Here is a 42,803-nt window from a genome sequence, read left to right as displayed (position 1 = left end):
ATCTGGTGTATCCTCACCATCGTGATTATTTGGTGTAATTCCTTCGTCTCCTGATCCTTCATAAGCATCATCTAAACCATCCATATCTGAATCGTTTCCGCTTGGTGCTATGTAATCTTCTGTTGTTTGTCCTTCTACGTTATCTGGAATACCATCGTTATCTGCGTCTATGTCTCTAAAGTCTGGATTAGAATCTGAATCTGAATTTGTTGGTGTAATACCTTCTCCTGATCCAGGTGTAGTTTCATAAGCATCATCTAAACCATTACCATCAGTATCAAAAGTGCAAGGATGTACAATAGTATTACCTCCTTGAGCTTCAACATTGTCTATAATACCATCATTATCAGAATCTATATCTCTAAAATCTGGTTTCTTATCTCCATCAGTATCAACAGGTGTTAGCCCCAAACCAGGACAACTTTGGTAAGCATCATCTAAACCATCACAATTAACATCTTTATTAATTGGAGCAATGTAGCCGTCTGTAGTTTGTGCCTCTATATTATCTATAATACCATCATCATCAGAATCTATATCTCTAAAATCTGGATGAGAATCACCATCAGTATCAACAGGTGTAATTCCTTGACCTGTTCCACAGTAGTCTTCATAATGATCATCTAAACCATTCTTTGGATCAGAATCCATACCACAAGGTGCGGTAAATTCATTTGTAGACTGAGCTTCTACATTATCCAATATACCGTCATTATCAGAATCAATATCTAAATAATCTTTTCTAGTATCTCCGTCCGTATCTACAGGAGACAAGCCTTCCCCTCCTCCTGGACAAGATTCGTAAGCATCATCTAAACCGTTTCCGTCAGAATCTATACCACTTGGCTTTATATAACCAACTGACAATTGTGCTTCTAAGTTGTCTAAAATACCATCGTTATCAGAATCAATATCTAAACTATTTGGTATTCCGTCTTTATCAAAATCTGCTGTACCTTCTATTGTATCTAAAATACCGTCATTGTCATCATCAATATCGATGTGATCAAAAATGCCATCACCATCTGTATCTACGCCTGGACCAAAATCCGCGTAAACAGTGAATGAAGAGAATATAAATACAACTAAAAAAGTAAACAGAGGAGTCCTCTTTTTGTACAGGGACCTGTTTAATACTAAAGTAAAATTTTCCATAAATGATAGTTAGTGTTACTAATCACCATGGCATTGTTTGTTAAGTTTATACCTAAAAGATTTTGGGACTTCTTGCTTAAACTGGATGCTAAGTTAAAGTTATTTTTAAATACTACATTAAATTTGATATCATATGTTGCATCCGTTCTTTGAAGCGCAAATTTAATCGTTAAAATGTTAATTTTTTAACTTTTAGTTAAAAAAATTTAACAAAAAAAAGTCAAAACCGCTTTTTACTAAAATTCGTAATCTTATAAAAAAAGCAGTTCGTCGAAAATATAAAAACACTCTTATTTATATAACATAAGACCTCAGTATTTATTAACAGAGTTATTAGCATACTATTATTTACCGTACTTTTGCAACAAATTTTTTTAAATGAGTTTTGAAAAAGAAATACAAAAGAGAAGAACTTTTGGTATTATATCTCACCCTGATGCTGGTAAAACAACACTAACAGAAAAGCTATTACTTTTTGGTGGCGCTATACAAGAAGCAGGAGCGGTTAAGAACAATAAAATAAAGAAATCTGCTACCAGTGACTTTATGGAAATTGAAAGACAGAGGGGTATATCTGTAGCCACATCTGTACTTGCCTTTATATATAAGGATAAGAAAATAAATATTTTAGATACTCCAGGACACAAGGATTTTGCTGAAGATACTTTTAGAACATTGACGGCAGTAGATAGCGTTATTGTTGTAATTGATGTTGCAAAAGGTGTTGAGGAACAAACTGAAAAATTGGTTGAAGTATGTAGAATGCGAAAAATACCAATTATTGTTTTTATTAATAAGTTAGACCGTGAAGGTAAAGATGCTTTTGATTTGCTTGATGAAGTAGAACAAAAATTAGGCTTATCTGTTACTCCTTTAAGCTTCCCTATAGGTATGGGATATGACTTTAAAGGAATTTATAATATTTACGAGAAAAACATTAACCTTTTTAGCGGAGACAGTAAAAAAAATATTGAAGAAACCATTGCCTTTGATGATGTTAAAAATCCTGAACTGGAAAATGTAATTGGAGAAAAAGCTGCAGAAACTTTAAGAGATGATTTAGAACTTGTTAGCGGAGTTTACCCAGAGTTTAGCAAAGAAAAATATTTAGCTAGTGAACAACAACCGGTATTTTTTGGTTCTGCCTTAAATAATTTTGGAGTACGTGAACTTTTAGATTGCTTTATTGAAATAGCCCCTTCTCCTAGACCTAAAAAAGCAGAAGAAAGAGAGGTTATAGCTAACGAAAAAGAATTTACTGGTTTTGTATTTAAAATACATGCCAATATGGATCCTAAACATAGAGATAGATTAGCATTTATTAAAATTGTATCTGGAACTTTTGAGCGCAACAAACCTTATTTGCACGTAAGAAATCAAAAGAAGTTGAAATTTTCTAGTCCAAATGCTTTTTTTGCTGAGAAAAAAGAAATTGTAGATATATCTTACCCTGGTGATATTGTTGGATTACACGATACTGGTCATTTTAAAATTGGAGACACTTTAACTGAAGGAGAACAATTACACTATAAAGGGATTCCTAGTTTTAGTCCTGAACATTTTAGATACATAAATAATGCGGACCCTATGAAAGCTAAACCTTTATACAAAGGTATAGACCAATTAATGGACGAAGGTGTTGCTCAATTATTTACATTAGAGTTAAATGGACGTAAAATAATTGGTACCGTTGGTGCTTTACAGTTTGAGGTTATCCAATACAGATTAGAACATGAATATGGCGCTAAATGTACTTACGAAAATTTCCCTGTATTTAAAGCCTGTTGGGTTGACCCTGAAGATAAAAATAATGATGAGTTTAAAGAATTTAAGCGTGTTAAACAAAAATTCCTTGCCAAGGACAAGTCTGGCAAATTGGTATTTTTAGCAGATTCACAATTCTCATTACAAATGACACAACAAAAATACCCTAGTGTAAAACTACATTTTACATCTGAGTTCGAATAAAACAAAGAAAACCATACAATGCATAAAAGCCAAACTATTAAGTTTGGCTTTTTTTATATTGCTTTTAAACAAAAAACCACGCAAATTGCGTGGTTTTTCTATTATGCTTCTCCTGTTGGTCCAAAATTAATTGGTACTGAAGGCTGCTCATAATCTTTAATTGCTCCGTGAGCCTTTTCAAAACGTTGAACATTGTCATTTAATGCTTTTAAAAGCTTTTTAGCATGTTGTGGCGTAAGTATAATTCTACTTTTCACTTTTGCTTTTGGTGCTCCAGGCATCATACTAACAAAGTCTACTACAAACTCTGATACTGAATGGTTAATAATTGCCAAATTAGAGTAAACTCCTTCGGCAGTTTTTTCATCCAACTCAATATTTATTTGTTTTTGATCTTGATTAGAATCACTCATACAACTTAAAATTTAAGTTCTTCTTTACGAGCCATAATCTCATCATATTCTTCTTTAGAACCTACTATGATGCTATCATAATCTCTCATACCTGTACCAGCAGGTATCTTATGACCAACAATTACATTTTCTTTTAATCCTTCTAAACTATCAACTTTACCAGCTACTGCTGCTTCATTTAATACCTTAGTTGTCTCCTGGAATGATGCCGCAGAGATGAAAGATTTAGTCTGTAAAGATGCTCTTGTAATACCTTGTAAAATTGGCGTTGCAGTTGCTGCAACAGCGTCTCTTGCAGATACTAATGCTTTATCAGCACGTCTTAAGATTGAGTTTTCATCTCTTAACTCTCTTGCTGTAATAATCTGTCCAGCTTTTAAGTTATCAGATTCTCCTGCTTCTTCTACAACTTTTTTACCATAAATCTCATCATTTTCCTTGATAAAATCTTCTTTATGAGCCAATTGGTTCTCTAGGAAAATAGTATCTCCCGGATCCTGAATACGAACTTTACGCATCATTTGTCTAACAACAACCTCAAAATGTTTGTCGTTAATTTTTACACCCTGTAAACGATATACTTCCTGAACTTCGTTCACTAAGTATTGTTGTACAGCAGAAGGACCTTTAATTGCTAAGATATCTGCAGGCGTAATAGATCCATCAGATAATGGCATACCAGCTCTTACATAATCGTTTTCTTGTACAAGAATTTGATTAGATAATTTAACTAAGTATTTTTTAACATCACCTAATTTAGACTCTATAATAATTTCACGGTTACCTCTTTTAATTTTACCAAAAGAAACAACACCATCAATTTCTGAAACAACAGCTGGGTTAGATGGATTACGTGCTTCAAAAAGTTCTGTAACTCTTGGAAGACCACCCGTAATATCACCAGACTTAGCAGATTTACGAGGAATCTTAACTAATGTCATACCTTCTGTCACCTTATCGTTATCGTCTACCATAATGTGAGACCCAACTGGAAGGTTGTAAGAACGTAATATTTCATCATTATTATTTTTAACTAATAATGTTGGAATTAATTTCTTGTTTCTAGATTCTGAAATTACTTTCTCTTGGAAACCTGTTTGTTCATCTATTTCTACTTGGTAAGTAACACCTTGCTCTATATTTTCGTATGAAACTTTACCAGTAAATTCTGATACAATTACACCGTTATATGGATCCCAAGAACATATTACATCACCTTTAGCAACTTTAGTTCCGTTTTCTATAGCTAATTGAGAACCGTAAGGTATATTACTTGTACTTAAAGTAATTCCTGTTTTAGCATCAACTATTTTTATTTCTGATGTTCTAGAGATAACAATTTTAATTTTGTTACCTTCATTATCTTCACCATTAACAGTTCTTAGATCTTCTATCTCTGCAACACCTGCAAATTTAGCCTCTAATTTGTTATCTTCAGAAATGTTACCTGCAATACCACCCACGTGGAATGTACGTAGTGTTAACTGTGTACCTGGCTCACCAATAGACTGTGCAGCAACAACACCTACAGCTTCACCTCTTTGTACCATTTTATTGGTAGAAAGGTTACGACCATAACATTTACCACAAATTCCTTTTTCTGCCTCACAAGTTAATGCAGAACGTACTTCTACACTTTCTATAGGAGATGCTTCAATCTTTTTAACATCAGACTCTACTATTAATTGGCCAGCAACTAATAATTGTTCTTCTGTTACAGGATCAAATAAATCATGTAATGATATTCTACCTAATATACGAGCTCCTAAAGATTCAACTATTTCTTCGTTTTTCTTTAAAGCAGATACTTCTATACCTCTTAATGTTCCACAATCTTCAGTGTTAATAATAACATCCTGAGAAACATCAACCAAACGACGTGTTAAATAACCAGCATCGGCAGTTTTTAAAGCGGTATCGGCAAGACCTTTACGCGCACCGTGAGTAGAGATAAAGTATTCAAGAATTGATAAACCTTCCTTAAAGTTAGAAAGAATAGGGTTTTCAATAATTTCACCACCACCTGCAGTAGATTTTTTAGGCTTAGCCATTAATCCACGCATACCAGTTAACTGACGAATTTGTTCTTTAGAACCCCTTGCACCAGAATCTAGCATCATATACACAGAGTTAAATCCTTGCTGATCTTCACGTATACGCTTCATAGCTAACTCTGTTAACTGCGCATTAGTAGAAGTCCAAACATCAATAACTTGGTTATAACGTTCGTTATTAGTAATAAGACCCATGTTGTAGTTAGCCATAATACCGTCTACTTGACCGTTAGCTTCTGCAATCATTTCGTGCTTTTCTTTAGGAATAATAATATCACCTAAACTAAATGATAAACCACCTTTAAAGGCAAACTCATATCCTAAAGTCTTAATCTTATCTAAGAACTCTGCAGTAGTTGGCACGTCTGTAACGGCTAAAATACCACCAATAATATCTCTTAAAGATTTCTTATTTAATACATCATTAATATAACCTGCCTGTTCTGGCACCATCATATTAAATAATACTCTACCTGTTGTAGTAGGTATTATTTGATAAACAAGTTCTCCTTCTTCATTAAAATCTTTTGCACGAACTTTAATTCCTGCATTTAAATCAACTCTTTCCTCATTAAAAGCTATAACAACTTCCTCATCAGAATAAAAAGTTAATCCTTCACCTTTAATTGGCACTTCTGGAGTAGACTTTCTTTCTTTGGTCATATAGTAAAGACCCAAGACCATATCCTGAGATGGTACCGTAATTGGAGAACCATTTGCTGGATTTAAAATATTATGAGAAGCCAACATTAATAATTGACATTCCAAAATAGCTTCTGGTCCTAAAGGTAAATGCACCGCCATTTGATCCCCATCAAAATCGGCGTTAAATGCCGTACATACTAATGGGTGTAAACGAATTGCTTTACCTTCTATAAGTTTTGGCTGAAAAGCTTGAATACCCAATCTGTGCAATGTAGGGGCCCTGTTTAACATTACAGGGTGTCCTTTTAATACATTTTCAAGAATATCCCAAACTACAGGCTCTTTCTTATCTATTATTTTCTTAGCAGATTTAACTGTTTTTACAATTCCTCTTTCTATTAACTTACGTATAACAAAAGGTTTGTAAAGTTCAGCTGCCATATCTTTTGGCAATCCACATTCAAACAACTTTAATTCTGGTCCAACAACAATTACCGAACGAGCAGAATAATCCACACGCTTACCTAAAAGGTTCTGACGGAAACGTCCTTGCTTACCTTTTAATGAATCTGACAATGACTTTAACGGTCTATTAGATTCGGTTTTTACTGCTGATGACTTACGAGTGTTATCAAAAAGAGAATCTACAGACTCTTGAAGCATACGTTTCTCATTTCTAAGAATTACTTCTGGAGCTTTAATCTCTACCAATCTTTTTAAACGATTGTTTCTGATAATTACCCTTCTATATAAATCATTTAAATCTGATGTCGCAAAACGTCCACCATCTAATGGTACTAAAGGTCTAAGTTCTGGTGGAATAACTGGGATTACTTTCATAATCATCCACTCAGGTCTATTTTCTCTATTTTCTTGAGATTCCCTTAATGACTCAACAACTTGTAAACGCTTTAATGCTTCAGTTTTACGTTGTTTAGATGTTTCTGTGTTAGCTTTGTGTCTTAACTCAAATGATAACTCATCTAAATTAATTCTTGACAACAACTCTATTAAACATTCAGCACCCATTTTAGCAATAAACTTATTTGGATCTGTATCTTCCAAATACTGGTTTTCTACTGGTATAGATTCTAATATGTTTAGGTATTCTTCTTCAGTTAAGAAATCCATTTTCTGAATTTCTTCACCTTCTGGTCCTTTAGCAATACCTGCCTGAATTACAACATAACGCTCATAATAGATGATCATGTCTAATTTCTTAGAAGGTAAACCTAATAAGTAACCAATTTTGTTTGGTAAAGAACGGAAGTACCAGATGTGAGCTACAGGAACAACTAAATTAATGTGCCCTACTCTATCTCTACGTACTTTCTTTTCTGTTACTTCTACCCCACAACGGTCACAAACAATACCACGGTAACGGATACGTTTGTATTTACCACAGGCACATTCATAATCCTTTACAGGGCCAAAAATACGCTCACAGAAAAGTCCATCCCTTTCTGGTTTGTGGGTTCTATAATTAATTGTTTCAGGTTTTAAAACTTCTCCTCTTGACTCTGCCAAAATAGCTTCTGGAGATGACAATCCGATTGAAATTTTATCGAACCTTTTTATGGTATTATTATCCTTTGGTCTAGCCATAACAATATGGTGATCTTAAAATTAAATATATCTAACAAATAGTGTTCAAGACAAGGTCTTGTTATTCTTCCAATCTAATATCTAAACCTAATCCCTTAAGTTCATGCATTAATACATTGAAAGATTCTGGTAAACCAGGTTCTGGCATTGTTTCACCTTTAACAATAGATTCATACGTCTTAGCTCTACCAATAACATCATCAGACTTAACTGTTAATATTTCTCTTAGTGTTGCAGACGCACCGTATGCCTCAAGTGCCCAAACTTCCATTTCTCCAAAACGCTGACCACCAAATTGTGCTTTACCACCTAATGGTTGTTGTGTAATTAAAGAGTATGGTCCTATAGAACGAGCGTGCATTTTATCATCTACCATATGCCCTAATTTAAGCATGTAAATAACACCTACTGTTGCTGGCTGATCAAAACGTTTTCCTGTTCCACCATCATGTAAGTATGTATGTCCAAATCTTGGAATACCTGCCTCATCTGTGTAACCGTTTATTTGTTCTAATGTAGCACCATCAAAAATTGGAGTTGCATACTTTTTACCTAATTTTAAACCGGCCCAACCTAATACAGTCTCATATATTTGCCCAATGTTCATACGTGATGGTACACCTAATGGGTTTAATACGATATCTACTGGAGTACCGTCTGCTAAGAAAGGCATATCTTCATGACGTACAATACGTGCAACAATACCTTTGTTACCGTGACGACCCGCCATTTTATCACCTACTTTTAGCTTACGTTTTTTAGCCACATAAACTTTTGCTAGTTTCATTATTCCTGGAGGCAACTCATCACCAACAGAAATTGTAAACTTATCTCTTCTTAGGTTACCTTGAAGGTCATTAAGCTTAATTTTATAGTTGTGAATTAAATCTGCAACCATAGCATTAAGGTCTTTATCAACCGTCCAGCTACCACCTACTAAGTGTGCAAAATCATCAACAGAGTTTAACATTTTCATTGAGTACTTTTTTCCTTTTGGAAGAACCTCTTCTCCTAAATCGTTAAGTACACCCTGAGATGTTTTTCCGTTAACTAAAGTAAATAACTTCTCTACTAATATGTCTTTAAGTTGTTGGAATTTTACTTCGTATTCTAACTCTAACTTATTAATAGCATCCTTATCTTCTACACGAGTACGTTTATCTTTTATAGATCTAGAAAATAATTTCTTACCTATAACAACACCTCTTAATGATGGTGAAGCCTTTAAAGATGCATCTTTTACGTCTCCTGCTTTATCTCCAAATATAGCACGTAGTAATTTTTCTTCTGGTGTTGGGTCTGACTCTCCTTTAGGAGTAATCTTACCTATTAAAATATCTCCAGGTTTTACTTCTGCACCAATACGGATCATTCCGTTTTCATCTAAGTCTTTAGTAGCCTCTTCAGAAACGTTTGGAATATCATGTGTTAATTCTTCAGCACCTAATTTAGTATCTCTAACCTCTAAAGAGTATTCATCTATATGTATAGATGTAAAGATATCTTCACGTACTACTTTTTCAGAAATTACAATTGCATCCTCAAAGTTATACCCTTTCCAAGGCATAAAGGCTACTTTCATATTCCTACCTAAGGCTAACTCTCCTAATTGAGTAGCATAACCTTCACACAATACTTGTCCTTTTTTAACTTTATCGCCTTTTTCTACAATTGGCTTAAGGTTAATACTTGTACCTTGGTTTGTTTTTCTAAACTTAACCAAGTTATATGTTTTAGCATCCTCTTCAAAACTAACAAGACGTTCCTCTTCAGTTCTATCATATTTAATAGTAACTTTTTGAGAATCTACGTACTCAACAACACCATCTCCTTCAGCATTAATTAATACTCTAGAGTCTGATGCTACTTGGCGTTCTAAACCAGTACCAACAATTGGAGATTCTGGTCTTAATAATGGAACTGCCTGACGCATCATGTTAGATCCCATTAATGCACGGTTGGCATCATCATGTTCTAAGAAAGGAATTAATGATGCAGATATTGATGCAATTTGATTTGGAGCAACATCTGTATAATTAATTTCTGCTGGATCTACCACTGGGAAATCACCTTCTTCACGAGCAATTACTTTTTCAACATCAATTTCACCATCTTCCTTTAAAGGAATATTGGCTTGAGAGATTTTCATTCCTTCTTCTTCCTCTGCACTTAAGTAACCATATTCTTCTGTATCAACAACACCATTAGTTACCTTACGGTATGGAGTCTCTAAGAAGCCCATTGGATTAACTTTTGCATATACTGCAAGAGATGAAATAAGTCCAATGTTTGGTCCTTCAGGAGTTTCAATAGGACAAAGTCTTCCGTAGTGCGTATAGTGAACATCACGCACCTCAAACCCTGCTCTTTCTCTTGATAAACCTCCAGGTCCTAGTGCAGATAATCTACGCTTGTGTGTTATTTCTGCTAATGGATTCGTTTGATCCATAAACTGAGACAACTGGTTAGTACCAAAGAAAGAATTAATAACAGAAGATAATGTCTTCGCGTTAATTAAATCTATAGGTGTAAATACTTCGTTATCTCTAACGTTCATACGCTCACGAATAGTTCTTGCCATACGAGCAAGACCTACACCAAACTGCTGAGATAATTGCTCACCAACTGTACGTACACGACGGTTAGATAAGTGATCAATATCATCAATCTCTGCTTTAGAGTTTATAAGCTCTATTAAATACTTTATTATAGTAATGATATCTTCTTTAGTCAAGACTTGCTTGTCCATTCCAATATCTAACTGTAATTTTTTATTCATTCTGTAACGACCTACTTCACCTAAGTTGTAACGTTGGTCAGAAAAGAATAATTTATCTATAATTCCACGTGCTGTTTCCTCATCTGGCGGTTCAGCATTACGTAATTGTCTATAAATATGCTCAACAGCCTCTTTTTCTGAGTTTGTTGGATCTTTTTGTAATGTATTATGAATAATTGCATAGTCAGACTGTGCATTATTTTCTTTATGTAAAAGGATAGTTTTTACATCTGCCTCCATAATTTCGGCAATATGTTCTTTTTCAAGAACTGTATCTCTATCTAATACAATTTCATTTCTTTCAATAGAAACAACTTCACCTGTATCTTCATCTACGAAATCCTCGTGCCAAGTATTTAAAACTCTAGCAGCAAGTTTACGTCCTAAAACTTTTTTAAGTCCAGCATTTGAAACTTTAACTTCTTCTGATAAATCAAAGATTTCCAAAATATCCTTATCACGTTCAAAGCCAATAGCTCTAAATAAGGTTGTTACTGGTAATTTTTTCTTTCTATCAATGTATGCGTACATAACGCCATTGATATCTGTTGCAAATTCTATCCAAGATCCCTTAAAAGGAATTACTCTGGCAGAATACAATTTAGTACCGTTAGCATGGAAAGACTGTCCAAAGAAAACCCCTGGAGAACGGTGTAATTGAGAAACAACAACACGCTCAGCACCATTAATAACAAATGTACCACTTGGTGTCATATAAGGAATTGTTCCTAAGTACACATCTTGTACTATAGTTTCAAAATCTTCATGTTCTGGGTCCGTACAATAAAGTTTAAGTCTTGCCTTTAGTGGAACACTATAGGTTAATCCTCTTTCTATACACTCTTGAATAGAGTATCTAGGTGGATCAATAAAGTAATCAAGAAACTCTAATACGAATTGATTTCTTGTGTCAGTAATTGGAAAGTTTTCCAAGAAGGTATTATACAAACCTTCGTCGCCTCTTTCATCAGATTTAGTTTCAAGTTGGAAGAAATCCTGAAATGATTTAATCTGAATGTCCAAGAAATCCGGGTAATCTGGAATATTCTTAGCTGATGCAAAATTTATTCTTTGAGTCTGTTTTGTGAACATCAATGGACAAAATTATGTTATGAATAGTATTCTCGTAGTATATTACTTCATATACAATATATATAAAAATGGGATTAGGTCTATACGCATAAAGCGTAAAGACCTATCCCAAAAACGTTATGGTTGTTGCTATTATTTAAGCTCAACTTCCGCTCCTGCTTCTTCTAAAGATTTTTTGATACCTTCAGCTTCGTCTTTAGAAACACCTTCTTTAACAGCTTTTGGTGCGCTATCTACGATGTCTTTAGCATCTTTTAAACCTAAACCAGTTAATTCCTTAACTAATTTTACAACTGCTAACTTAGAAGAACCAGCTGCTTTTAATACAACATCAAACTCAGTTTGCTCATCTGCAGCTTCACCACCAGCAGCTCCACCACCAGCAGCAACAGCTACTGCAGCAGCAGCAGGCTCAATACCGTACTCATCTTTTAATATATTTGCTAACTCATTTACTTCTTTTACAGTTAAGTTAACTAATTGTTCTGCGAAATCTTTTAAATCTGCCATTTTTCTATCGTTTAATAAATTTTTAAAATATAATTGTTTTTAGTGCGCACTACTTTTCGGATAATGTCTTAAGAATTCCAGCGATTTTACCACCACCAGATTTAAGTCCAGAAATAACGTTTTTAGCTGGTGATTGTAACAATCCAATAATATCGCCAATAACTTCTTCTTTAGACTTAATGCTAACTAAAGCATCTAATTGATCATCTCCTACATATACTTCTTCTTCAATGAATGCTCCTTTTAATAAAGGCTTATCAGATTTTTTTCTGAAGTTCTTTATTAATTTTGCTGGTGCATTACTAGTTTCAGAAAACATTAAAGAAGTATTACCTTTTAATACCTCTGGAAGTTCTCCAAAATCTTTATCCGAAGCTTCCATTGCCTTTGCCAGCAATGTATTCTTAATAACTGAAAGTTTAACACCTGCCTTAAAACAAGCTCTTCTTAAGTCAGAAGTAGCTACAGCATCTAAACCAGAAATATCAGCCAAGTAAATGGTTGCATTTTCAGCTAACTGTGAAGTTAAATCTTCTATTACGTTTAATTTTTCTTCTTTTGTCATAATATAAACTTTAAAGCAACAGTTACGCTACTACTTTTGGATCTAATTGAACACTTGGGCTCATTGTACTAGATAGGTAAACGCTTTTTACGTAAACACCTTTTGCAGCAGTAGGCTTTAATTTATTAAGCGTATCAAACAATTCTTTTGCATTCTCCGCAATCTTATCTTCTGAGAAAGAAACTTTCCCGATAGCAGCATGCACAATACCTGTTTTATCAACTTTAAAATCAATTTTACCAGCTTTAACTTCAGATACAGCCTTAGCAATATCCATAGTAACTGTTCCTGTTTTTGGATTAGGCATTAAACCTCTTGGCCCTAAAACTCTACCTAAAGGTCCTAGTTTACCCATTACACTTGGCATAGTGATAATTACATCAACATCCGTCCAACCGCTTTTAATTTTATCCAAATATTCATCTAACCCAACATAATCCGCACCAGCTTCTTTAGCTTCTGCTTCCTTATCTGGAGTTACTAAAGCCAAAACTTTAACATCTTTACCTGTTCCGTGTGGTAATGTTACAACCCCACGTACCATTTGATTTGCTTTTCTAGGATCTACACCCAAACGAACTGCAACATCAACAGATGAATCAAATTTTGTATTAGTTATTTCTTTTATTAAAGCAGATGCTTCTTCCAAAGAATAAAGTTTATTCTTATCTATCTTTGCGTAAGCGTCTTTTTGCTTTTTTGTTAATTTCGCCATTTTAAATTGCTTTTAAGATTTTAAAAAGGTCTAGTACCTGAAACTTTTAAACCCATAGATCTTGCAGTACCTGCTATCATACTCATTGCCGACTCTACTGTAAATGCATTTAAATCTACCATTTTGTCTTCTGCAATTTGCTTAACTTGGTCCCAAGATACACTTGCCACTTTGTTTCTGTTAGGTTCGCCAGATCCTTTCTTTATCTTAGCTGCCTCTAAAAGCTGAACTGCCGCTGGCGGTGTCTTAACGATAAAGTCAAAAGACTTATCTTTAAATACCGTGATAACAACTGGTAAAACCTTACCTTGTTTGTCCTGTGTACGCGCATTAAATTGCTTACAGAACTCCATGATGTTAACTCCGGCAGCACCTAAAGCGGGTCCAACCGGTGGCGATGGATTCGCTGCACCTCCCCTAACTTGTAGTTTAACTACTTTACTTACTTCTTTTGCCATTGTATAAAATTAAATTCGAAAAATATATGCTATTCGGAAGCAACACACATTTTTGCTATGTAACAGTTCTTATTATACTTTTTCAACTTGCATATAACTTAACTCTAATGGGGTTTTTCTTCCGAAAATCTTAACCATTACTTCAAGCTTACGCTTTTCTTCATTGATCTTCTCAACAGTTCCATTAAAACCATTAAAAGGCCCATCAACAACCTTTATTGTTTCTCCTAATACAAAAGGAATAGCAACACTATCTGTAGTCACAGCTAGCTCATCTACTTTTCCTAACATACGATTTACTTCTGATTTTCTTAAAGGGACTGGATCACCACCTTTAACTTCTCCTAAAAAACCAATTACATTAGTTATTGACCTGATGATATGCACCATTTCCCCTCCTAAATTAGCTTTTACCATTATGTACCCAGGAAAATAAACTTTTTCTTTGTTTACTTTTTTTCCGTTACGAACCTGAACCACTTTTTCTGTAGGAACTAAAACATCCTCTAAATAATCAGAAAAACCTAATCTAGCTACTTCACTCTCAATGTAACCCTTAATTTTGTTTTCTTGACCACTTACAGCCCTTACTACATACCATTTTTTCTCTAACACTTCTGACATAGTACGCGGGATATTAGTTTATTACTTTATCAAAATAAAACTTAACAGCTTTACTAAAAAGCTCATCTACACCCCAAGTTGCCAAGGCAAACAAAATAGTAAAAACAGCTACAACAACCATAAGGTTAGATGCATCTGCTTTTGTTGGCCACGTAACATTATTTCTAAGTTCTTCTACTGATTCTTTAATATATGTTAGCATGCGAATGTTTTACTTTATTATTTAAAAACGAAAGGAAACGCAATTCCTATCTATATGCACGGGCGGAGAGACTCGAACTCCCGACACCTGGTTTTGGAGACCAGTGCTCTACCAACTGAGCTACGCCCGTATATTTACATTGAAAGGTATCCTACCTCGGCAGGACACCCTCAATGTAATTTACTTATTTTAGACCTATTCTATGATCTTAGTTACCTGACCAGCACCTACTGTTCTACCACCCTCACGGATCGCAAAACGTAAACCTTCACTAAGTGCAATAGGAGATAATAATTCTACTGTAATAGTTAAGTTATCACCAGGCATAACCATCTCAACACCTGAAGGAAGATTAATTGTTCCTGTTACATCCGTTGTTCTTACGTAGAACTGTGGACGGTAGTTGTTATGGAATGGCGTGTGACGACCACCTTCTTCTTTCTTCAAGATATAAACCTCAGCCTCAAACTTAGAGTGTGGCTTAACAGAACCTGGCTTACAGATTACCATACCTCTACTGATTTGAGATTTTTCAATACCTCTTAATAAGATACCTACATTATCTCCAGCTTCACCTCTATCTAATATCTTACGGAACATCTCAACACCAGTAATAGTAGAAGCTAATTTCTCAGCACCCATACCAATAATATCAACAGCATCACCTGTATTTGCAACACCAGTCTCTATACGACCAGTTGCAACAGTTCCACGACCTGTAATTGTAAATACATCCTCAACAGGCATTAAGAAATCTTTATCTACATCACGCTTTGGTAATTCGATCCAGTCATCAACAGCAGCCATAAGCTCCATTACTGTATCTACCCATTTTTGCTCACCATTAAGTGCACCTAAAGCAGAACCAGAAACAACAGGTCCATTATCACCATCATACTCATAAAAAGAAAGTAATTCTCTTACTTCCATCTCAACAAGCTCTAAAAGCTCCTCATCATCAACCATATCAACCTTGTTTAAGAAAACAACGATTCTTGGAATACCTACCTGACGACCTAATAAGATGTGCTCACGTGTTTGTGGCATTGGACCATCAGTTGCAGCAACTACAAGTATAGCACCATCCATCTGAGCAGCACCAGTTACCATGTTCTTAACGTAATCCGCGTGACCTGGACAATCTACGTGTGCATAGTGACGGTTAGCAGTTGAATACTCTACGTGGGAAGTATTAATTGTTATACCTCTTTCTTTTTCCTCAGGAGCGTTATCGATAGAATCGAAACTTCTTAATTCAGAAAGACCTGCATTTGCCAATACTGTAGTAATAGCAGCAGTTAAAGTAGTTTTACCGTGATCTACGTGTCCAATAGTACCTATATTTAAGTGCGGTTTGGAACGATCAAAAGTTTCCTTTGCCATGTTTAATGAGTTTTAATCTTAGTTATATATTAGTGTACAAATTATACTTCTTGAGCCAATGACGAGATTTGAACTCGTGACCTCTTCCTTACCAAGGAAACGCTCTACCCCTGAGCTACACCGGCGTAAAACGTTCTTTAATTTAATCGCTATTCTTTACAAATAACTTAAAAACCAATGCCTATAATCAGGAATGACATCGCTGTCTATAAAAACATATTTTCATCTTCAAAAAATCAACTTCAAAATATATCCTTACACAACTTCTTCTTAAACTTTAACACTTAAGAAAAACTTAGAGCGAGAGACCGGGTTCGAACCGGCGACATTCAGCTTGGAAGGCTGACGCTCTACCAACTGAGCTACTCTCGCATTCTTATTTTTTTTGCAAATCTCTGAAAAATTTTAGAAACTCACAACTTTCATTATTTCAAACAAAACAACCTAATTTTATTTTGCTTTAACTTATTGTGGGGAGAGCAGGATTCGAACCTGCGAAGACGTAGTCAGCAGATTTACAGTCTGCCCTCGTTGGCCGCTTGAGTATCTCCCCAAAACTTTTTTTTCAGTATCAAAAGAACTTTTAAAAAAGCTTGATTTCACATTGTAAAACCAAGACTAACTTTTCAAAATTTAGAGCCGATGGAGGGACTCGAACCCACGACCTGCTGATTACAAATCAGCTGCTCTAGCCAGCTGAGCTACATCGGCTTTTGCCTTACTTTTTTGCTTTAAAAAAGCCCGCTATTTCTAACGGACTGCAAATGTATAACTAGTTTTTAGTTTTTCAAAACATTTTTTAAAAAAAATTAAAAAAAATTACACCCTTAATTTTTCTTTTCTTTTAACAAGCTGTCTTTCAATAGAATTGCAAGCAGAGTCAATTGCCTCCTCAAAAGACTTACATTGTTTTTTTACCATAATATTTTCCTTAGGTACCCTAATTTTGATCTCTACAATCTTATTTTCTTTAGAACTTGTATTCTCAACTTTTAAATAAACATCCGAACTTATTACTTTATCATAAAAGGTTTCTAGCTTATCTAATCTGACCTGTACAAAAGACATTAAATCTTCATTTGCATTAAAATTAACTGATTGGGTGTTTACTTTCATAAGAGAAGTTTTTTTAAATTAAACAATATCAGCATCAATAAGATTTGTTATTTTTTATTTCTAGGGTGAGCAGCCAAATGTACTTTTTTTAGTTCCGCTATACTGTTATGTGTATACACTTGAGTAGATGCCAAGCTTGAGTGCCCTAACAATTCTTTTACTGAATTTAAATCCGCCCCTTCATTCAACAAATGAGTCGCAAATGTATGTCTAAGTATATGCGGACTATTTTTTTGCTTAGAAGAGACCTTACTAAAATAGCGATTTATTATTCTATACACAAGGCTTTCATACACTTTAACTCCTGTTTTTAACAGAAACAGAGACTCTTTATCGTTTATTACAGGTAACACCTCCCTACTGTCCAAATAAAACGCCACCCAAGGACAAACAAATGGAGCCAGTGGCACTATACGCTCTTTATTTCTTTTACCTAAAACCTTTATTGTTTTACCTTTTAGATCTAAATCTTTAACCTTTAAATTAACAAGCTCTATACGCCTTATACCCGTAGCATATAACAGGCCAATTATTAACTTATCTCTTACCCCCTCAAAATCAGTATTAAAATTCACCGCATTCAAGGCTTTTTCCACCTCTTCAAAAGAGAACGGTATTTCTATTTTCTTAGATGTTCTTAAGGCTTTATGTTTCACCAAAGGATGCACTTCTATACGACCTATTTTTTGAAGAAATTTATAATACGCCTTCAAAGAAGCTATTTTTCTATTTACAGACCTATTTGATAACCCATCTGACACCAAAACTATAATCCAGTTACGAATAAAAACATAGGGCACATCATCTATAGAACTTAATTGATAATTAAGCTCACAAAATTCTACAAACACGCTTATATCTTTTGCATAAGCTGTTACAGTATGATGAGAATAGTTTTTCTCTAGCGACAAGTATGATATAAATGCTTCTAATGACATAATAAATTAAAGATACAGCTTTAACTTTAGACAATAAAAAAATCCTATTTAGATTGAAAATTATCAACCTAAATAGGATTTATACTAAAATACTAAGAATTAAATCTTAAAGAATTATACTTCTTCTTGATCTCTTAATCCTTGTACATATTGTGCTTTTTGGATTTGAGCTCTACGAACAACCGACGGCTTTGAAAACTGTTGACGCTTTCTTAACTGACGCATTCCACCTGTTCTATCAAACTTACGCTTAAAACGCTTAAGTGCTCTATCTATATTCTCTCCTTCTTTTACTGGTATAATTAACATGGGCAATAACCTCCTCTCTTTTGTGATTTTTAAGATTGCAAATATATAAACTAATTTACAATTAACAACTACTTATTTATTTATTCTGTTTTTTCTTTGAAAAATACAGTCAAACCTTAGTTTCTATAACCCCGATAATCAATAGTCTCTTGGATTTTTTTTGCTAAAATTGGTAAAACTATTTTGTTGCTGGTTTGTACTCCTTCTTATCTATTACCATTTTAGCAATAATCTCCCTCAAGATTTCACTAGTGCCACCACCAATAGGACCAAGCCTACTATCTCTAAGCATCCTAGCCATAGGATAATCTTCCATATAACCATAACCCCCTAAAAACTGCAAACATCCGTAGATAACCTCATCTGCCATTTTTGTAGACTTAAGCTTAGATATTGTAGCTTCTTTTACAACGTACTCTCCTTTGTTTAGCCTGTAAGCTACAGAATAGTTATACTCTCTACAAATCTCCATATCTGCATATAAATCTGAGTATGTATGACGAAGCGCCTGGTATTTATCTATTGTTTTACCAAATGTAGTACGCTCTGACATGTATTGACGTGCATAATCCAAAGCAAATTCTGCTCTTGCATGCGCATTAACTCCCATTATTAACCTCTCTAAGGCAAAGTGCTGCATAATATAGGAAAAGCCTTTTCCCTCTTCTCCCATTAAATTAGACGCAGGTATGGTTACATTGTCAAAAGCTATTTCTGCGGTATCAGACGCTCTCCATCCAAGTTTATTTAACTTAGATGCAGATACACCTGCTGTTTCTTTATCCACCATAAAAATACTAATACCCTTATTACCTAATTCAGGACTTGTTTTAGCCGCAACAACCATATAGTCTGCGTAAACCCCGTTAGTAATAAAAGTTTTAGAACCGTTTAAAATATAGGTATCACCTTTTTTTTCTGCAGTAGTCCTCATACCAGCAACATCACTACCTCCAAAAGGCTCAGAAACACATAAACATCCTATTTTTTCACCAGCAATACTCGCCGTTAAATAGTTATCCTTAATAGCATTATCCCCTTCTTTATTAACGTGTGTCATTGCCAAGTACGCGTGTGCCCACATTGCAGCTGCAAATCCTCCAGAGTTAATCTTTTGTAATTCTTCTAAAAAAATAATCGTATAAAAAAGATCCAAGTCTAACCCTCCGTACTCTTCTGGTGACGCCAAGCCAAAGTAGCCCATATCTCCAAATTTTTTCCAAATAGAACGATCTATAGTACCAGACTCTTCCCACTTATCTATGTTAGGAACAACTTCTTTTTTTAAAAATTCTTTTAAACTTTCTCTAAATAATTGATGCTCTTCTGTGAAGTACATACCTGCCATACCTGTTGTTTTTTAATCAATGCTCAAATATAACTTAATTCTATCAATCTTATTCACAGTAAAACCCTCAATATTTACTAAATCGTTAAAAGATGTAAATCTTCCGTTTGCTTCTCTATAAGACACAATAGCTTTAGCAACATTGTATTTTATATAAACAAGCTTAGCTATTTCATAAGCACTAGCCTCATTTATATTAATAGGAACAACATTTGGTTTATTAAGCACTTTAAATTGCTTTGCAAGACGCTTTACAACTTCTGGCTCTAGCCCGTAAACATCTTGTAACTGCTCATCAACTACAAAACCACCTAACCTATCTCTAAACTTTACTATTCTAGCAGATAATTTTTCTCCAATACCATTTACTACTTGCAAGTCTACTACTGTGGCTTTATTAATATCCTTAACTATATAATTGATACTTTTAGTTGACTTGTTAGCAACAACTAATTTTTTATCAAATTTTGAAGTTTTCCAATCTGGAAATTTAAAATAAGGAGATATGCTATTTAACAATGAGTCTGACACGTTTGTTACACGCTTAAAATCTGCTACAGAATTTACATATTTATTTGTTGCTCTATAGGCGTGTAGCTTATCTATTTCCTCTATAGACATTCCTAAAGTATACCCTTTATAATCTGATATATAATTAGGATTAAAAGGATACAACTTAAATGTATTTTTTTCTATAGATTGATTTTTTAAAGAATCTATTGTAGCCTGCAGTTCCTTACTATGTGTAAGACTGTTTTCTGAAGAAAAAAATAAACCATTAGAAACAGCGTAATAAACAACCTGAAGAATTACAATAAATAATAACAAAAAGAAAATCCCACTCTGCTGGTCTTTATCAAACCGAAAGTGGGATTTAAAATTCTTCATTATAACTTTTATTTCTTTTCTACCATCTGCTTTTTAAACAGTTGGTTAGATTTTAATTTTCTAAAGTATTCTGATAGATCTTTTTTAACCTCACCAGACATAATATACAAACCAATTATATTAGGAAAAGACATTGCCAAAATCATCATATCTGAAAAATCTAACACTGCTCCTAAACTAACCGAAGCTCCTATTACAACAAACACTAAGAAAAACATCTTATAAATAAATTCTGTTCTTTTACTTTTTCCAAATAAGTAAGTCCAAGCACGCATACCGTAATAAGACCAAGAAATCATTGTAGAAAATGCAAATAAGAAAACAGCCAATGCAAGTACATATGGGAACCAAGAAATTTGACTACCAAAAGCATCTGATGTTAATTGTGCACCAGCCATACCCTCTACTTCGTGCATACCTGTAAATATTAATACCAATGCAGTTAATGTACAAACCACTACAGTATCTATAAAAGGCTCTAAAAGAGCCACAAAACCTTCTGACGGAGGATTATTTGTTTTTGCTGTACTATGCGCAATTGCTGCAGAGCCCACACCAGCTTCATTAGAGAATGCTGCTCTCTGAAAACCTACAACCAATACACCTATTACACCACCTTTTAAGGCAGACGGACTAAACGCACCTTCTACTATTGCAGAAAAAGCAGGTCCAATATTTTGAATATTCATTACAATTACCGCTAAAGCAGCTACAACATATATAGACGCCATAACCGGTACAATTTTACCAGTTACTTTAGCAATACTATTAATACCACCAATAATAACAACACCAACTAATATTGCTGTTACAATACCAAACCAAAATCCGTTACCAGCAAGTGCAGGAAATTGACCCGCTAACTGCTCAAAAGATTGATTAGCTTGGAACATATTACCACCACCAAAAGAAGCACCAACTGCCAATACTGCAAACAAACCTGCAAGCACTTTACCTAGTCCTTTCATATTTCTTTTTTCTAGCCCGTAACGCAAATAGTTCATTGGACCTCCAAATACCCTACCATCAGGTAAAATATCTCGGTACTTTACACCTAAAGTACATTCTACAAATTTTGAAGACATTCCTAGTAAACCACATACTATCATCCAAAAAGTAGCACCTGCGCCACCCAAAGATACCGCTACAGCTACACCAGCAATGTTACCCAAACCTACAGTACCAGATACCGCAGTAGCTAATGCCTGAAAGTGAGTTACCTGACCTGGAGCGTCTGGATCATCATATTTACCTTTTGCTAATTCTAATGCATGTCCAAATCCACGAATATTAATAAAGCCCATTCTTACAGTAAAGAAAGTAGCCCCCAACACTAACCAAATAACAATAAAAGAAATTGGTTTAGTTAAAGGATCTCCGTTTGGATGTGTTAATACAATTGGCTCATCATAATTAATTTCTGCAAAATAGTGAGCACCTTGTTCTATTACGTGTTCTTTATTTTCTGAGTTGTAAACAACATTACCCTCTTTAGTAATTTGATCCAAAGTACCGTTTGCTAAAGCTTTTATGCTTATTTCCTCACCAGCATTATTAGACAAAACAGCTATTGGCTCTCCTTGCTTTACTTTTTCTCCGTTAGATTTAAGCCATTTTTTTAATGTAAACTTATCGTCTAATTCAGGAGACCAATTAGGAATACCAACTCTTTTAGAGTCTGCATACACTACAGGATCATAAATACCAATAGCAGCAAAAGGGTCCCAAAACAAAACAGACCCCAAAGCACTTACAGCTGGAGTCATGGTACCGTTAAAAACTTCGGTAATTGCTTCTGATTCTACAGTAAAAACTTTAGTTACACTTTTACCACTAGAATCTGAAATTATACAGGTATAAGATATACCTTCTACTAATCCTGTTGCCTTATTTGAGCTTAAAGGAGTGCTCTGGTTACTCCATTTATAGGTATAAGGGGCTTCTCCTCCGCTTACCTCTAACTTAATCACTCCATCATTAATAGAATTTGAGGGATTAAAAACTTTTCCTTCTACGCTAAAATCCTGAGCAAAAACAGACATAGACATAATAAAAGAAAGAAAATATAGGTATTTCTTCATCGTTGATTGAATTTTTTGAGTTAGTTAGGGCAGCAATATCCAAAAAATAATCAACTCAATCAAGGAATTTTCATTAAATTATCAATCAATCTGGAAGATTTCATTCAATTTCATAATTTGCTCTGGCCTACCCAAAACTATAACTTTACTTTTAGATTCTAGCTGCAAATTAGCTTCTGGATTAATAATATATTCACCATCAGGAGCAATGTAACCTATTATAGTACAACCTGTTCTTTTTCTTAAATCTAAATCTCTTATAGAGTTACTTGTTATGTTATCTGTTAAATCCTCTATAGCAATTTCTTCTAAAGTTGTGGTGTGTTTACCCTCTGTAGAAAGCTTATCTAAAAAACTAATTAAATCTGGCATTACCACTAAAGATGCCATATGATCACCACCTATTTTATCTGGCATTATAACTTTATCCGCTCCTGCTAATATTAATTTACGTTCTGAGTTTACCAACGAGGCCCTGCTAATAATAAAAAGATTTTTGTTTAATTGCCTACTAGATAACACTACAAATAAATTTGATGCATCATCTGGCATTGCTGTAATTAAATATTTTGCTTTAGCTACGCCTGCCTCTATTAAAGATTCATCATCCGTGGCATCACCCTCAATAAAAAGAATGTCTTCTTCATACTTTTCAATTACTTCTTTGTCTTTCTCTATAACTACAAAAGGTCTCTTATAACTACTTAGACGTTCTGCTGCTTGCGCACCATTTCTTCCGTAACCACAAATAATAATATGACCAGAAAAATCTTTTATTTTATTTTTCACACGCTTCTTTTTTAAAATTTGTAAAGAATTTTTACCCAAAACATATTCTGTAACCACAGATATTGCATAAGCAACAATAAAAACACTAGATATTATTAAAAATATAGTAAAAATTTTAGATGGCGTATCTAAGGGTTTTACCTCTGAAAAACCAACAGTTGCCATTGTAATTACTGTCATATACACAGCTTCCATCCAACTATAATTAGATATATACCTGTAACCCAAGACTCCTATTACTAAAATAGAAACAATTAATAGCTGCGCTATATAAATTTTGGACCTAAATAGTTTTAAAAGCTTCACTTAATATTATGATGTTAATTACAAAGATATTGGTTGCTTTTTTGCAACAATTTTCTTTTAGAAGGTATTGTATTGTTACAAGTCAAATACAGAAGTTCTTTTAGTGTACAACAGGTCTTTAATTTTTAACCAAAAAGCCAAAAACAAATACAATGCAAAACCAAACCCTAAGGTTGCAAAAGTTAGGTATATAAAAGATGTACGCACAATACGCGCTCGTATACCAAAACGCTCTGCAATACGCCTACAAACCTCAAAACCTCGTTTTTGAAAATAGTATAAAATGTTATAGAAAAATTTCATACCATAAAATTAACCATTTCTACTTAATAAACTACTACCAACAGCACATTGCAAGCATTTATTTTTTGTACAATACATTTTATACAATTGCAAAACAGCCTGACTATCTTTTGCGTTTTGCATATTAAGCTTTATATTTTTAAAGCCCGAAACAATACTATTTTGCTCTTTATCTAAAGCAGTACTTATTTCCAAAATATTTTCATTATCATCTTTACCCACATATTTAGAATAACAAAAGCGCAAAGGTAAAATGGTGTTAATTATTAATAAATTTACAAAAGACTTGGTTAGTCTTTTTTTACTAACCTTAGATTCTTTACCAAACGTATAATGATTATCCCAATAATTACTAGCTACAACATTACATAAATCATAAATTTGATCTACTGTTTTTGCTTGCATTAGTTTTGCAAATAAAGTTTGATGCTTACCATACAAAGCACATAATTGAGATAAACGTATTGTAGGAAAATTGGTTGGTCTTAATTTAAAAAAAGCTACTGAAACCTGATCATAAATAGTAAAATTAAATTTATGTGCTAAAAAAGCATATTCTTTTTTCAACTCTAAATAGTAGTTATCTAAAATTTCATCATTTTGTAACAAACCAGACATACCAAATAAAAGGCTTTCTGCTTGTAATGGTTTTACACTTACTTTTTTAAAAACACTAAAATCTATATTTTTTGCAAGTTGCAAAAACGACTCTCCATTTATTGCAGAGCCAAAATTTTTCATCAATAAAGCAAAAAGCACATGCTCCCAATTGTTATTAGAATCTGTTAAAAGTTGTTGTATTAAGATTGATTTTTGCTCTAAACGCTCAAAATACAAACGATCTAACCAATTTTGCATTAAAAAAGAATCTACTGTCGCTACGTCTTTTTCGCAATTGATAAATTTTTGGTTCTGTGAAGAAAATAATTGCTTGTAATTATTTAAAATATGTAAAGGAATATAGTCTTTTAAAACAAGCGTAGGAATTTCTGAGTTGTCTGGCCTAAAAACTGTAGCATCTTCTTGCCAAACAACGTGTAAAATTACATTATCGTAATTTTTATCTTTCTCATGATTGTGGACATACCAGTCTGATGCGTTTATGTGTATTTCTACATTACCTGCCCAAAGCTGGTTTCCTATTTTTAATTGCGCATTAAAAAAGTCTGGCCCTTCATTATAGTTATGCGTGCCAACAGACGTAATTGTAATTGCATCTCCCTTTGTTGTTTGCAAGCCTTTTAATTGTATTTTTTTATATTTCCATATAAAATGTAAAAGGTCTTCACGCATAACTATATTAAAATTGTTTGCTTACTAAAGTAAACAAAAGAAAGTTAACAAGCCTATTGCTCAGCAACTTCACCTTCCCAATTCATAAAACCGCCTTCTAAATTATAAGCGTTTTCAAAACCAATGCTATTCATAATTGCACAAGCCTGCCCACTGCGGTTACCAGATCTGCAATACACATAGTATGTTTTAGTTTTGTCTAATTTTTCAAGTTCATCTATAAAACCTTGACCTTTGTAAATGTCTATATTTACTGCATTTGGTATAATACCTTCAGCTATTTCATCTTCAGTTCTTACGTCTAATATAAAAGCGTTGGCATCCTCTGCCATTTTTGCGCTCCACTCTTGTTGTGTTAAATCCATATTAAATATTTTTTTTCAAAAGTAATTAAAATAAAAATTACATACATTTGTATATACAATTATTGTAGCAACATGGATGTAGATAAAATTTTAAAAACGAATAAGCCATTACCTCTAGAAGGTAAAACAATTATTCATTTGACTTTAGTACACCAGCACATCTCTGAAAAAACAACAGAAGCCTTAAAACCTTTTGATGTTTCTGTACAGCAATTTAATGTATTACGCATTTTAAAAGGCCAAAACGGAAAAGCTGCTAACCTTAGTACTTTAAACGAACGTATGGTTTCTAAAATGAGCAACACTACAAGATTAGTAGATAAACTTATTCTAAAAAAACTAGTTAAAAGAAGTATTTGCCCTGATAACAGAAGAAAAATAGAAATTTACATCACTAAAAAAGGGAAAGATGAGTTGGTTAAAATGAGTAAAGCCATGCTAAATATGGAAGAGTTACTATTAAAAAATGTTACACAAGAAGACTTAATATCCTTAAATAAACTTTTAAATAAATTAAATACAGACAATTAAAACAAATAAAAACAAGAATTATGAAAAAATTATCAATTAGTATTTTAGCATTAGTATTTTCTGTTGCTTCATTAACAGCTCAAGAGAAAAAAATTAATACAGAGTCTAGTAAAATCACCTGGAAAGGATACAAAGTAACTGGTTCTCATGAAGGAACTTTAAAATTTAAAGACGGTTCTTTAGTTTTTAAAAATGATAAACTATCTGCTGGTGAATTTGTTGTAGATATGACAACTTTAACAGTTACAGATTTAGAAGGTGGAATGAAAGGAAAATTAGAAGGACACTTAAAGTCTGATGATTTCTTTAGCACAGAAAAAAACACAACATCTAAACTAGTTTTTACAGTTGGTAAAGCAACAGGTAAAAATGCATATGCAGCAAAAGGTAATCTAACAATAAAAAACATTACAAAACCTGTAGACTTTACAATATCTGTATATGGTAGCAAAGCAACAGCTAGCTTAAAAATAGACAGAACAGACTTTGACATTAAATACAAGTCTGGTAGTTTTATTGAAAACTTAGGAGACAAAGCTATTTATGACGATTTTGATCTTGTTGTAGATTTACAATTCTAAATAAAACAAAACCAATAAATGTTTTAAACCTCACTTTTGTGAGGTTTTTTATTTTTTATGCAACTCTTGTTGGGTATTATAAAATTCCTTTATATATTTGACCTAATGAAAATAACAACTAACATATGGTGGTGGAACAACTTACGTCAAACGTCGTGAGCAAAGCACCATTGTAACAATATACATAAAAGGCTTGTCTATCACGACAAGCCTTTTTTTTATTTAAAAATTTAAAGTTAAAATGAAATACAATCTAACATCGCACTACAAAAAAATACTGGCAGACACCATTACTCCTGTTAGTATGTACTTAAAAATTAGAGATAAATTTCCTAATAGTATTTTATTAGAAAGTAGCGACTACCACGCAAATAATAATAGTTTTTCCTATATCTGCTGCAATCCTATTGCATCTATAAAGATAGAAAATGAAACTATTTTAGAGAATTACCCAGATGGTACTAGTACTGCTACAACTATAGACAGTAGTGTAGATGTAGCAACAGTATTACACAATTTTAGCAATAAATTTAGCTCTAACAATAACGACTTTAAATTTATAAACAATGGCCTTTTTGGCTATATGGCTTATGATTCTGTTCGTTATTTTGAGGACATAAACATTACTAAAAAAGATAATTCTGTTATTATACCAGATATGTATTATGCGGTATATAAAAATGTAATTGCTATTAATCATTTTAAAAATGAAGCCTACATATTTGCACACACCTACAATACAGAAAATAACATACCAGAAATAGAACAATTATTAAATGTTAGAAACTTTGCTACGTATAACTTTGCAAAAGAAGGCGAAGCAACTTCTAACTTAACAGATAAAGAGTTTTTAGACCAAGTAGATTTAGCTAAAAAGCATTGCCAGCGTGGAGACGTTTTTCAACTTGTTTTATCTAGAAGGTTTTCTCAGGAATTTAAAGGAGACGAATTTAATGTATACCGCGCTTTACGCTCTGTAAACCCATCTCCTTACCTATTTTATTTTGATTATGGAGATTTTAAAATATTTGGTAGCTCGCCAGAGGCACAAATTATTGTAAAAGATGGTAAGGCAGAAATTCACCCAATTGCTGGTACTTTTAAACGTACAGGTAACGATGAAAAAGATGCAATTATTGCCAAAGAATTAACAGAAGACGACAAAGAAAACAGTGAACACGTTATGCTGGTAGATTTAGCCAGAAACGATTTAAGTAGAAACGGAAACACAGTTACCGTAGAAAACTATAGAGAGGTTCAGTTTTTCTCTCACGTAATACATTTGGTATCTAAAGTTACAGGTATTAAAAAAGATAACATACCTACAATGAAGGTTGTTGCAGACACTTTTCCTGCTGGTACTTTAAGCGGTGCGCCTAAGCATATGGCTATGCAACTTATAGAAAAATATGAAAAAACTAGTCGTGGATACTACGGTGGCGCCATTGGTTTTATGGATTTTAATGGGAATTTTAATCACGCTATAATGATTAGAACTTTTTTAAGTAAAAACCATCAATTACACTACCAAGCTGGTGCTGGTTTAGTTGCCGCATCTAACCCAAAAGACGAACTACAAGAAACATACAACAAATTAGGAGCACTAACCAAAGCTTTAGAAATAGCTGAGAATATTTAAGACAATGAAAAAAATACTAGTTATAGATAATTACGACAGTTTTACATACAATTTAGTGCACTACCTAGAAGATTTAGATTGTGATGTTACAGTAAAACGAAACGACCAACTTACACTTGAAGAAGTAGATGCTTTTGAAAAAATAGTACTTTCTCCAGGTCCTGGGATTCCGGATGAAGCAGGTTTACTAAAACAAATTATTGCTACATACGCTCCAACTAAAACCATTTTAGGTGTTTGTTTAGGTCAACAAGCCATTGGTGAAGTTTTTGGCGGTTCTTTAATTAATTTAGAGCAAGTTTACCACGGTATTGCTACTACAATTACAGTAACAAAAGACGATGTTTTATTTGCAGGTTTAGGCAAAGAATTAAAGGTTGGGCGCTACCATTCTTGGGTTGTAAACCCAGATTTACCAGAGGTTTTAGAAGCTACTTCTGTAGATGAAAACGGACAAATAATGTCTTTACGCCATAAGGTTTATGATGTTAACGCTGTACAGTTTCATCCAGAATCTGTTTTAACACCAGAAGGCAAACAAATGCTAAAAAATTGGGTAAATAAGTAAAATAAACAGTTTGTAAAATTTACTTATTCAATTAAAAAAATAAAAATGAAAACAATATTAAATAGATTAATTAATCACGAAATTCTTTCTAAAGAAGATGCCAAAAATGTTTTGGTTAACATAGCCAAAGGCGATTATAACACAAGTCAAATTGCAGCTTTTTTAACTGTTTATATGATGCGCAGCGTTACTATTGAAGAGTTAGAAGGTTTTAGAGATGCATTACTAGAGCTATGTTTGGCGGTAGATTTATCTGCCTATAATCCCATAGATTTATGCGGTACCGGTGGCGATGGTAAAGACACTTTTAATATTTCTACGCTTGCTTCTTTTGTTACTGCTGGTGCCGGTATTAAAGTTACTAAACACGGCAATTACGGTGTGTCTAGTAAATGTGGTAGTAGTAATGTAATGGAGTCTTTAGGAATTAAATTTAGTAATGACGCTGACTTTTTAGAAAAAACTATAGATGAAGCTGGTATTTGCGTGTTACACGCGCCGCTTTTTCACCCTGCAATGAAAAATGTTGCGCCAATACGTAAAGAGTTAGCTGTTAAAACATTCTTTAATATGCTGGGCCCAATGGTAAACCCTGCTTTTCCTAAAAACCAAATGGTAGGTGTTTTCAATTTAGAATTAGCAAGAATGTATGGGTATCTTTATCAAAATACAGACAAAAACTTTACTGTTTTACACGCCTTAGATGGTTATGATGAAATTAGCTTAACCGGCAATACAAAAACAATATCACGCCTATCAGAAAATATGCTTAAACCAGAAGATTTTGGAGTACAGCAAATTAAACAATCTGATATTGTTGGTGGCGATACAGTAGAGGCTTCTGCAAAAATATTTGTAGACATTTTAAGTGGTAAAGGTACAGATCCACAAAACAATGTTGTTTGTGCCAATGCAGGTATTGCAATTGCTACAGTACAAAATATTACACCTAAAGAAGGCTTTTTAATGGCGCAAGAATCTTTGCGTAGCGGTAAAGGATTAGAAGCATTAAAAAAATTACAAAAGCTAAGTGCATAAATGGATATCTTAGAAAAAATAGTACGCGACAAACGCAAGGAGGTAGATTTAAGAAAATCTCTTATTCCTGTACCTCAATTAGAAGCTTCAGTTTTATTTAACAGCCCTACTAATTCTTTAGCTACAGCATTAAAAAATAGTAGTTCTGGTATTATTGCAGAACATAAAAGAAGATCACCATCAAAAGCAGTCATAAATAATAGCCTATCTGTACAAGATGTTGCTACTGGTTACCAAAATGCTGGTGTTTGCGGTATGTCTGTTTTAACAGATGGTAAATACTTTGGTGGCTCTTTAGATGACTTGTTAACCGCTAGAGCTGCAGTGCAAATGCCATTACTACGTAAAGAATTTATTATAGATGAATATCAAATACTAGAAGCAAAAGCCTATGGCGCAGATGTTATTTTACTAATTGCTGCCATACTTACTAGAGATGAAATAAAACAATTTTCTGAGTTTGCTAAAAGCTTAAACTTAGATGTTTTATTGGAAGTACACAACGAGGAAGAGTTGCACAAATCTATTATGCCTAGTTTAGATATGTTAGGTGTAAATAATCGTAATTTAAAAACGTTCACGGTGAGTTTAGATACTAGTAAATCTCTATCTAAATTAATACCTAATGATTTTGTTAAAGTATCTGAAAGTGGCATTAGTAACATAGAAGCTATTAAAGAATTACAACCCTATGGTTACAAAGGCTTTTTAATAGGTGAAAATTTTATGAAAACTGATAATCCTGGCGATAGTGCTACCAATTTTATTAAATCTTTAGCCTAATGAAACTAAAAGTTTGCGGTATGAAGTATCTAGAAAATATGGAGGCTATTGCTACATTGCAACCAGATTTTCTAGGTTTTATATTTTGGGAGCCTTCTTCTCGGTTTTTTAATGGTGAAATGGGTAACATTCCTAAAAACATTAAAAAAGTTGGTGTTTTTGTTGATGCTGATTTGGATTATGTTGTAGATCGTATAAACCAGTATAATTTAGATATTGTACAATTACACGGTAAAGAGTCTCCTGAATTTTGTAAAGGCTTGCGAAATTCTAATTTGGGATTAAAAGGTAAACAACCACAAATAATAAAAGTTTTTTCTATTAAAGATAGTTTTGATTTTAGCATTCTTGCTCCTTTTGAAAAAGTATGCGATTACTTTTTATTTGACACAAAAGGTAAACTACCTGGCGGCAACGGCTATACATTTAACTGGTCTGTTTTAGAAAATTACACATCTACAAAACCTTACTTTTTAAGTGGTGGTATTGGTATAAAAGATGCAGATAAGATTAAAGCATTTTTACACACACCTGCATCTAAATACTGTGTTGTACTAGATGTAAATAGTAGTTTTGAAACAGAACCAGGATTAAAGAATATTGAAAAATTAAAAGAATTTAAAACAGCATTAAGTATCTAAACTAAGTACTTAATACTTAACACTAATTCAGATGAATTATAATGTAACAGAAAAAGGATATTACGGAACATTTGGCGGTGCCTATATTCCAGAAATGTTATATCCTAACGTAGAAAACCTACGTCAAAATTACCTTAAAGTTATGGCAGAGCCCGACTTTAAAGCAGAGTTTGATCAGCTTTTAAAAGATTACGTAGGCAGGCCATCTCCTTTGTACTTTGCAAAAAGATTGTCTGAGAAGTACAATACAAAAGTCTATTTAAAAAGAGAAGATCTTAACCACACAGGTGCACACAAGGTAAATAATACTATCGGTCAGATTTTAATGGCTAAAAAACTAGGCAAACAACGTATTATTGCAGAGACTGGTGCTGGCCAACACGGTGTTGCTACAGCTACAGTTTGCGCACTAATGGGTATGGATTGTGTTGTTTATATGGGAGAGATTGATATTGCTCGCCAAGCACCAAACGTAGCACGTATGAAAATGCTTGGAGCAGAAGTAAGACCTGCTCTTTCTGGTAGTAAAACATTAAAAGATGCTACTAATGAAGCTATTCGTGATTGGATTAACAATCCTGTAGACACCCATTATATTATTGGTTCTGCAATTGGACCGCATCCTTATCCAGATATGGTTACTAGGTTTCAATCTGTAATATCTGAAGAAATAAAATGGCAGCTAAAAGAAAAAGAAGGACGCGAAAATCCGGATTATGTAGTTGCATGTATTGGTGGTGGTAGTAATGCTGCTGGTACATATTATCACTTTTTGCATCAAGAAGAAGTTGGCATTATTGCTGTAGAAGCTGCTGGAAAAGGAGTAAATTCTGGCGAAAGCGCTGCTACATCTGCTCTTGGAAAAGAAGGTGTTATACACGGTTGTAAAACTTTATTAATGCAAACGCAAGACGGACAAATTACAGAGCCCTACTCTATTTCTGCTGGTTTAGATTACCCAGGTGTGGGACCATTACACGCACATTTATATAAATCTGGAAGAGGAGAATTTTACTCTGCCACAGATGATGAGGCTATGCAATCTGGCTTGGAATTAACCAAATTAGAAGGTATTATACCTGCTATAGAAAGTAGCCACGCTTTAGCAATTTTTAAACATAAAACTTTTAAACCAGACGATGTAGTTGTACTAAGTTTATCTGGCCGTGGTGATAAAGATTTAGATAATTACATCAAATATTTTAATTTATAAAATTGTATAATGAATAGAATTAATCAGAAAATGCAAGAAGATAAAAAACTTCTTTCATTGTACTTTACAGCAGGTTACCCAGAGCTGAACAACACAGTTAAAATAATTGAAGGTTTAGAAGCCAGCGGTATAGATATGATTGAAATTGGATTGCCTTTTAGTGATCCACTAGCAGATGGACCAACCATACAAAACAGCTCTACAATTGCGCTTAAAAATGGTATGACCACCAACTTACTTTTTGAGCAATTAAAAGATATACGTAAAACAGTTTCTATACCTCTAATTGTTATGGGATATTTTAACCCAATGTTACAATATGGAGTTGAAGCCTTTTGCAAAAAATGTGCAGAAATTGGTATAGACGGTTTAATTATGCCAGATTTACCTTTGGCTGTTTACCAGGATGAATACGAAGTTATTTTTAAAAAGTACAATTTAAAAAACATCTTTTTAATTACACCACAAACTAGCAACGAGCGTATTAAGCAAATTGATGAAGCCTCTGATTCCTTTATTTATATGGTAAGTTCTGCTAGTGTAACGGGGTCTAAATCTGGCTTTGGAGATGAGCAAACTGCTTATTTTAAACGCATAGCTAGCATGCAACTTAAAAACCCACAAATTGTTGGTTTTGGTATTAACAACAACGAGACATTTACACAAGCAACAGAAGATGCAAAAGGTGCAATTATTGGCTCTGCATTTATAAAACACCTAACAGAAAATGGTGTAGATACCATTAAAGAATTTGTACAAAAAATAAGATAAAAATTTATTTTCTTAAGCATAAAAAAAGCTGTTTCAACTATGAAACAGCTTTTTAGTTTTTGGTTATTATTTTCTGTATTGTATAGCCTTGTTAGGGTAATCTGTAATTAAACCATCTACTCCCATTGCTAATAGGTTTTCCATATCAGTCTCATTATTAACTGTCCAAGGAATAACTTTCATATTTTTAGAGTGTAGTTCTGCTATAACTTCTTTAGATAACATACTATGTAACGGACTATATATTTGTGGTACAAACCCTAATGTATCTAAATTAGTTTTTACATCATCTTTATATATCAAAGCAGCCAATGTGTACTCTGGATAATTTTGATGTAAATATTGCAACACTCTAAAATCAAAACTTTGTAGCACTACATTTTCTACAGCAATTTTATCTTTAATAGTCGCTATAACTAAATCAGAAAAATCTTTTGGATTAGGGTGATAAATACCATCTCCCTCTGGTAAACTCTTAATTTCTATATTATATTTTATTGGTGTTGCATTACCTGCTGTTAAAGAATCTGCAAGAGCTATAACATCTAACAATAAAGGTTTAGTTACAAACTGTTTTTCTTGCTCTGGAAACTTAACGTTACCCATACTACCACAGTCGTATTTTTGAGTTTGCTTGTACGTATGCTCATAAATATTTAATGCAATCGAATCTTTTTTAGCAATAGTTTGCCCAAGAGAATCCATACAAAAAAGCGGATTAAAATAAGGCTCATGAGATACCAAAACTTGTTTATCTTTAGTTACAGCCAAATCTAGCTCAATAGTATTTACACCCAATTCTATTGCTTTTGTAAAAGCTGGTATGCTATTCTCTGGCATTAAACCTCTAGCACCACGGTGACCTTCTAAATCAAAATTATAAGTTACTACTGTTTCTTCAACCGGAGCTGTGTCTTCTTTTTTTTCTTTCTTTTTATCGCTCTGCTTACAAGCCATAAAACCAAGGCCAATAAGCCCGCAAATAACTATTTTTAATTTCATTTTATAATTTTATTTAAAAAGTCAACTGTATTTAAATACACACCTTCCCAATCTTTGGATCTAATATCACTTGCTATAACGTGATTTCCACTTCTTGGAAAAGCCATTTTAGTTTTATCTTCTTCTGGCGTTCCTAGAGCATTAAACATTACTTGCATTGCTGGCACAGAAACAACTTTATCTTGCTCTTCTTCATTTTTATAATAGTATCCTAAAAACACAGGACAAGTGACTTTTGAAAAAGTTTCTGTTGTCATTGTATTTGTAAGCATAGTAATTAATGAAATATAGCCATTTATGTGATAGTTGGTAGACCAATATTTTGCTTCTAATTCTGGACGTTTTTGCACTTGCATTGTACCTCCTAAAGCCTTGATAAATTGCTCTTTTCCTCCTGGTTGTATTACTGCTTTCATTGCTGGGTTAAGCAAATCTATAAACGGAGAATACAAAACCAACGCTTTTATATCTTTATCTTCTGCTGCTATTGCCAAGCTTAATGTACCACCTGTAGATGTGCTAATTACAATAACCTCATCTCCTAACAGTTTGCCATAAGCAATTGCTTGTTTTGCAGATGCAATGTAATTCTCAGGTGTTAAGTTTTCAAACGTATTATCTCTGTAAATTCCGTGCTCCTCTAAACGAGCCATATAGGTGTTTGCTTTAAAGTGAGTAGATAACTGAGACATTACTGGCTCACCTTCTGCATAACTAGCTCCAAAACCGTGCAAATACACAAAAGCTATAGGAGATTTTTTATACTTATAATCGTCTGACCATATAATATGTGCTTCATTATCTTTCTTAAGACCAACAACATTACTCTCCTCTATTTGTATATTTTTCTCTAACTCTTTTAGTTTTTGCATTTTTGCCCCTTTTTGTGCGGTTGCAAAAAACGCAAATACTAGAAATAAAGAAAGAATATATGTATTTTTATTTTTCATTTAATTGTTTTTTAATTATTTAGTTTAAAAATTTACAGACAATTGCAATCCGTAAAATGCAGGAGGACCAGCAATAAAAGTTGGTATACCAAAAGCACCACCTGTATTACCAGCATCTATAATAAACTCCTCGTCTAAAACATTAGTTGCATACAAACTAATCTCATATTTATCTTGTATGGTTACACCTGCTCTAATGTTTAGTAAACCATAACCATCTTGAGATATGTTTGGTAAATTAGTTTCCTCAAAAAATACTTTGGACTTGTAAGTGTATGTTGGCCTTAAAAACACAGCAACTTTATCATTTAATGTAGGGTTGATATTAAACCCTGCAGAGAAAGAATGTTCTGGTGTTAACCTAAACGTATTTCCTGCCAATTGCTGTGGGTTACCGTCTGAATCTTCATCGTCAAAAGAAGCATCTATATAACCGTAATTAGCAAAGAAAGAACTGCTCTTTGCAAACTGATACTGCATAGCAGCCTCAAAACCTAATGCAGTTGCACTACCACTATCATTAGGAAGTATTACCAAACCATCTGTTTCGTCTAAACGTGCTATTGTTGTTTGAAAGTTACTGTAGTCATAAAAGTACCCATTTACATCAAACTGTAGTTTATTGTCTAACATTAATGATTTTAGTCCTAACTCATAAGACCAAACAGTTTCGTCTGACAACACATTTACTTCTGTAGCTGATACATTAATTACATTTGGTCTTCTTCCGCGTGCAACATTACCAAAAACAGTTACCGCATCACTTAAATCATAATTAACTGCAAACCTACCTACTGCAGATGTAAATGTTTCACTAGCTGTAATTTTTCCATTTGTTGGCGTAAATAAGTTGTTAGGATAAGCTCCTAAAAAGTTACCTAACACCCCTGGATTATCTGCATTTATAACTTCTAAACCTGCGTTACTGTTTTCTAAGGTTGCTCTTAGTCCTAATGTAAGAGTTAGCTTATTTGTAACATCATAAGAAGCATCTGCAAAAATATCACCAGAATAATTTTCTCCGTAATTAATAGAGTTTTCGCTATTAAAAGGTAATAATGGAGCACCTGCCAATGGTCCAAAACTGCCAGGATCATTAGGAATGTTAGGGAACAAAGTAGGTACACCGTTTACTACCAAAGCATCTGTAGCTACTAAAAGCGCTAGGTAACTTTGCTCATTAACCTCAAAAGGTACTGCTTGTGATCCGTTTTCATAAAAGAAATTTGCTCCCACAAAACCAGATAATTTATCATCATTATCAAAATTAAAACGTACTTCTTGACTAAATTGTTCTCCTTCTGCAACCTCTCTAAAAAATAAAACTGGTGCTGCTGTACCATCTGCATCAAAGGCTTCATCTGAGTTAAATTTTCGGTATGCAGAAATAGAAGTTACATCCCACTTGTCATTAAGTGACGACTTTAAAATTCCTGTAAAACCATAAACTGTACGGTCTAAACCCAGTTCTTTACCACGCTCTAAGTCTGCAAAAGAGTTAGGATTTAAATCGCCTCCTAAAGGAGCAAAAGTTCCACTTTTAAAAGAAGTACCTGGAGGTGTATCTTGTTGCCAATTTGCAATAAAATCAAACGTAGTATTATCACTAATCATATATTTTAAAGAACCTCTAAGTGCCAAAGTTTCTTTACCATTTAGGTCTCCTCCAGAAAGGTTTTCTATATACCCATCTCTTCTATTGTAAATTGCAGCTACACGAGCAAATAACTTATCTTTTACCAAAGGAGTATTTACATAACCGTTTACTAAAAACTGATTGTAATTACCAATACCTGTTTTTAAAGAAGCAGAAGTCTCATTTTTAGCTTTATTTTGAATAATGTGCATTGCTCCAATTTGCGCCCCTCTACCAAAAAGAGTTCCTTGTGGGCCTTTTAAAACCTCTACACGTTCTATATCAAACAGCTCTACAACAGAACCACGAGATTTACTAATAGACACTCCGTCTTGAAAAACGGAAACTCTTGGCTCTACTCTAGAGTCACCGCTATCACTAGTAATACCCCTTACAACAATGCCCGGGTTATTTACACTTTGAATTTGGATTTGCAAACCTGGTACATAATCTGAAAAAGTATCATACTCAAACGTACCTTGATTGTTTATAAACTCACTACCGTAAGAGGTAATTGCAATTGGCACATCTTTATTTAACTGCTCTCTTTTTTGTGCTGTAACCACTAAACCATCCAACTGAAAAGAAGGTTCCTTTAATTTAAAATTTACTGTAGTATTTGGGGTAGAAATTGTTACTGATTTTTTTATATTCTTGTACCCTAAGTAAGATACTGTAACTGTATATGTTTTATAGACTAAGTCATCAATTTTATAAGCTCCAGATTCATCTGTAACCGCGCCCATAGAAATGCTCTGTATAACCACATTAGCTCCAATTACAGGAGCTCCTGTTTCATCTACTACTTGCCCGTTAAGATTTCCTTTGTTTTGTGCCGCAACAGTACATACTGTTAGTAATAATAAAATAAAATAGTAATTCTTTTTCATTGTGTGTTTTTAAGTTGCCCAAAACTATATAGCTATTGTTAAGCTAAAAGTGCGGCTACTTTATAATAATGTTACACAAACATTAACACGCATTAAGTAAGTATTAATAAAAAGTTACTATTGTTAATACAAGTTTAAACAAAACACACAACTAGCTCATAAACAAATAATTAACATTAAAAGTGTTATTCAACTTATAAATTGTACAACCATTCAATATATACAATAAAAAAAGCCCTAAACAATATAATTAAATATAATGTTTAGGACTTGTATCAAAAATTAAAAACAATCGCTATTTTTTTAAATCGATGTCTTTTATGTTTTTAATCTTATTACGTTCTAAAAAGGCATCAATAGTTTCAAAATGTTCTATTACACGTTGATCTTTAAACTCAAATACTTTTTCTGCTAACCCTTGTAGAAAATCACGGTCGTGAGAAACTAGTATTAAAGTACCATCAAAATCTAACAATGCTTCTTTTAAAACATCTTTAGACTTTAAATCTAAATGATTTGTAGGCTCATCTAATATTAAAAGGTTTACCGGTTCTAACAATAGTTTTACCATTGCTAACCTTGTTTTTTCACCTCCAGATAGTACACTTACTTTTTTATCTACATCATCACCTTTAAACATAAACCTACCCAAAATATTTTTTATTTGCGTACGTACATCTCCTTTAGCAACCTCATCTACCGTCTGAAAAATAGTTAAATCTGGATCTAGTAATGAAGCTTGGTTTTGAGCAAAGTAACCTACTTGCACATTGTGCCCTAAACTACACTTACCTTCGTACTCTATTTCTCCCAAGATAGATTTTATCATTGTAGATTTACCTTCTCCGTTTCTACCTACAAAAGATACTTTTTCTCCTCTGGAGATAGACATACTTGCGTTTTTAAACACAGTGTGATCTCCGTATGTTTTGGTTAAATCTTCAACAGTTACAGGGTAATCTCCAGAACGTTGCGCTGATGGGAATGACAACCTTAAAGCCGAATTATCTACTTCATCAATCTCTATAATATCTAGTTTTTCTAACATACGTTCTCTAGATGTAACCTGATTTGTTTTGGAATACGTTCCTTTAAACCGCTCTATAAAACGCATATTGTCCTCTATAAACTTCTGCTGTTCTTCATATGCTTTTATTTGGTGTGCTCTACGCTCTTCTCTTAATTGCAAATAGTGAGAGTAATTTGCCTTGTAGTCGTAAATTTTACCCATAGTAACCTCTATGGTTCTATTAGTAATATTGTCTATAAAAGCCCTGTCATGTGATATTACCATTACAGCTTTTGCTTTGTTTACTAAAAAGTCTTCTAACCAAATTACAGATTCTATATCTATATGGTTTGTTGGCTCATCTAACAAAATTAAGTCTGGCTTTTGCAGTAGTATTTTTGCAAGTTCTATACGCATACGCCAACCACCACTAAACTCACTTGTTTGTCTTGTAAAATCTTCCGACCTAAAACCTAAGCCTTTTAATGCTTTTTCTACCTCAGCATCATAATTTACATCTTCTAAGGCATAATATTGCTCTCCAAGCTCAGATACCTCTTCTATAATCTTCATATAGGCATCACTCTCATAATCTGTTCTTGTCTCTAGCTCTTTGTTTAAAAAGTCCATACGGTCTCTCATTGTAAAAACGTGACTAAAAGCCTTAGAAGCCTCCTCTACAACCGTACAATTATCCTCTGCAAGTAAATGCTGAGGCAAGTAAGCTATTACAGTATCTTTAGGACAACTAACTTTGCCTTTAGTAGCCTTTTGTTTACCGGCAACAATTTTCATCATTGTAGATTTACCTGCACCGTTTTTTCCCATAAGTGCTATTTTATCATTTTCATTAATAACAAAATTTACACCACTAAATAAGGTTGTTCCACTAAATTCTACTGCAATATTATCTACTGTAATCATCTGTATATTTTAAAGACTGCAAAACTAACAAAAAGTAAAGTATGTAATACGTAGTTTAAATAGTTTAGTAAAAAATATACAAAAAGCCATTTAACACTCATTAACAAAGACTTAGAAGTATATTAACTGAGAAACTATAAGTTATCTTGTATATTAACCTTGAACTTAAAAAATAAAATGACATGGGAATTATTGAAGATAAGAGATTAAAAAGAAAAGTAAAACAAACAAACCCTACAAACCCTACTGGGAACACCAATATAAACACTAACAAATTTGATATTGACTCTGAAACCATTAAGGATCAGCAAAATAAGAAATAACCCCACTAGTTTTTATATGCAAAAGCCCTGAGATCTTTATGATTTTCAGGGCTTTTCTTTTTTTACAAAAAAATACGTTAGTAGTAATTTAAAGTAAAATTTTAAAAAATAAAGTCATATTATTGCAATAATTTCCTACGGAAATAGTTTTATTTAATCAATTTAAAAACAAATAATGAAAAAACAAATTTTACTACTTACTACATTCTTATCTGTTACATGTTTTACGTATGCACAAGAATTAGAACCTACTGAACAAGCTAATAATGAAGAACAGTCTACTTTAGAGTATCAAGACAAAAAAAACATTGCTAAACTTAGTTTAACAAGTTTGGTCTTTAGAAACTTTCAGTTTCAGTACGAAAGAGTTTTAAACAAAACTTTTTCTGTTGCATTATCTTATGGTACAATACCTGAAGGTGGTATTCCTTTTGGAAGTTCTTTTGTTGATGAAGACGAAGATGATGACTTGTCTAACATTGTTAACAATGGTAAAATGAGCTACTCTAGTTTTACACCAGAAGTACGTATTTATACAGGAAAAAAAGGATATGGAAAAGGCTTTTATTTAGCTCCATTTTTTAGAGCATCTAAATACACTTTTAAAAATGTGAACTTTAGCTATGATGCAGATGGTGGTGGAACAGAAACTTTAACTACTAGCGGTACTATTAAAGGGAGTACTTTTGGCTTATTAATTGGATCTCAGTTTAACTTAGGAAGTAACCTTGTTTTAGACTGGTGGATTGCTGGTCCGCATATTGGATCTAGTAATGGAAATTTAAAAGGTGTGTCATCTAGAGTTTTATCTCAGAACGAACAAGATGCATTATTAGAAACTTTACAAGACACAGATATTCCTTTAGTAGATACAGAGTATAAAGTTGATGCTAATGGCGCAGAAATAGATTTAGATGGTCCTTGGGCTGGCGTACGTGCTGGTTTAAGTATTGGATATAGATTTTAAATACTAAATAATTAATTACATATAAGCCCTAAAGTCTAAGAATAGATTTTAGGGCTTATATTTTATACGTGTTAACTCATAATTATTTATTACAGTAATACACTTTGTTAGATAAAAATTAAAAAAACACCACTCTTCTACAGCAAGAAGAATGGTGTTTATTATTTTACAAAGCTACAATCGCTATTTAAGTACTAGCACTAAATCATCAGAATTTACTAAGGAACCACCAGATAAATGCACTTTATCTACAACACCTTCTGCTGTTGCGGTAACGGTAGTTTCCATTTTCATAGCTTCAATTACAAATAAAGGCTGGTTCTTTTTAACCTCTTCTCCTTTTTTAACTAAAACATTAGATAATAAACCTTGCAGTGGAGCACCTACTTCTTTATCATTTTCTTTATCAGCTTTAATATTTTGAGCTTTAACAACTTTTATTGCCTTATCCTTAACCATAACATTACGTAGCTGTCCGTTAATTTTAAAGAATATGCTTACGTTTCCGTTTTCATCAGGTTCGCCTTTTAACATTAATGATACTAGCACGTTTTTACCACGATCTAGCTCTACTATAATTTCTTCACCTACTTCCATACCATAAAAGAAGTTCTTTGTTGGTATGTTCATAACATTACCATATTTAACATGGTTGTTATAAGCATCTGTAAATACTTTTGGATATAGCTTGTAAGACAAGAAATCTGTCATTTCTAAATCTCTACCCATACCTTTTCTAAATTTACGCTTAAAAGACTTAAACTCTTTATCAAAATCTATAGGTTCTAAATGTGCATTTGGTCTTTCTGTATATGCATCTTGGTCCTTTAAAATTATTTTTTGAAGCTCTTTTGGAAAGCCTCCTACAGGCTGACCTAAATCTCCTTTAAAGAAACTAATTACAGACTGAGGAAAAGAAATTGAATCTCCTTTTTCTAAAACATCTTGCACAGTTAAATTATTACTAATCATATACTGCGCCATATCACCTACTACTTTAGAGCTAGGCGTTACTTTTATAATATCTCCAAAAAGCTGATTTACTTCTCCATACATTTTTGTTACATCAGGAAACTTATCCTCTAAACCAAGAGCAATTGCTTGTCCTTTTAAGTTAGAATATTGTCCTCCAGGAATCTCATGCTTATATACTTCTCCTGTACCAGATTTTAGTCCAGACTCAAACGTGTAGTAATAATTACGTACAGTTTCCCAATAGTTAGAGTATTCTGCTAACTTATCTGTATCTAATTTATTTTCGCGTTCGTGAAAACGTAACATTTCTACTAGAGAATTAAAGTTTGGTTGAGACGTTAAACCAGACAATCCGCCTAGTGCTACATCTACAACATCTACACCTGCTTCTATAGCTTTTAAATACATTGCTCCCTGTATAGAAGATGTATCATGTGTATGCAAATGTATTGGTATAT

The 42,803-nt window shown here is 33.3% G+C and carries 37 protein-coding genes, 5 tRNA genes and 1 pseudogene; 12 read left to right on the top strand and 31 right to left on the bottom strand.

The window, feature by feature from the left end; all coding sequences use genetic code 11:
* Window positions 1–1,155: pseudogene (locus ABJD66_RS04565) on the bottom strand (hypothetical protein); the annotation flags it as partial.
* Between the two features lie 378 nt (window positions 1,156–1,533).
* Here ABJD66_RS04565 and ABJD66_RS04560 point away from each other — a divergent pair.
* On the top strand, window positions 1,534–3,123 hold the full coding sequence (locus ABJD66_RS04560) for a peptide chain release factor 3 (RefSeq protein ID WP_303544960.1): 1,590 nt from the start codon (window positions 1,534–1,536) through the stop codon (window positions 3,121–3,123).
* 101 nt (window positions 3,124–3,224) lie between these two features.
* Here ABJD66_RS04560 and ABJD66_RS04555 read toward each other — a convergent pair whose 3' ends face one another.
* The 25 genes from ABJD66_RS04555 to ABJD66_RS04435 all read right to left on the bottom strand — a co-directional run bounded on the left by ABJD66_RS04555 (window position 3,225) and on the right by ABJD66_RS04435 (window position 25,904).
* Window positions 3,225–3,536, bottom strand: a complete 312-nt coding sequence (locus ABJD66_RS04555; protein ID WP_100895137.1) for a DUF3467 domain-containing protein — start codon at window positions 3,534–3,536, stop codon at window positions 3,225–3,227.
* Window positions 3,537–3,541: 5 nt separating this feature from the next.
* The gene (gene rpoC, locus ABJD66_RS04550) at window positions 3,542–7,840 is read right to left on the bottom strand and encodes a DNA-directed RNA polymerase subunit beta' (protein ID WP_303544964.1); all 4,299 of its coding nucleotides are present in this window, start codon (window positions 7,838–7,840) and stop codon (window positions 3,542–3,544) included.
* Window positions 7,841–7,901: 61 nt separating this feature from the next.
* The gene (gene rpoB, locus ABJD66_RS04545; RefSeq protein WP_100895135.1) at window positions 7,902–11,711 is read right to left on the bottom strand and encodes a DNA-directed RNA polymerase subunit beta; all 3,810 of its coding nucleotides are present in this window, start codon (window positions 11,709–11,711) and stop codon (window positions 7,902–7,904) included.
* A gap of 132 nt (window positions 11,712–11,843) precedes the next feature.
* Entirely contained in the window at window positions 11,844–12,221 is a 378-nt protein-coding gene (gene rplL / locus ABJD66_RS04540) for a 50S ribosomal protein L7/L12 (protein ID WP_100895134.1), read from the bottom strand.
* A gap of 49 nt (window positions 12,222–12,270) precedes the next feature.
* Window positions 12,271–12,786, bottom strand: coding sequence for a 50S ribosomal protein L10 (gene rplJ / locus ABJD66_RS04535; RefSeq protein ID WP_100895133.1), 516 nt, complete (start codon window positions 12,784–12,786; stop codon window positions 12,271–12,273).
* Between the two features lie 22 nt (window positions 12,787–12,808).
* Entirely contained in the window at window positions 12,809–13,501 is a 693-nt protein-coding gene (rplA, locus tag ABJD66_RS04530) for a 50S ribosomal protein L1 (protein ID WP_100895132.1), read from the bottom strand.
* 20 nt (window positions 13,502–13,521) lie between these two features.
* Window positions 13,522–13,959 carry a 50S ribosomal protein L11 gene (gene rplK / locus ABJD66_RS04525; protein WP_013620111.1) on the bottom strand — a complete coding sequence of 146 codons (438 nt, stop codon included), beginning with the start codon at window positions 13,957–13,959 and terminating at the stop codon, window positions 13,522–13,524.
* 72 nt (window positions 13,960–14,031) lie between these two features.
* Window positions 14,032–14,583: a transcription termination/antitermination protein NusG gene (nusG, locus tag ABJD66_RS04520; RefSeq protein WP_100895131.1), complete on the bottom strand. Its 552-nt coding sequence runs from the start codon at window positions 14,581–14,583 to the stop codon at window positions 14,032–14,034.
* A gap of 13 nt (window positions 14,584–14,596) precedes the next feature.
* Window positions 14,597–14,785, bottom strand: a complete 189-nt coding sequence (secE, locus tag ABJD66_RS04515) for a preprotein translocase subunit SecE (RefSeq protein WP_100895130.1) — start codon at window positions 14,783–14,785, stop codon at window positions 14,597–14,599.
* A 57-nt stretch (window positions 14,786–14,842) separates the two neighbouring features.
* Window positions 14,843–14,915, bottom strand: a tRNA-Trp gene (locus ABJD66_RS04510).
* 65 nt (window positions 14,916–14,980) lie between these two features.
* Window positions 14,981–16,168, bottom strand: coding sequence for an elongation factor Tu (gene tuf / locus ABJD66_RS04505; protein WP_100895129.1), 1,188 nt, complete (start codon window positions 16,166–16,168; stop codon window positions 14,981–14,983).
* Window positions 16,169–16,221: 53 nt separating this feature from the next.
* Window positions 16,222–16,293: transfer RNA gene (locus ABJD66_RS04500), tRNA-Thr, on the bottom strand.
* Between the two features lie 174 nt (window positions 16,294–16,467).
* Window positions 16,468–16,540 (bottom strand) — tRNA-Gly (locus ABJD66_RS04495).
* Between the two features lie 99 nt (window positions 16,541–16,639).
* Window positions 16,640–16,721 (bottom strand) — tRNA-Tyr (locus ABJD66_RS04490).
* 84 nt (window positions 16,722–16,805) lie between these two features.
* Window positions 16,806–16,879: transfer RNA gene (locus ABJD66_RS04485), tRNA-Thr, on the bottom strand.
* Window positions 16,880–16,987: 108 nt separating this feature from the next.
* Entirely contained in the window at window positions 16,988–17,284 is a 297-nt protein-coding gene (raiA, locus tag ABJD66_RS04480) for a ribosome-associated translation inhibitor RaiA (RefSeq protein ID WP_100895128.1), read from the bottom strand.
* A 47-nt stretch (window positions 17,285–17,331) separates the two neighbouring features.
* Window positions 17,332–18,222, bottom strand: coding sequence for a tyrosine-type recombinase/integrase (locus ABJD66_RS04475; protein ID WP_348128696.1), 891 nt, complete (start codon window positions 18,220–18,222; stop codon window positions 17,332–17,334).
* A 114-nt stretch (window positions 18,223–18,336) separates the two neighbouring features.
* Window positions 18,337–18,531 (bottom strand): 30S ribosomal protein S21, encoded by a 195-nt coding sequence (gene rpsU / locus ABJD66_RS04470; protein WP_013620117.1) that lies wholly within the window; start codon window positions 18,529–18,531, stop codon window positions 18,337–18,339.
* Between the two features lie 178 nt (window positions 18,532–18,709).
* Entirely contained in the window at window positions 18,710–19,879 is a 1,170-nt protein-coding gene (locus tag ABJD66_RS04465) for an acyl-CoA dehydrogenase family protein (protein WP_100895126.1), read from the bottom strand.
* Between the two features lie 12 nt (window positions 19,880–19,891).
* Window positions 19,892–20,767: a helix-hairpin-helix domain-containing protein gene (locus ABJD66_RS04460; RefSeq protein ID WP_348128693.1), complete on the bottom strand. Its 876-nt coding sequence runs from the start codon at window positions 20,765–20,767 to the stop codon at window positions 19,892–19,894.
* Between the two features lie 8 nt (window positions 20,768–20,775).
* The gene (locus tag ABJD66_RS04455; RefSeq protein ID WP_100895124.1) at window positions 20,776–22,848 is read right to left on the bottom strand and encodes an amino acid carrier protein; all 2,073 of its coding nucleotides are present in this window, start codon (window positions 22,846–22,848) and stop codon (window positions 20,776–20,778) included.
* Window positions 22,849–22,929: 81 nt separating this feature from the next.
* Window positions 22,930–23,943, bottom strand: coding sequence for a potassium channel protein (locus ABJD66_RS04450; RefSeq protein WP_100895123.1), 1,014 nt, complete (start codon window positions 23,941–23,943; stop codon window positions 22,930–22,932).
* A gap of 75 nt (window positions 23,944–24,018) precedes the next feature.
* Window positions 24,019–24,246, bottom strand: a complete 228-nt coding sequence (locus tag ABJD66_RS04445) for a PspC domain-containing protein (RefSeq protein ID WP_072304946.1) — start codon at window positions 24,244–24,246, stop codon at window positions 24,019–24,021.
* A gap of 9 nt (window positions 24,247–24,255) precedes the next feature.
* Window positions 24,256–25,539, bottom strand: a complete 1,284-nt coding sequence (locus ABJD66_RS04440) for a DUF2851 family protein (RefSeq protein WP_348128687.1) — start codon at window positions 25,537–25,539, stop codon at window positions 24,256–24,258.
* Between the two features lie 53 nt (window positions 25,540–25,592).
* Entirely contained in the window at window positions 25,593–25,904 is a 312-nt protein-coding gene (locus ABJD66_RS04435; RefSeq protein WP_303544999.1) for a rhodanese-like domain-containing protein, read from the bottom strand.
* Window positions 25,905–25,976: 72 nt separating this feature from the next.
* Between ABJD66_RS04435 and ABJD66_RS04430 the strand changes: the two genes are divergently transcribed.
* From ABJD66_RS04430 to trpA, 9 genes are all read left to right on the top strand, one after another.
* The gene (locus ABJD66_RS04430; RefSeq protein WP_100895120.1) at window positions 25,977–26,435 is read left to right on the top strand and encodes a MarR family transcriptional regulator; all 459 of its coding nucleotides are present in this window, start codon (window positions 25,977–25,979) and stop codon (window positions 26,433–26,435) included.
* Between the two features lie 20 nt (window positions 26,436–26,455).
* Window positions 26,456–27,016, top strand: coding sequence for a YceI family protein (locus ABJD66_RS04425; protein WP_303545003.1), 561 nt, complete (start codon window positions 26,456–26,458; stop codon window positions 27,014–27,016).
* A 241-nt stretch (window positions 27,017–27,257) separates the two neighbouring features.
* The gene (locus ABJD66_RS04420; RefSeq protein WP_303545006.1) at window positions 27,258–28,655 is read left to right on the top strand and encodes an anthranilate synthase component I family protein; all 1,398 of its coding nucleotides are present in this window, start codon (window positions 27,258–27,260) and stop codon (window positions 28,653–28,655) included.
* Window positions 28,656–28,659: 4 nt separating this feature from the next.
* The gene (locus ABJD66_RS04415) at window positions 28,660–29,223 is read left to right on the top strand and encodes an aminodeoxychorismate/anthranilate synthase component II (protein WP_348128682.1); all 564 of its coding nucleotides are present in this window, start codon (window positions 28,660–28,662) and stop codon (window positions 29,221–29,223) included.
* Between the two features lie 45 nt (window positions 29,224–29,268).
* A complete protein-coding gene (gene trpD / locus ABJD66_RS04410) occupies window positions 29,269–30,261 on the top strand; it encodes an anthranilate phosphoribosyltransferase (RefSeq protein WP_348128679.1) in 993 nt (330 codons plus the stop codon).
* Window positions 30,262–31,044: an indole-3-glycerol phosphate synthase TrpC gene (trpC, locus tag ABJD66_RS04405; protein WP_348128676.1), complete on the top strand. Its 783-nt coding sequence runs from the start codon at window positions 30,262–30,264 to the stop codon at window positions 31,042–31,044.
* Entirely contained in the window at window positions 31,044–31,685 is a 642-nt protein-coding gene (locus tag ABJD66_RS04400) for a phosphoribosylanthranilate isomerase (RefSeq protein WP_348128673.1), read from the top strand. The genes trpC and ABJD66_RS04400 overlap by 1 nt, the downstream gene beginning before the upstream one ends.
* A gap of 31 nt (window positions 31,686–31,716) precedes the next feature.
* Window positions 31,717–32,898 carry a tryptophan synthase subunit beta gene (gene trpB / locus ABJD66_RS04395; RefSeq protein ID WP_348128670.1) on the top strand — a complete coding sequence of 394 codons (1,182 nt, stop codon included), beginning with the start codon at window positions 31,717–31,719 and terminating at the stop codon, window positions 32,896–32,898.
* Window positions 32,899–32,907: 9 nt separating this feature from the next.
* Window positions 32,908–33,669 (top strand): tryptophan synthase subunit alpha, encoded by a 762-nt coding sequence (gene trpA / locus ABJD66_RS04390; RefSeq protein WP_348128667.1) that lies wholly within the window; start codon window positions 32,908–32,910, stop codon window positions 33,667–33,669.
* A gap of 66 nt (window positions 33,670–33,735) precedes the next feature.
* Here trpA and ABJD66_RS04385 read toward each other — a convergent pair whose 3' ends face one another.
* The 4 genes from ABJD66_RS04385 to ABJD66_RS04370 form a co-directional block, all read right to left on the bottom strand.
* On the bottom strand, window positions 33,736–34,671 hold the full coding sequence (locus ABJD66_RS04385) for a glycerophosphodiester phosphodiesterase family protein (protein ID WP_348128664.1): 936 nt from the start codon (window positions 34,669–34,671) through the stop codon (window positions 33,736–33,738).
* Window positions 34,668–35,543 carry an alpha/beta hydrolase gene (locus tag ABJD66_RS04380; RefSeq protein ID WP_348128661.1) on the bottom strand — a complete coding sequence of 292 codons (876 nt, stop codon included), beginning with the start codon at window positions 35,541–35,543 and terminating at the stop codon, window positions 34,668–34,670. The genes ABJD66_RS04385 and ABJD66_RS04380 overlap by 4 nt, the downstream gene beginning before the upstream one ends.
* 102 nt (window positions 35,544–35,645) lie before the next feature.
* On the bottom strand, window positions 35,646–38,147 hold the full coding sequence (locus ABJD66_RS04375; RefSeq protein ID WP_348128658.1) for a TonB-dependent receptor: 2,502 nt from the start codon (window positions 38,145–38,147) through the stop codon (window positions 35,646–35,648).
* Window positions 38,148–38,442: 295 nt separating this feature from the next.
* Window positions 38,443–40,080: an ABC-F family ATP-binding cassette domain-containing protein gene (locus ABJD66_RS04370; protein ID WP_348128655.1), complete on the bottom strand. Its 1,638-nt coding sequence runs from the start codon at window positions 40,078–40,080 to the stop codon at window positions 38,443–38,445.
* Between the two features lie 182 nt (window positions 40,081–40,262).
* On the opposite strand from ABJD66_RS04370, the gene ABJD66_RS04365 reads away from it, so the two are divergent.
* Together ABJD66_RS04365 and ABJD66_RS04360 are read left to right on the top strand one after the other, a co-directional pair.
* Complete coding sequence (locus ABJD66_RS04365) at window positions 40,263–40,403, top strand: hypothetical protein (RefSeq protein WP_198519415.1); 141 nt, start codon at window positions 40,263–40,265, stop codon at window positions 40,401–40,403.
* A 175-nt stretch (window positions 40,404–40,578) separates the two neighbouring features.
* Window positions 40,579–41,370 carry a DUF3575 domain-containing protein gene (locus ABJD66_RS04360; RefSeq protein WP_100895101.1) on the top strand — a complete coding sequence of 264 codons (792 nt, stop codon included), beginning with the start codon at window positions 40,579–40,581 and terminating at the stop codon, window positions 41,368–41,370.
* A 183-nt stretch (window positions 41,371–41,553) separates the two neighbouring features.
* Here the strand turns inward: ABJD66_RS04360 and ABJD66_RS04355 are convergent.
* A partial coding sequence (locus tag ABJD66_RS04355) for a biotin/lipoyl-containing protein (RefSeq protein WP_348128650.1) occupies window positions 41,554–42,803 on the bottom strand: 1,250 nt, incomplete at its 5' end.

The organism is Cellulophaga sp., from assembly GCF_039943695.1.
Taxonomy (GTDB): domain Bacteria; phylum Bacteroidota; class Bacteroidia; order Flavobacteriales; family Flavobacteriaceae; genus Cellulophaga.
This window is presented reverse-complemented; position numbering and strand designations above follow the sequence as displayed.

Bases quoted from the DNA above. Each gene is read 5' to 3' on its own strand.
- ABJD66_RS04400 (WP_348128673.1), top strand. From the start codon at position 31,044: ATGAAACTAAAAGTTTGCGGTATGAAGTATCTAGAAAATATGGAGGCT.
- trpA (WP_348128667.1), top strand. From the start codon at position 32,908: ATGAATAGAATTAATCAGAAAATGCAAGAAGATAAAAAACTTCTTTCA.
- rpoB (WP_100895135.1), bottom strand. From the start codon at position 11,711: ATGTTCACAAAACAGACTCAAAGAATAAATTTTGCATCAGCTAAGAAT.
- trpC (WP_348128676.1), top strand. From the start codon at position 30,262: ATGGATATCTTAGAAAAAATAGTACGCGACAAACGCAAGGAGGTAGAT.
- nusG (WP_100895131.1), bottom strand. From the start codon at position 14,583: ATGTCAGAAGTGTTAGAGAAAAAATGGTATGTAGTAAGGGCTGTAAGT.
- ABJD66_RS04380 (WP_348128661.1), bottom strand. From the start codon at position 35,543: ATGCAAAAACTAAAAGAGTTAGAGAAAAATATACAAATAGAGGAGAGT.
- rplL (WP_100895134.1), bottom strand. From the start codon at position 12,221: ATGGCAGATTTAAAAGATTTCGCAGAACAATTAGTTAACTTAACTGTA.
- tuf (WP_100895129.1), bottom strand. From the start codon at position 16,168: ATGGCAAAGGAAACTTTTGATCGTTCCAAACCGCACTTAAATATAGGT.
- trpD (WP_348128679.1), top strand. From the start codon at position 29,269: ATGAAAACAATATTAAATAGATTAATTAATCACGAAATTCTTTCTAAA.
- secE (WP_100895130.1), bottom strand. From the start codon at position 14,785: ATGCTAACATATATTAAAGAATCAGTAGAAGAACTTAGAAATAATGTT.
- rpoC (WP_303544964.1), bottom strand. From the start codon at position 7,840: ATGGCTAGACCAAAGGATAATAATACCATAAAAAGGTTCGATAAAATT.
- ABJD66_RS04375 (WP_348128658.1), bottom strand. From the start codon at position 38,147: ATGAAAAAGAATTACTATTTTATTTTATTATTACTAACAGTATGTACT.
- ABJD66_RS04475 (WP_348128696.1), bottom strand. From the start codon at position 18,222: ATGTCATTAGAAGCATTTATATCATACTTGTCGCTAGAGAAAAACTAT.
- ABJD66_RS04445 (WP_072304946.1), bottom strand. From the start codon at position 24,246: ATGAAATTTTTCTATAACATTTTATACTATTTTCAAAAACGAGGTTTT.
- ABJD66_RS04460 (WP_348128693.1), bottom strand. From the start codon at position 20,767: ATGAAGAATTTTAAATCCCACTTTCGGTTTGATAAAGACCAGCAGAGT.
- rplJ (WP_100895133.1), bottom strand. From the start codon at position 12,786: ATGACAAAAGAAGAAAAATTAAACGTAATAGAAGATTTAACTTCACAG.
- ABJD66_RS04365 (WP_198519415.1), top strand. From the start codon at position 40,263: ATGGGAATTATTGAAGATAAGAGATTAAAAAGAAAAGTAAAACAAACA.
- ABJD66_RS04560 (WP_303544960.1), top strand. From the start codon at position 1,534: ATGAGTTTTGAAAAAGAAATACAAAAGAGAAGAACTTTTGGTATTATA.
- rplA (WP_100895132.1), bottom strand. From the start codon at position 13,501: ATGGCGAAATTAACAAAAAAGCAAAAAGACGCTTACGCAAAGATAGAT.
- ABJD66_RS04420 (WP_303545006.1), top strand. From the start codon at position 27,258: ATGAAATACAATCTAACATCGCACTACAAAAAAATACTGGCAGACACC.
- ABJD66_RS04435 (WP_303544999.1), bottom strand. From the start codon at position 25,904: ATGGATTTAACACAACAAGAGTGGAGCGCAAAAATGGCAGAGGATGCC.
- ABJD66_RS04425 (WP_303545003.1), top strand. From the start codon at position 26,456: ATGAAAAAATTATCAATTAGTATTTTAGCATTAGTATTTTCTGTTGCT.
- ABJD66_RS04370 (WP_348128655.1), bottom strand. From the start codon at position 40,080: ATGATTACAGTAGATAATATTGCAGTAGAATTTAGTGGAACAACCTTA.
- trpB (WP_348128670.1), top strand. From the start codon at position 31,717: ATGAATTATAATGTAACAGAAAAAGGATATTACGGAACATTTGGCGGT.
- ABJD66_RS04455 (WP_100895124.1), bottom strand. From the start codon at position 22,848: ATGAAGAAATACCTATATTTTCTTTCTTTTATTATGTCTATGTCTGTT.
- rplK (WP_013620111.1), bottom strand. From the start codon at position 13,959: ATGGCAAAAGAAGTAAGTAAAGTAGTTAAACTACAAGTTAGGGGAGGT.
- ABJD66_RS04415 (WP_348128682.1), top strand. From the start codon at position 28,660: ATGAAAAAAATACTAGTTATAGATAATTACGACAGTTTTACATACAAT.
- ABJD66_RS04385 (WP_348128664.1), bottom strand. From the start codon at position 34,671: ATGAAATTAAAAATAGTTATTTGCGGGCTTATTGGCCTTGGTTTTATG.
- ABJD66_RS04465 (WP_100895126.1), bottom strand. From the start codon at position 19,879: ATGGCAGGTATGTACTTCACAGAAGAGCATCAATTATTTAGAGAAAGT.
- rpsU (WP_013620117.1), bottom strand. From the start codon at position 18,531: ATGTTAATTATACCAGTAAAAGAAGGAGAGAATATAGATAGAGCACTT.
- raiA (WP_100895128.1), bottom strand. From the start codon at position 17,284: ATGAAAGTAAACACCCAATCAGTTAATTTTAATGCAAATGAAGATTTA.
- ABJD66_RS04360 (WP_100895101.1), top strand. From the start codon at position 40,579: ATGAAAAAACAAATTTTACTACTTACTACATTCTTATCTGTTACATGT.
- ABJD66_RS04440 (WP_348128687.1), bottom strand. From the start codon at position 25,539: ATGCGTGAAGACCTTTTACATTTTATATGGAAATATAAAAAAATACAA.
- ABJD66_RS04430 (WP_100895120.1), top strand. From the start codon at position 25,977: ATGGATGTAGATAAAATTTTAAAAACGAATAAGCCATTACCTCTAGAA.
- ABJD66_RS04555 (WP_100895137.1), bottom strand. From the start codon at position 3,536: ATGAGTGATTCTAATCAAGATCAAAAACAAATAAATATTGAGTTGGAT.